The sequence below is a fragment of the Pseudoalteromonas sp. 4NS20-0020 genome, from assembly GCF_057554385.1.
The window spans coordinates 115,344-173,014 of sequence record NZ_BAAJMI010000006.1; the positions used below are offsets into that span (position 1 = coordinate 115,344).

The 57,671-nt window shown below is 40.5% G+C and carries 57 protein-coding genes (2 of these 57 cut by a window edge); 39 read left to right on the forward strand and 18 right to left on the reverse strand.

The window, feature by feature from the left end; all coding sequences use genetic code 11:
- The 8 genes from AC27JL_RS16005 to leuD form a co-directional block, all read left to right on the forward strand.
- On the forward strand, positions 1–290 hold the end of the coding sequence (locus tag AC27JL_RS16005) for a PGRP and LysM peptidoglycan-binding domain-containing protein (RefSeq protein ID WP_487196059.1). It extends 367 nt beyond the left edge of the window; only the last 290 of its 657 coding nucleotides appear in the window; its start codon lies off the left edge, out of view; it ends in the stop codon at positions 288–290.
- 1 nt (position 291) lies between these two features.
- Positions 292–654, forward strand: a complete 363-nt coding sequence (locus tag AC27JL_RS16010; protein WP_487196060.1) for a hypothetical protein — start codon at positions 292–294, stop codon at positions 652–654.
- Between the two features lie 95 nt (positions 655–749).
- Positions 750–1,820, forward strand: a complete 1,071-nt coding sequence (locus tag AC27JL_RS16015) for a TolB-like translocation protein (protein WP_487196061.1) — start codon at positions 750–752, stop codon at positions 1,818–1,820.
- Between the two features lies 1 nt (position 1,821).
- Positions 1,822–6,450, forward strand: a complete 4,629-nt coding sequence (locus AC27JL_RS16020) for an OmpA family protein (RefSeq protein ID WP_487196062.1) — start codon at positions 1,822–1,824, stop codon at positions 6,448–6,450.
- Positions 6,451–7,006: 556 nt separating this feature from the next.
- Complete coding sequence (gene leuA / locus AC27JL_RS16025; protein ID WP_010557777.1) at positions 7,007–8,560, forward strand: 2-isopropylmalate synthase; 1,554 nt, start codon at positions 7,007–7,009, stop codon at positions 8,558–8,560.
- Positions 8,557–9,633, forward strand: coding sequence for a 3-isopropylmalate dehydrogenase (leuB, locus tag AC27JL_RS16030; RefSeq protein WP_006793757.1), 1,077 nt, complete (start codon positions 8,557–8,559; stop codon positions 9,631–9,633). The genes leuA and leuB overlap by 4 nt, the downstream gene beginning before the upstream one ends.
- A gap of 54 nt (positions 9,634–9,687) precedes the next feature.
- Complete coding sequence (gene leuC / locus AC27JL_RS16035; protein WP_243532324.1) at positions 9,688–11,088, forward strand: 3-isopropylmalate dehydratase large subunit; 1,401 nt, start codon at positions 9,688–9,690, stop codon at positions 11,086–11,088.
- Positions 11,088–11,687 (forward strand): 3-isopropylmalate dehydratase small subunit, encoded by a 600-nt coding sequence (leuD, locus tag AC27JL_RS16040; RefSeq protein WP_006793759.1) that lies wholly within the window; start codon positions 11,088–11,090, stop codon positions 11,685–11,687. The genes leuC and leuD overlap by 1 nt, the downstream gene beginning before the upstream one ends.
- Before the next feature lie 82 nt (positions 11,688–11,769).
- On the opposite strand, the gene AC27JL_RS16045 is transcribed toward leuD, so the two are convergent.
- Positions 11,770–13,278, reverse strand: coding sequence for a DUF3360 family protein (locus AC27JL_RS16045; protein ID WP_058430104.1), 1,509 nt, complete (start codon positions 13,276–13,278; stop codon positions 11,770–11,772).
- Between the two features lie 416 nt (positions 13,279–13,694).
- Here AC27JL_RS16045 and AC27JL_RS16050 point away from each other — a divergent pair, with 416 nt between their 5' ends.
- The gene (locus AC27JL_RS16050; RefSeq protein ID WP_487196063.1) at positions 13,695–14,681 is read left to right on the forward strand and encodes an SRPBCC family protein; all 987 of its coding nucleotides are present in this window, start codon (positions 13,695–13,697) and stop codon (positions 14,679–14,681) included.
- 43 nt (positions 14,682–14,724) lie between these two features.
- Entirely contained in the window at positions 14,725–15,318 is a 594-nt protein-coding gene (locus AC27JL_RS16055) for a hypothetical protein (RefSeq protein ID WP_010557773.1), read from the forward strand.
- Between the two features lie 5 nt (positions 15,319–15,323).
- Here the strand turns inward: AC27JL_RS16055 and AC27JL_RS16060 are convergent, their stop codons facing one another.
- A complete protein-coding gene (locus tag AC27JL_RS16060; protein WP_276754304.1) occupies positions 15,324–15,686 on the reverse strand; it encodes a hypothetical protein in 363 nt (120 codons plus the stop codon).
- 97 nt (positions 15,687–15,783) lie between these two features.
- Here AC27JL_RS16060 and AC27JL_RS16065 point away from each other — a divergent pair, with 97 nt between their 5' ends.
- The gene (locus AC27JL_RS16065) at positions 15,784–16,230 is read left to right on the forward strand and encodes a tellurite resistance TerB family protein (protein ID WP_487196064.1); all 447 of its coding nucleotides are present in this window, start codon (positions 15,784–15,786) and stop codon (positions 16,228–16,230) included.
- 11 nt (positions 16,231–16,241) lie between these two features.
- Here the strand turns inward: AC27JL_RS16065 and AC27JL_RS16070 are convergent, their stop codons facing one another.
- On the reverse strand, positions 16,242–16,808 hold the full coding sequence (locus AC27JL_RS16070) for an NADPH-dependent FMN reductase (protein ID WP_010557771.1): 567 nt from the start codon (positions 16,806–16,808) through the stop codon (positions 16,242–16,244).
- Between the two features lie 117 nt (positions 16,809–16,925).
- On the opposite strand from AC27JL_RS16070, the gene AC27JL_RS16075 reads away from it, so the two are divergent.
- Positions 16,926–17,825, forward strand: coding sequence for a LysR family transcriptional regulator (locus AC27JL_RS16075; protein ID WP_004589379.1), 900 nt, complete (start codon positions 16,926–16,928; stop codon positions 17,823–17,825).
- On the opposite strand, the gene norR is transcribed toward AC27JL_RS16075, so the two are convergent.
- Entirely contained in the window at positions 17,818–19,374 is a 1,557-nt protein-coding gene (gene norR / locus AC27JL_RS16080; RefSeq protein WP_487196065.1) for a nitric oxide reductase transcriptional regulator NorR, read from the reverse strand. The genes AC27JL_RS16075 and norR overlap by 8 nt on opposite strands.
- 160 nt (positions 19,375–19,534) lie before the next feature.
- Between norR and AC27JL_RS16085 the strand changes: the two genes are divergently transcribed.
- The 3 genes from AC27JL_RS16085 to hmpA are packed head-to-tail and all read left to right on the forward strand — an operon-like array spanning position 19,535 to position 22,238.
- Entirely contained in the window at positions 19,535–19,804 is a 270-nt protein-coding gene (locus AC27JL_RS16085) for a hypothetical protein (RefSeq protein WP_487196066.1), read from the forward strand.
- Positions 19,804–21,036: an NnrS family protein gene (locus AC27JL_RS16090; RefSeq protein WP_487196067.1), complete on the forward strand. Its 1,233-nt coding sequence runs from the start codon at positions 19,804–19,806 to the stop codon at positions 21,034–21,036. Before AC27JL_RS16085 ends, AC27JL_RS16090 begins: the two co-directional genes overlap by 1 nt.
- Before the next feature lie 20 nt (positions 21,037–21,056).
- Positions 21,057–22,238: an NO-inducible flavohemoprotein gene (hmpA, locus tag AC27JL_RS16095; protein ID WP_487196068.1), complete on the forward strand. Its 1,182-nt coding sequence runs from the start codon at positions 21,057–21,059 to the stop codon at positions 22,236–22,238.
- Between the two features lie 60 nt (positions 22,239–22,298).
- Here hmpA and AC27JL_RS16100 read toward each other — a convergent pair whose 3' ends face one another.
- The 4 genes from AC27JL_RS16100 to AC27JL_RS16115 form a co-directional block, all read right to left on the reverse strand.
- A complete protein-coding gene (locus AC27JL_RS16100; RefSeq protein WP_487196069.1) occupies positions 22,299–22,670 on the reverse strand; it encodes a hypothetical protein in 372 nt (123 codons plus the stop codon).
- Positions 22,670–24,286, reverse strand: a complete 1,617-nt coding sequence (locus AC27JL_RS16105) for a S41 family peptidase (RefSeq protein WP_487196070.1) — start codon at positions 24,284–24,286, stop codon at positions 22,670–22,672. Before AC27JL_RS16105 ends, AC27JL_RS16100 begins: the two co-directional genes overlap by 1 nt.
- Before the next feature lie 146 nt (positions 24,287–24,432).
- Positions 24,433–25,086, reverse strand: coding sequence for an endonuclease (locus AC27JL_RS16110; protein WP_033019623.1), 654 nt, complete (start codon positions 25,084–25,086; stop codon positions 24,433–24,435).
- Positions 25,087–25,148: 62 nt separating this feature from the next.
- The gene (locus tag AC27JL_RS16115) at positions 25,149–25,847 is read right to left on the reverse strand and encodes a hypothetical protein (protein ID WP_487196071.1); all 699 of its coding nucleotides are present in this window, start codon (positions 25,845–25,847) and stop codon (positions 25,149–25,151) included.
- 246 nt (positions 25,848–26,093) lie between these two features.
- On the opposite strand from AC27JL_RS16115, the gene AC27JL_RS16120 reads away from it, so the two are divergent.
- Positions 26,094–26,474 carry a hypothetical protein gene (locus AC27JL_RS16120; RefSeq protein WP_006793771.1) on the forward strand — a complete coding sequence of 127 codons (381 nt, stop codon included), beginning with the start codon at positions 26,094–26,096 and terminating at the stop codon, positions 26,472–26,474.
- Position 26,475: 1 nt separating this feature from the next.
- On the opposite strand, the gene AC27JL_RS16125 is transcribed toward AC27JL_RS16120, so the two are convergent.
- Positions 26,476–26,919 (reverse strand): PaaI family thioesterase, encoded by a 444-nt coding sequence (locus tag AC27JL_RS16125; protein WP_305400718.1) that lies wholly within the window; start codon positions 26,917–26,919, stop codon positions 26,476–26,478.
- A gap of 176 nt (positions 26,920–27,095) precedes the next feature.
- Here AC27JL_RS16125 and lexA point away from each other — a divergent pair, with 176 nt between their 5' ends.
- The 5 genes from lexA (at position 27,096) to AC27JL_RS16150 (ending at position 32,305) form a co-directional block, all read left to right on the forward strand.
- Positions 27,096–27,713 (forward strand): transcriptional repressor LexA, encoded by a 618-nt coding sequence (gene lexA / locus AC27JL_RS16130; RefSeq protein WP_006793773.1) that lies wholly within the window; start codon positions 27,096–27,098, stop codon positions 27,711–27,713.
- A gap of 416 nt (positions 27,714–28,129) precedes the next feature.
- On the forward strand, positions 28,130–29,272 hold the full coding sequence (coxB, locus tag AC27JL_RS16135; protein WP_006793774.1) for a cytochrome c oxidase subunit II: 1,143 nt from the start codon (positions 28,130–28,132) through the stop codon (positions 29,270–29,272).
- Positions 29,272–30,864, forward strand: a complete 1,593-nt coding sequence (ctaD, locus tag AC27JL_RS16140) for a cytochrome c oxidase subunit I (RefSeq protein WP_006793775.1) — start codon at positions 29,272–29,274, stop codon at positions 30,862–30,864. The genes coxB and ctaD overlap by 1 nt, the downstream gene beginning before the upstream one ends.
- Positions 30,864–31,394 carry a cytochrome c oxidase assembly protein gene (locus tag AC27JL_RS16145; protein ID WP_010557765.1) on the forward strand — a complete coding sequence of 177 codons (531 nt, stop codon included), beginning with the start codon at positions 30,864–30,866 and terminating at the stop codon, positions 31,392–31,394. Before ctaD ends, AC27JL_RS16145 begins: the two co-directional genes overlap by 1 nt.
- Before the next feature lie 35 nt (positions 31,395–31,429).
- Entirely contained in the window at positions 31,430–32,305 is an 876-nt protein-coding gene (locus AC27JL_RS16150; RefSeq protein ID WP_006793777.1) for a cytochrome c oxidase subunit 3, read from the forward strand.
- Here the strand turns inward: AC27JL_RS16150 and AC27JL_RS16155 are convergent.
- Positions 32,205–32,516, reverse strand: coding sequence for a DUF2909 domain-containing protein (locus tag AC27JL_RS16155; RefSeq protein ID WP_074210162.1), 312 nt, complete (start codon positions 32,514–32,516; stop codon positions 32,205–32,207). The two genes, AC27JL_RS16150 and AC27JL_RS16155, sit on opposite strands and share 101 nt — an antisense overlap.
- 14 nt (positions 32,517–32,530) lie before the next feature.
- Between AC27JL_RS16155 and AC27JL_RS16160 the strand changes: the two genes are divergently transcribed.
- The 13 genes from AC27JL_RS16160 to AC27JL_RS16220 all read left to right on the forward strand — a co-directional run bounded on the left by AC27JL_RS16160 (position 32,531) and on the right by AC27JL_RS16220 (position 44,995).
- The gene (locus AC27JL_RS16160) at positions 32,531–33,271 is read left to right on the forward strand and encodes an SURF1 family protein (RefSeq protein ID WP_487196072.1); all 741 of its coding nucleotides are present in this window, start codon (positions 32,531–32,533) and stop codon (positions 33,269–33,271) included.
- Entirely contained in the window at positions 33,261–33,755 is a 495-nt protein-coding gene (locus AC27JL_RS16165; protein WP_006793780.1) for a hypothetical protein, read from the forward strand. Before AC27JL_RS16160 ends, AC27JL_RS16165 begins: the two co-directional genes overlap by 11 nt.
- 22 nt (positions 33,756–33,777) lie before the next feature.
- Positions 33,778–34,767: a COX15/CtaA family protein gene (locus tag AC27JL_RS16170; RefSeq protein WP_277053876.1), complete on the forward strand. Its 990-nt coding sequence runs from the start codon at positions 33,778–33,780 to the stop codon at positions 34,765–34,767.
- A 12-nt stretch (positions 34,768–34,779) separates the two neighbouring features.
- A complete protein-coding gene (gene cyoE, locus AC27JL_RS16175) occupies positions 34,780–35,709 on the forward strand; it encodes a heme o synthase (protein WP_277053877.1) in 930 nt (309 codons plus the stop codon).
- Positions 35,706–36,317: an SCO family protein gene (locus AC27JL_RS16180; protein WP_487196073.1), complete on the forward strand. Its 612-nt coding sequence runs from the start codon at positions 35,706–35,708 to the stop codon at positions 36,315–36,317. The genes cyoE and AC27JL_RS16180 overlap by 4 nt, the downstream gene beginning before the upstream one ends.
- A 174-nt stretch (positions 36,318–36,491) precedes the next feature.
- Positions 36,492–36,764: an STAS domain-containing protein gene (locus tag AC27JL_RS16185; RefSeq protein WP_487196074.1), complete on the forward strand. Its 273-nt coding sequence runs from the start codon at positions 36,492–36,494 to the stop codon at positions 36,762–36,764.
- 8 nt (positions 36,765–36,772) lie between these two features.
- Positions 36,773–37,135 (forward strand): response regulator, encoded by a 363-nt coding sequence (locus AC27JL_RS16190; protein ID WP_006793785.1) that lies wholly within the window; start codon positions 36,773–36,775, stop codon positions 37,133–37,135.
- A 14-nt stretch (positions 37,136–37,149) separates the two neighbouring features.
- Positions 37,150–39,237 (forward strand): chemotaxis protein CheA, encoded by a 2,088-nt coding sequence (locus AC27JL_RS16195; RefSeq protein WP_276754322.1) that lies wholly within the window; start codon positions 37,150–37,152, stop codon positions 39,235–39,237.
- Entirely contained in the window at positions 39,234–39,698 is a 465-nt protein-coding gene (locus tag AC27JL_RS16200) for a chemotaxis protein CheW (protein ID WP_006793787.1), read from the forward strand. The genes AC27JL_RS16195 and AC27JL_RS16200 overlap by 4 nt, the downstream gene beginning before the upstream one ends.
- A 50-nt stretch (positions 39,699–39,748) precedes the next feature.
- The gene (locus AC27JL_RS16205; RefSeq protein ID WP_487196075.1) at positions 39,749–42,448 is read left to right on the forward strand and encodes a methyl-accepting chemotaxis protein; all 2,700 of its coding nucleotides are present in this window, start codon (positions 39,749–39,751) and stop codon (positions 42,446–42,448) included.
- Positions 42,449–42,520: 72 nt separating this feature from the next.
- Positions 42,521–43,345, forward strand: a complete 825-nt coding sequence (locus AC27JL_RS16210) for a CheR family methyltransferase (RefSeq protein WP_006793789.1) — start codon at positions 42,521–42,523, stop codon at positions 43,343–43,345.
- Positions 43,335–43,952: a chemoreceptor glutamine deamidase CheD gene (cheD, locus tag AC27JL_RS16215; protein WP_006793790.1), complete on the forward strand. Its 618-nt coding sequence runs from the start codon at positions 43,335–43,337 to the stop codon at positions 43,950–43,952. Before AC27JL_RS16210 ends, cheD begins: the two co-directional genes overlap by 11 nt.
- 8 nt (positions 43,953–43,960) lie before the next feature.
- The gene (locus AC27JL_RS16220; protein ID WP_010557756.1) at positions 43,961–44,995 is read left to right on the forward strand and encodes a protein-glutamate methylesterase/protein-glutamine glutaminase; all 1,035 of its coding nucleotides are present in this window, start codon (positions 43,961–43,963) and stop codon (positions 44,993–44,995) included.
- 15 nt (positions 44,996–45,010) lie between these two features.
- Here AC27JL_RS16220 and AC27JL_RS16225 read toward each other — a convergent pair whose 3' ends face one another.
- Positions 45,011–46,036 carry a polysaccharide deacetylase family protein gene (locus AC27JL_RS16225; protein ID WP_487196076.1) on the reverse strand — a complete coding sequence of 342 codons (1,026 nt, stop codon included), beginning with the start codon at positions 46,034–46,036 and terminating at the stop codon, positions 45,011–45,013.
- A 42-nt stretch (positions 46,037–46,078) separates the two neighbouring features.
- Here AC27JL_RS16225 and AC27JL_RS16230 point away from each other — a divergent pair, with 42 nt between their 5' ends.
- Positions 46,079–47,350, forward strand: coding sequence for an MATE family efflux transporter (locus AC27JL_RS16230; protein WP_248520113.1), 1,272 nt, complete (start codon positions 46,079–46,081; stop codon positions 47,348–47,350).
- 3 nt (positions 47,351–47,353) lie between these two features.
- On the opposite strand, the gene AC27JL_RS16235 is transcribed toward AC27JL_RS16230, so the two are convergent.
- Together AC27JL_RS16235 and nfuA are read right to left on the reverse strand one after the other, a co-directional pair.
- Positions 47,354–47,623: a hypothetical protein gene (locus AC27JL_RS16235; RefSeq protein WP_006793794.1), complete on the reverse strand. Its 270-nt coding sequence runs from the start codon at positions 47,621–47,623 to the stop codon at positions 47,354–47,356.
- A 9-nt stretch (positions 47,624–47,632) separates the two neighbouring features.
- Positions 47,633–48,208: a Fe-S biogenesis protein NfuA gene (gene nfuA, locus AC27JL_RS16240; RefSeq protein ID WP_006793795.1), complete on the reverse strand. Its 576-nt coding sequence runs from the start codon at positions 48,206–48,208 to the stop codon at positions 47,633–47,635.
- A gap of 148 nt (positions 48,209–48,356) precedes the next feature.
- On the opposite strand from nfuA, the gene AC27JL_RS16245 reads away from it, so the two are divergent.
- On the forward strand, positions 48,357–50,906 hold the full coding sequence (locus AC27JL_RS16245) for a M14 family metallopeptidase (protein ID WP_487196077.1): 2,550 nt from the start codon (positions 48,357–48,359) through the stop codon (positions 50,904–50,906).
- A gap of 10 nt (positions 50,907–50,916) precedes the next feature.
- On the opposite strand, the gene AC27JL_RS16250 is transcribed toward AC27JL_RS16245, so the two are convergent.
- Positions 50,917–51,591, reverse strand: coding sequence for a ComF family protein (locus tag AC27JL_RS16250; RefSeq protein WP_487196078.1), 675 nt, complete (start codon positions 51,589–51,591; stop codon positions 50,917–50,919).
- Between the two features lie 74 nt (positions 51,592–51,665).
- Between AC27JL_RS16250 and bioH the strand changes: the two genes are divergently transcribed.
- The 3 genes from bioH to AC27JL_RS16265 all read left to right on the forward strand — a co-directional run bounded on the left by bioH (position 51,666) and on the right by AC27JL_RS16265 (position 53,660).
- A complete protein-coding gene (gene bioH, locus AC27JL_RS16255; protein WP_248520108.1) occupies positions 51,666–52,406 on the forward strand; it encodes a pimeloyl-ACP methyl ester esterase BioH in 741 nt (246 codons plus the stop codon).
- Positions 52,407–52,495: 89 nt separating this feature from the next.
- Positions 52,496–52,804: a hypothetical protein gene (locus tag AC27JL_RS16260; RefSeq protein ID WP_006793799.1), complete on the forward strand. Its 309-nt coding sequence runs from the start codon at positions 52,496–52,498 to the stop codon at positions 52,802–52,804.
- A 4-nt stretch (positions 52,805–52,808) separates the two neighbouring features.
- Entirely contained in the window at positions 52,809–53,660 is an 852-nt protein-coding gene (locus AC27JL_RS16265; RefSeq protein WP_248520106.1) for a putative metalloprotease CJM1_0395 family protein, read from the forward strand.
- 154 nt (positions 53,661–53,814) lie between these two features.
- On the opposite strand, the gene AC27JL_RS16270 is transcribed toward AC27JL_RS16265, so the two are convergent.
- From AC27JL_RS16270 to greB, 4 genes are all read right to left on the reverse strand, one after another.
- Positions 53,815–56,139, reverse strand: a complete 2,325-nt coding sequence (locus AC27JL_RS16270) for a Tex family protein (protein ID WP_487196079.1) — start codon at positions 56,137–56,139, stop codon at positions 53,815–53,817.
- 166 nt (positions 56,140–56,305) lie between these two features.
- The gene (locus AC27JL_RS16275) at positions 56,306–56,887 is read right to left on the reverse strand and encodes a CBS domain-containing protein (RefSeq protein WP_487196080.1); all 582 of its coding nucleotides are present in this window, start codon (positions 56,885–56,887) and stop codon (positions 56,306–56,308) included.
- A 52-nt stretch (positions 56,888–56,939) separates the two neighbouring features.
- A complete protein-coding gene (locus AC27JL_RS16280; protein ID WP_006793803.1) occupies positions 56,940–57,245 on the reverse strand; it encodes a hypothetical protein in 306 nt (101 codons plus the stop codon).
- A 110-nt stretch (positions 57,246–57,355) separates the two neighbouring features.
- Positions 57,356–57,671 carry the 3' portion of a transcription elongation factor GreB gene (greB, locus tag AC27JL_RS16285; protein ID WP_058403604.1) on the reverse strand. The gene runs 167 nt beyond the window's last position, so 316 of the gene's 483 nt are visible here — the last part of the coding sequence; its start codon lies off the right edge, out of view; its stop codon occupies positions 57,356–57,358.

Below are 57,671 nucleotides of genomic sequence, written 5' to 3' on the forward strand. Positions count from 1 at the left end.
ATAATAACGACGCTCTTACTGGCACTGTCGATTTATACCTAAATGAAGGCGAAACCACACCAACTAAAAGCTTTGCGGTACAAATAGGCAATCTAGATCCAATCGAAACCCTCTCGGGTGTGCAAGGTAGGTGCAATATGCTTGGGTTTGATTGTGGTACGGTTGATGGTGTTATGGGTAAAAAAACTCGCATTGGTGTAAAAGAATTTCAGTACGAGCACGACCTCGACATAGACGGCATACCAGGCCCTAAAACCAAAGCAAAACTACAACAAGTATTTGGGAGTTAGTATGAGTGCCCCGCACAGTATGGCAATGGTAGTAAATAACATAAATCCGTTAACTATGGTTAAGCCCGCTTTTGTATTTATGTATCAGGTTGACCCAAATACGCCAAAGTACGATAAAGAGCAGCTTATACTCATAAATAAACAACATAGTTGGCAGCAGGTACAGTCTATAGCCAGTGTAAGGCTTGATTCTACATGGGTAAAAATAAAATTTACTAATATTCCTCAAAATGGCAACTTTGATTTAATGCAAGACCCAAATGATGGCCAGCCAGCTTATTATATTTTCGACAATGTCCCATTCAGTGAGCTTTACGACCAAACGCCAGAAACCGTTTTAATGGCAGAAATAGTAGAAGAGTAAGCGCAAGCACTTTGACTCAATAACACAAGTTTTAATGAGTGCGCTTATTTGTATTACCTAGTAAATAAGTGCATGTAGTAAAAAGGATAATTTTAATGACGTTTTTAAAAAATCACAGCGTGCTTTGCGCACTCAGCGTTTGTTTTAGCTTATTGCTAAGCGGTTGCTCAGAGCCCTCATCGCAAAGTTCACCACAAGTAGAAGTTGATGTTGCTAAATACCCGTGGGCTAAAGAGCATAAAAACCATCCAGAGTGGCCACTAGAAATACGCGAAGAGGTGTATGGCGATGCAGATACATTTTCAACCCCGCGGTTAATGTTCTGGAATAAGTATAAATACAGCGAAGTACGCACACTGTGGTCATCACGTTTAGATGGCTCAGATAGGCGACGCATAATTCCTGAAAAAATATTTACCCAACTGGAGCCTGCTGGATTACATCCACCAGCCCGCTCACCAGATAACCGTTATATTGCTATTTCGGGTTATATAAATGACAGAGCAACTCGTCAGCTTTACGACACTAAAGAAAAAAAACTTATTACCATGTCAGGCGGGGGTGGCTACCCTTGGTTTAACTGGACCTCAGATAGTGAAAACGTCATTTTTTACTCAGATGGCAAAAACTTTAATTACCATATACCAACAGGGGAGCTAACCTCTCGGCCGCAAATTCACCACAGCGGCGCTGCTTTTTTACTCCCGGGCGATAAAGAGTTTTTAGCCATAAAGCACGATGGTTTTTGGATACATAAGTTTAATGGTGAAATAGTACGCAAAGTTAATTTTGGTTTTCCACGCAAATGGAGAATGAAAAACCATCGAATTTCGCCCGATGGCAAGTATTTAGCGTTTATGACCCATGGCAGAGAAGACTTTCATTTTCACTGGGTAAATATTGCAAATCCTAAAATAGAGCATTCTGAGAAAGGAACAGGTGGTGGAGTTATTTTTTCTCCAGAGGCAGATTATCAATTAGAGTATACAATAAAGCACTCGCAAGAACGTGATGAAAATGGGTTTTATCTTTCAGAGCGAGTCATCAGAACAAAAAATATACTAACAGGTGTGCAAACTGAAGAGTTAGTTAAAGAAAAAGGAATCTGGGGTATGAGAACTTTAGTTCCTGTAGCAATTACTAACTTAGCAGCACTAGGAAAATAAAATGCATGACATGAGCAAAGGATCTGCAAGCCCATTGGTTTATTTACTAACTGGATATGTTGAAAATAATAAACCTATTGGCAAATTAACGCCGGTAGCAAACCGAATTGTTATTGCTGAACAACCAAAGTCAGCCACTTATAATACAAAAAAGCCTGTTATATTAAAAACAAATAGTGCTGGTATTTTATCGACAATAAATAGTGACTCATTAGACGTACGTCAGCCGTTTCATGCCTACACGGATAATAATCAACGGCCTATTATTATTCCGCCAATAGAATCCATTGGCCTCATTGCCAATAATAACCCTAGTGGATGGGCTAAAGAATTTGTTGATAATTTAAAAAATTACAGTAGCTCAAATACGCCGTTATTAGAATTACAAACAGTCCCTGTTACCAATTTAAAACAGCCTACAGAAAATAGCGAAGATGACACTTACAATAAATGGTATGAAAGGGAAATAATTCAAAAAAACGTAAAAAGTATTCAAGCATATGTGCTAGCAAAAACGCGGGCGATAATATTAAGTATTAATCCGAACATACCGCTTCTTTCTTCGGATGAAGAAATTGTTTTGTCACCACCAGTGGGAGAGGATATACCAGCTACTTTCGATCCTGAAACCAACTTAGCGGTCATATCAGGTACTGATAAGAAGTTACCTAAAGGTTTATATCGAATTAAAGTAAGGCTTGAAGAAGAGCTACTTAAAGGACAATTTAAGCGCTGGTGCACTAAATCTATTCAATATGATGGCACATATTACTACTACGAACTTGCTGAAATGATCCGCTTTGATATAAAAAATGAAGCCGGTGAGTTTGATGTAATTAACTGCGATCCGCTTTCGGTTGAAGAAGCAATAATAAAGCAATTTCCTCGCTTTTATAGCCACTTAATAAGTTATGCAAAAGATTTAAAAACCGAGCATGCTACCTATGACCCTAAAAATATTAGTGTTAAAGATGAAAACGGTAAAGAGATTGGCCGCGCTAAAGTTAGCGATGAACCAATAAAAATAGCCAGCGGATTTGAGAGCTTTTGCCATGGCTGGGGAGTGGCTAAAGGTCGCGCACAATTAGCTGCAGGATTAATAAATACCGATATAACCGCTAGCGCCAGTAACGGTAATTTTACCACTAATGGTAAGTTTGTTTTAGGGAGTAAAATTGCTAAAGCAATACATACTCATTTAAATGAAACAGAAGATAAAACCATTCAAGCAACGCTAGATGCCGTGTTTGCTATGCAAGATGGCATAGATGCTTGGGAAAAACTGCGTGAATCGCGCGCAGCCTTTACAACCGATGGCTGGCGGCAAGCCATCTCAACAAACCTTTGGCGTTTACCCCCTGAAACACCAGAGGCAATGGAGAGATACAATAAAAGTTTAGGTAAAAAGCTTGGCATTCCTAAGGTGGCAATGGATGCAACAGGCAACGCGCTCAATATAATTGATTTAACTACAAACATTGCAGCACTTGGGCAAACTACGTTGCAGCAAATTGGTACAAATATCCCTAATTTAGCGCAAGCTAAACAGCACTATAAAACAGTTGCCCAAGATTACTTTGAGCATTTAAGTGCTAAAGAAATTGTAAAAGATGTTGTAATTGAAGGGACGTTTTCACTTAATAGCGAACAAGTAACCGATGATTACCGCAATACTATTTTGCAACAAAGCGAGGCCGTTATAAAAGCGCTTAAGCAAAATGAGAGCCTTAAAGTAACCGTGGCAGGTCACACCTGCGATATAGGTAATTACGATTATAATATGGCGTTATCTGAGCGACGAGCAGAGGCTGTTAAGCACATTTTAGTGACCCAAGCAGGCATTGATGAGGCGCGTATTGAAGTACTAGGGCTGGGTTATGCTCAACCACTTATAAATAATAAAGATGAGGCAAGCCGAGCACAAAACCGCCGTGTACATATTGCTGCCTATGCCATTAGCCAAATAAATGTTTGCCCCTCGCGTGAAGGTATGGATAGCTTAGAGCGCTTTCGTAATTTAACCGTAGCTAACGATATAAAAGTAGATGAAACCGGCGACGCTATGGCATGGCAAATGATTAATATTGCCTTGGGTGTTATGGCATTTATTCCGGCAACAGCTCCGATTGCTGCGGCAGTAGCTGTAATTAAATCGCTTGATACTATCACTACCTCAGCTGCAAATTTAATGGATGAAGTACTTCTCGATAACGCCTGTAAACAATATTATGCAGAAATTCAGCGAGATAAACGCCTAGGACAAGAGTGTGCGGCTAACCAAGGTATGATGCATGAGCTATTAAGTGAATATAATAAAGGCGGAAAAACGCAACAAAGTACACAATGGGCAGCTCAATTTAGGCTGCGCTCAGAGGCCATATCGGGCCTTATGGGATTACTACTTAGGGCTCAGCGTGAAGGTGATAAAAGTCAGTATTATTCAAACTTAGAGCGCTATAAAGTAAAACAATACATAGAAAACTTTTTATTAGGTGATAGCTGGGCACTGCCTAATTTACCTGGTGCATCAATTAGGATGGATACATTTTGGGTGTTTTTAATTGATAGCATTACTAGTCAAAAGCAAAGTACAGATGGTGATAAAAAAGCACTTTACGGCTTTAGTGACAGCTACAGCTTGCTAGATAAAGCAGCACGTAAAGCCGCAGTTACAGATCCTGAAAACACGCTTTATTTGCAATCGCAATCTAACCCGTATGGTTTTTATATGATGACGGTGCCAACAGTAGCGCGTGAGCATAATTATATTACGGCTGAATTTCAAAATTACTTCCCCATTCACACATTTGCCACGCAAGAAAAAGAAGGTAGTAAATACCTCGAAAGCTTTGCAAATACATTTGAGCCGGTATTTTCTGACTATGGTGAGGCAACTTATCATCACAGTGCCATATATTATCAAGACCAAGCCTCAAAAAAATGGTTGCCTATTGTATCGAATAAAACAAAGCGACTATCCCCTTTTACACCCATTCGTGTGTTGGTTGTGTTTAACGACACGATGACCGGTATTGCACCTATTACGTTTAAAGTAACGCGCTGTGATGGCGTAAATAACGAACTTGCTTATAAAGAGCTCGTAAGACCGCTTGTAGAGTCTGAGCTATTAGTGAATGAAAAGCACTTTGCCGGAAAGTTTGGTTGTGTATTTACACCATTTTTTCAGTTAGGGCCAAAAACGTATTTAGGTACTAAGCCTATGGTGCACGACAATGATTTTTTACCCTTTATGTACGATACCGCTTATGAGTATTACCAATGTAATAACTTTGTAGACATGCGTTATTACATTGGTGCACAAGTAGGTAGTAGCAGTAAGGTTGTATTGCCACTAATGGGGGAGCGTAAAAACAATAGCGATGAAATGATGTTTGATTCAGGTTATTTAAATCTACTCAATGGTTTAGGTATAAAAAATAAATATGTAGCTACTGATTATCATGTGGATTTAAACACAGATCGCGATGGTGGTAATGAAGAGTCATTACTAATAAAAGATTTTTTAACGAGTAAAAGTTCTAGTTTTGTTCGTCCTGAGCTGTTTGCAGGAAATAAAAGTATTCGAATTTTGGTGCGCTTTGGTGGTGAAGGCAAACCTTACTTAATGACGAGCAAGATGGAAAGGCAAGGGACAGCTATACGTTTATTTAATAGTGAATTTAGCGCAGCACAAAATTTAGGCTTTAAAGTACGTCAGCATGGTGATGACATCATTTTTGATGAATTTGACTGGAGTACTCAGGTTGATCTTATGGTGATCGCGACCTGCACTGAGTTAGAGTCAGAAAACTATACAAAAAAACTAATTGGTTTAAATTGGCGCAGCGTGCCATGCGAATTAAAACTTCAGCAAACAATAGGCCTTAATGATGAGGGGCCCACTTACAAGTCAAAACTTTATTATTTAGGCAAAGCGACCCGTAATGCAAGTAAAGGCTATAACCAAGTATTAAATAGATGGGAAGATGATAACTATCAATTTAATGATTCAACCGGTGCTAAATTCAGGGAGTACCGAGAGTTTGTAGATTTACTCAACAAAGCTGGCTCAAATAACGAAAAGGGAATGCAAGGTAGGGCACTTCTTAATTGGCAAGACGCTAAAGCATTTGCCGGTGAAGAGCAAGTTTTTGTTTTTGCCGCTAATTTTAGCTTAAATTATGAATCGCCAAAGCGAGTTTTTATTAAAGGTTTAAGGCCTTTTGGAGACATATTTACAAGCCAATTTAGTGATATGTTTACTGACAAAAAAGACAGGCAATACACTATGGAGTTAGGTGTTGCTAATTTTAACTCTGCGGGGAATTCGGGCTTTAACTTTAATGATATCGGTTCGATGACTGATAAAATTAGCAACCATGGTTTGCAGCTAAAATTACCGTTACCTAATCCAACAAGGGAAGATTTGCCTTGGAGTAAAACGCTACCCGAGGCAGATTTAAAAGAGCTCGCCGCTAAATTAAATGGTGATCAGGCAACTCCATCACAAAAAAATACATATCAGCGTCTGTCACATAAAGGTTTAACGGAAGAAGAGGTGAAGCAGTGGTTTGTTGAAGATGCCAAAAAGACTAAAGTTAGGCCTCTAAGTGCATTTAAGGGTGATTAAAATAAGTTGCTAATTGTATTTACAAAGCTGGTAGCTCGATATTGTTATAAATTGCTTCGTGGCTCACTAATACAATTAATTTTTTGACTAAAAGTAAATAAAGCTCATTAAGATGGGCTTTTTTAATTATTAAAAACGGGATACTTCATAAGCCCAGATAAAAATAATAAAACTTATCTAATCGGGGATCACTTTAAAGCTGATTTGATTATGATAATAAGAAGCTTGCTTTGCATTTTTAATCTTTTAATTTGAGCTTTTTTAGTTTTTATTTTCTTTATTGCTGTGTTTTAAAGGTGTTTTGTGGAATTTTTATGCTTGCTTCCATCTCTGGGTAATGTTAAATATAGGCCTCACTGAACACACACACAAGAAACAAGATGCAAAATATTCGTTTAATTACACTAAAACTTAACCTCTTACTGCTATGGCAAGTAAGCGGGGAATAGTGTGTTTGCATTGAGTTGAACATTAAAAACCCCGCAATTGCGGGGTTTTTTTTATCTCGCGGCTGGGATAAATTGAAATTTGGGTAACATAGGAATGAGGGGCAGTTATGCAAGACAAAGATAAAGTATGGATTTTTGATACCACTTTACGTGATGGCGAGCAGGCACTTAAGGCAAGCCTTACTGAAGATGATAAAATTCAGTTAGCGCATACTATTAGCCGTTTGAATGTTGATGTGATGGAAGTGGGTTTTCCGGTATCCAGCCCTGCTGACTTTCGCTCGGTGCAACGAATTGCAACTGAAGTAAAAGGCCCAATTATTTGTGGCTTAGCACGTTCAGTAGCAAAAGATATTGAAGCCTGTGGTGAGGCACTTCGCACAGCACAGCAAAGCCGTATTCATACTTTTATTGCCACAAGCCCTTTGCACCTTGAACATAAATTACGTATGAGCCTAGATGATGCAACGGCCATGGCGGTTAAATCAATTAAATTAGCGCGCAACTACACAGACGATGTGGAGTTTTCGTGTGAAGATGCAGGGCGCACGCCGCACTGGGATTTATGTAAAATTGTTGAGCAGGCCATTAACGCGGGTGCCTCTACTATTAACTTACCCGACACTGTTGGCTTTGTAACGCCAGACGAATACGCTGCAATGATCCGCCATTTAATGAATAACGTGCCAAATATTGATAAAGCACGCTTAAGTGTGCATTGCCACAACGATTTAGGTTTAGCTGTTGCTAACTCGGTCGCTGCGGTACAAGCCGGTGCTCGTCAAATTGAATGTACAATAAATGGTATTGGTGAGCGTGCGGGTAACTGCTCGCTTGAAGAAGTGGCGATGATCATGAAAATGCGCAAAGACCACTTAAAAGTTCACACCGATATTAAAAGCGAAGAAATTTATCGCGCATCTCGCCAAGTGGCAAAAATTTGTAATATGCCAGTACAGCCAAATAAAGCCATTGTGGGCGAAAACGCCTTTGCACATAGCTCGGGCATTCACCAAGATGGCGTATTAAAAGCACAAAATACGTACGAAATAATGTCGCCAGAAAGCGTAGGCGTACCAAACAACCAATTAAATATGACCTCGCGTTCGGGGCGTCATGTTATTGAGCACCGCTTAGAAGAGTTAGGGTATCAAAAAGCGGATTACGATATGGACAGCCTATACGAAAGCTTTTTAGCGTTAGCTGATCAAAAAGGCACGGTGTACGACTACGACCTTGAAGCCATGATTTACTTAAATCAAATTAACGACAAAGACGAAAAATACCAGTTAGAGTTTGTTAACTCAGCGTCTAACTCGCAATCGGTAGCCAGCTCTACTATTGGTATGGTGATTGATGGCGAAGTTAAACAAGAAGCCGCAACAGGTAATGGCCCAGTAGAGGCGTCGTTTGCAGCTATTGAGCGCTTAACCGGTATGAGCGTTGAAATGATTGAATACAACTTAGAAGCGACAGGCCAAGGCGCAAGCTCGCTAGGCCAAGTAAACATTATTGCTAAATACGATGGTCGCCCTTATCACGGTGCGGGTATTGCTGCGGATGTGGTAGAAGCGTCGGTACGCGCCATGATCCGTGTTTACAACTTAATTTATCGTGCACAAAAAGTGTCTGATTTAAAACAACAAAGGAAAGCAGGATGAGTAAAACAAACTACAGCGTTGCCGTATTAGCAGGCGACGGTATTGGCCCAGAAGTAATGGCAGCAGCAGAGCAAGTACTTGATGCTGTGAGCAATAAGTTTGGTTTTACTCTAAACCGCGAGCATCATGCTATTGGTGGTGCAGCCATTGATGAATTTGGTGAAGCATTACCACCAAAAACACTAAGCGCGTGTGAAAACGCCGATGCCATTTTATTTGGCTCAGTAGGTGGCCCTAAGTGGGAAAACCTTCCACCAAACGAGCAGCCTGAGCGTGCATCGCTTTTACCGCTTCGTAAGCACTTTGGTTTGTTTTGTAACTTACGCCCAGCACAGTTATTACCAGCATTAAGTGCAGCGTCGCCATTACGTGCCGATATTAGCGAAAAAGGCTTTGATATTTTATGCGTACGCGAGCTTACCGGCGGCATTTACTTTGGTGAAAAAGGGCGAGGTGGCGAAGGCGAAGAAGAGTTTGCCTTTGATACGCAAAACTACTCGCGAAAAGAAATTGAACGCATTGCCCGCTTTGCTTTTGAAGCAGCAAAATTACGTAGTAACCATGTTACCTCTGTTGATAAAGCCAACGTACTTGCATCAAGCGTATTATGGCGCGAAGTAGTCACTGAAGTAAGTAAAGACTACCCAGAAGTCAGCCTAGATTACATATACGTAGATAACGCAGCTATGCAATTAGTTAAACAGCCTAGCCAGTTTGACGTGCTACTTTGCGATAACTTATTTGGTGATATTTTGTCAGATGAGTGTGCGATGATCACAGGCTCAATGGGCTTATTACCATCGGCAAGCTTGAATCAATCGGGTTTTGGATTGTATGAGCCAGCAGGCGGTTCAGCACCAGATATTGCAGGTAAAGGCGTTGCAAACCCAATAGCACAAATTTTAAGTGCCGCATTAATGCTACGCTACTCGCTAGGGCAAGACGAAGCTGCGCGTACGATTGAAAAAGCAGTAGCAGAAGCCGTAGAAGCAGGCGTTGGCACGCCAGATATCTACCCACAAGGTGGATACAGCACAAGCGATGTGGCAGCTGCCATCGTTTCACGTATTTAATATATAAATCGCAGCACCGTTATGCTGCGACTTAACAAAGTAGGGAATTAGCAAGTGGCCCAAACGTTATACGACAAAATTTGGCAAGCACACACCGTTGCCAGCATAAACGAGCAAACTGATTTACTTTATATTGACCGCCATTTAGTACACGAGGTGACATCACCACAGGCTTTTGCAGGCTTACGTGAAAAAAACCGTACGGTGCGTTGCCCAGAAAAAACCTTTGCAACGATGGATCATAATGTATCGACTAAAAGCCGATCACTTGATGCCGCAAGCGAAGTCTCTAAAAACCAGTTAATGGCGCTAGATGCGAACTGTAAAGAGTTTGGCATTGTACTTTACGATTTAAACTCAATTAACCAAGGTATTGTGCATGTAATGGGCCCAGAGCAAGGTATTACGCTGCCTGGCACTACCATTGTATGTGGTGATAGCCATACTTCTACGCATGGTGCGTTTGGCGCATTAGCACATGGTATTGGTACCTCTGAGGTTGAGCATGTATTAGCAACGCAAACGCTACAGCAAAAAAAGGCAAAATCGTTAAAAATTCAAATTAACGGTGTGCTTCGCCCAACGGTAACTTCTAAAGATTTAATTATGGCGGTTATAGGCAAGTTAGGTACCGCTGGTGGCACAGGTTATGTTGCTGAATTTTGCGGTGAAGGCATTGAAGCACTTTCAATGGAAGCCCGTATGACGCTATGTAACATGAGCATAGAAATGGGTGCTAAAGCGGGTTTAATAGCATCTGACCAAATTACGTATGATTACTTAAAAGGTCGTCCGTTTGCACCAAAAGGCGCTGACTTTGACGCAGCAGTTGAATATTGGGAAAAATTAAAAACAGATGAAGGTGCACACTTTGATTTAGTTGTTGAGCTTGAAGCTGACGACATTCAGCCACAAATTACCTGGGGTACAAGCCCAGAGCAAGTAATTGGTGTTGATGAATGCATACCAGATCCAGACCAAGAGCCAGATTTAATTAAAGCCGACGCTATTCGCAGCGCACTTAGATACATGGATTTAAAAGCGGGCGATAAATTATCAAGCGCGAAAGTAGATACAGTCTTTATTGGCTCTTGTACTAATAGCCGTATTGAAGATTTACGTGCCGCGGCAAAAATTGTTGAAGGCAAGCAAGTAGTAGCTGGCATAGAGGCATTAATTGTACCGGGCTCTGGTCTTGTTAAAAAGCAAGCCGAAGACGAAGGCTTAGCCGATATTTTTAAAGCGGCAGGTTTTGAGTGGCGCGAGCCGGGCTGTTCAATGTGTTTAGCAATGAACGACGACCGCTTAGAGGCGGGCAAACGCTGTGCATCTACGTCTAACCGTAACTTTGAAGGTCGCCAAGGTCGTGGCGGACGTACACATTTAGTAAGCCCTGCAATGGCGGCAGCCGCTGCAATACATGGTCACTTTGTTGATATAAGAGGAGAAGCCTAATGAGCGTATTTTTTAGTGGCTTAATGGCCCCACTTGATAAAAACAATGTAGATACAGACCAAATTATTCCTAAGCAGTTTTTAACATCAACTAGCCGTGATGGTTTTGATGCAGCACTGTTTTACGATTGGCGTTACCTAGAAAACGGCGAACCAAATCCTGATTTTATTTTAAACCGCCCATGCTACCAAGGTGCGCAAATATTATTAACGCGTGACAACTTTGGTTGTGGCTCATCACGTGAGCATGCACCGTGGGCGCTTAAGCAATATGGTTTTGAAGTAATTTTAGCGGAAAGCTTTGCAGATATTTTCTTTAATAACTGTGGCAACAACCAAATGCTAGCCATTGCCCTACCAGCTGATACGCTTGAACAATTGTTTGTACTTAGTGAGCAACACGACGATATAAACATTCAAATCGATCTTGAAAACCAAACACTAACAAGCGATAAGTTTTCGCCAATTAGTTTTGATATTCGTAAAGACGTAAAAGAGCGTTTATTAAGTGGCTTAGATTTTATAGGTGTGACCGAAACGCTAAATCCACAAATTGATGCGTTTGAAAAACAACTTGCTGCTGAGCGCCCTTGGCAGTAACAAAAAGCAATTAATTACATATGAAAACAAAGCGCGGCTGAGTATATAAGCCGCGCTTTTTTATGTTTAAGTTTTCTAATTATTAATGTCTAAAATCTGCCATTAGCGCGGGTATGCCTGGCAGCATACCAACAATAGCCATTACCGTAGTTAAAACTACAAACATAATGAGCGGGATAACCCAGCGGCTCATTTTAGTTAAGTTAGCACTGCGTTCTTTACAGCCAATTAAGCCTAAGTTATCAAGCAGCATAGTTAGAGACCAACCAAAAGCAGGGTTAACCAAGCTTGAGGCAAATACCACAATAGCGGCCGATTGCGTTGTTTTACCTTCGCGTGTCATTTCCATACCCGCCTCTAGCAGCGGAATAAACACACCTACAATAAGCGCAACGCAAAGCACGGGTTGCCAAATGGCTAAATCCATTGGGTAGCCCCATAAACCCGCAACAATACAAAATACGGCTGTTAAAATGGCGCCTGCCGGAATAGGGCGTTTAGCAATAGCGGCAGGGACAATGTAAGTTCCCCACGATGAGGTAAAGTTAGCACCACCGGCTAGCGAGCCAAAGGTTTGTCTAACCGATGCGCTTAGCATGGTGTCGTCTATGTTCATTTGAACTTTTTCAGTGCGTTGCGGGTAACTAATTTTTTGAAATACTTGATGCCCTAAAAAATCCGGTGACCACATAGCCACAGCTAATACCGCAAACGGCAGCACAACCACAAAGCTTTCAAGCGTAGGTAAGCCCAGCATCCAGCCTGTGTTTTCGCCCCACCAATAAGCTGGGTTCATATTTGGTAAGCCCGGCGCGGTATTAAATTCAAACGGCGCACCGAGTGCAAATGCAACCACACCGCCAATAAGGCAGCTAAGCGGCACAGCTAACCAGCGCTTTTTAAAGTGCTCAAGTAACGCATACAATAAAATGGTCGCCAAAATAACAATAAACGCAATGTGCGCCATATCAATGGCCTCAGCCCATGCAAACAGTTTTTTAACCTGCGAAATTGTGCCAATAAAGCCTAAATATATAAGTAAGCCCCCGCACACGCCTTTACTTGTTAAGCGTGCCAGCAAGCTCCCTCCTTTGGTTATGGCTAAAATAAAGCCAAAGGCACCAATCAGTAAGCCAAACGCCATAGGATGGCCGCCAGCGGCAACCACAATAGGAATAAGTGGAATAAGTGGGCCATGAGTACCCGCTAAGTTAGCGGTAGGTAAAATAAAGCCCGAAAACAAAATAATAAAAATAGAAACAATCAGTAATTCATAGCGTACGTTCTCTAACACAAACGCATCGCTTAAACCTAGTGGCGCTGCAAATGTAGCGGCAATAGCACCCACCATAACCACTTTACCAATAGTGCCCGCCATGGCAGGAATCGTGTCTTCAAATTCAAAGCGGTAGTCTCTAAAGGGTAAATTAGGCCGCCAGCGCTTAGGCTGCATAATTTGCAGTTCGTGCTCTAGGTATTCGTCGCGGGTATTAAACTCTGAACTGGGTTTATGGTTGTTTTGATAGCTGTTGGTATTGTCGTGCAATGTACTTTTGTGATCTGAGTTGTGACCCTTTGGGGTTACTGACATAGTCCCTCCTGTTACTCGTTGCTTATTTACTAATACGGCTTTTGTTAAAGCAAATGAATAGTGAACAAGCAGGGTAAATCAGCTTTTACTCAGGAATGTATAGGCAAAAGGTCGTGTATGGTTGTTTTTAATACAGTTAATTTAAAAAACAGCTTTACACTAAAAGTCATAAATTACAGAAAATGATTAAAAGTTTATATAGATCATGCTCTTGAATGTGTCATTAAAGATGCTCAGAGCTATTTGCAGAAATAGTATCGTGTTAACGGCAGGTTATTATCCTTTAGTCTTAGTGGTTGTTAAAGTTGTTTTATTTCAAGCTATTTGTTTGCGGGAGCCGTTAATTTTGTTTTATTTGTGGTGGAATAATACATCTGTTACTTTCTGATTGTTAATAACAACAATAAAGAATAGAGATGCAATTCAACTCCCCTAAATCAATTGGTATTTTACTCGGTACGCTTTACGGCATATTTATGCGGCTGTTTGTAGAGCTGCTTGATACTTATAATTTAAGTAGCCTTGTGTCTATTTCCTTTATGTTTTTAGTGCCCGTTGCAATTGGCTATATTCGTATTCACTTTGAATTTAAAAGCTCAAATACATTAACAAAAAGGCAAATGGTGACAATTGCTTGGCAGCCAATTTTTGTTTTTTTACTTGTAAGTGTTATTACGTTACTTGAAGGCAGTATTTGTGTGGCAATGGCTTTGCCTGCTTTTATGCTCTTTGCAAGTATTGGAGGTTTACTGGCAGGCTTTATTAAAAATCGCAAAACAAAAAACGCTAACCGTTCTTTACTTTCAATCGCTTTACTTCCTGTATTGCTCTCACCTATTGAGGTAAATTATTTACACTTATCAAAAACGTACGAAGTCACCAACTCTATAATTATTGAAGCGCCTATAAACCATGTGTGGCAGCAGCTTGCAAATGTAAGCACCATAGAGCCACAAGAATTGCCATTTTCGCTTACCCAGTTAATCGGTGTACCTAAACCTTTAGAGGCAAATATGAATGCTACGGGTGTTGGTGCAATTAGAACCAGTAAATGGCAAAAAGGGGTTATATTTAAAGAAGTTATTACTGATTGGCAGCCAAATAAACAGATGCTTTATAGATTTGAGATAGACCCTGATGCTATTCCCGATGATGCACTCGATAAACATGTAAAACTAGGCGGCGAATACTTTTCACCTCTTTACGGTGGATATGCGTTAAGTGAAGATAAAAGCGGCAATACCATTTTAACTTTAAAAACGACCGTGCAAGATAATACAAATTTTGGTGTTTATTCGCGAATATGGGGTGAGGTAATTTTTCAAGACTTCCATTATTCACTTTTAACATTAATGAAAAGCAGAGCAGAAAAGCCACTTGTCGCAGCTATTTCCTATTATTAACTTAAACCGCTATGGTATTAAAAAACTATTATAAGAGTACTTTATGAAATTATTAACGGCAGCAACGTTATTACTTGCTTCATCAGCCGCTATTGCACGCCCTGCGCCTTTGGTATCTATACCAACACACGATGCATTTTTTAATAATATAGCAGCGTATTGTGGGAAAGCGTTTGAGGGCAAAGTAAGTGTAGATAATGCAAAAGGCCCAAGCTCATTTGATAATAAAAAGTTAGTTATGCATGTACGTAAATGTACTGATAGCGAGCTACAAGTGCCATTTCATGTGGGTGATGATGCATCGCGTACGTGGATCATTACTAAAACGGGCAGTGGTTTGAGCTTAAAGCATGATCATCGCCATAAAGATGGCACTGACGACGCTTCTACTATGTATGGCGGTCATACACTTGATGCGGGTTTTGCACAAATGCAGTCTTTCCCGGCAGATCAATACTCTAAAGAATTATTTGTAGCACAAGGTATTGAACAGTCGGCAGGTAATACATGGCAAATGTATATTTATCCTGAGGTATTTACGTATCGGTTAATTCGCCAAGGGCGCGAGTTTAAGGTGGACTTTGATTTAACTAAACCTATTACGCCACCCGCTGCACCATGGGGATACGAAGAGTAAGCGTATTATTCAGGCTCCTCGCATTGCAATAAAACCGTTAAAGGTGGTTGATAAGCGCGTGGTTTAGTAGGAAAACGTTCGTACTCTTGCACGCCTTCAAGCACTTTTAACATAAAAGTGTTACCACGGCATAACCTGTCTGCATGGCGCAGTAAAAACATACTTTGATTAGCAAAGTGTTTGTAATCGTCTGATTGTATTTCTATTTTATAATTGCTGTTGTCAATTTTGGTTTGATAATAATGAACTTTGTTATCAAAGTCGTATGATTTTTCTTTTTCGACGGTGTCGGCCAGTGCAGTGCCTGTATTCGAAAGGCCCACCAGTACGCAACTAATGATAAGTCGCGGTGAAAATAACCCTTTCATAAAATGTATCCTTTAATTTGCGAACTTAATACCCATTAAATACTCATACAAGTTCGGTTTATGTACGTTAAGTCTAACACCCAAAAGAGATAATGTGATGTTCAAACAAATAAAACAGCTTTTTACAGCATTCGATGATCCAGCGCCAAGTATAGAACCACACGATTTAAAAACAGCGGTAGCAGCGTTGTTAATTGAAGTAATGCGTGCAGATACCAAGCTCAACCATGATGAACAACACACCCTGACTGTAACCTTAAAAAAGTATTTTAATTTAACTGATTCTGAGGTTGAAGAACTCACTACCAATGCAGCAAGTAGTTTAGATGGTGCAATTGATTACTTTCAGTTTTCAAAGCAGATTAATGAGCATTGCAGTGCGGCAGAGCGAATAGAGATAATAGAATTGCTGTGGCGTTTAGCCTACGCAGACGGTGAAATAGACCCACAAGAAGAGTACGTAATACGTAAAATAGCGGGTCTATTATATGTAACGCATGTTGATTTTATCGCCGCAAAAATAGCGGCGACAAAGCAAAAGTAAAGCGTATAAGGTTACTTTAATTTGCTTGCAACACTGACTAATTGATGAGCAAGCGAAGATACTTTATCAGCTATTTCTGGGTCGCTAATTTGGCCATTGTCATCAAAAACAGAAAACGCAGACGGTACAGCAAGTTGGTCGGCAAGCACTAACGAACCAATGCCGCTTAAAATATCACGTACGTGGTTTAAACCGCGTAAACCTCCTAATCCACCCGGTGAAGTAGCAAATAAGGCCACAACTTTATTACGAAACGCCGGTACTGCACCTTGCTCAGTGCGTGAGGCCCAGTCTATAGCGTTTTTTAACGGCGCAGTGATAGACCCGTTATACTCTGGGCTTGCCAGTAAAATACCATCTGCAGAGCGAAGTTTGTCTTTTAAACGTTGTGCATCAGCGGGTGTGCCTTGTGCTTCAATGTCCTCGTTAAATAGTGGAATATCTAACTCGTTTAACTGAATAACTTCTACTTCAGCGCCTGTTTGCAGAGCAAAACGTGCTGCTTCATTAATAAGTTTTTGATTAAAGCTTTCTTTACGTAAGCTGCCCGCAAGCGCGATAATTTTTGGTGCTGACATAATTAAGACCTTTTATTGGTTGGGTATGACACTAATGTAGCAAATTTTTGCTTGTAGAAAACCCGAATAAACGCAACACTTATGTGCGTATATGCACATAAGTAGAAGGCGGGTAGCGTGGCAATAAAATTTGACGACTGGCAAGACGTAAAAGTTGCCTTTGAAGTGGCAAGGCTAGGTACTTTGACCGCCGCAGCAGAGGCATTAAGTGTGCACCATAGCACAGTGTTGAGACGCATAAATAACTTAGAGAAAAACTTAAATGTACGGTTATTTCATCGCCATGCGCGCGGATATAAAGTAACCGAAAGCGGGGCAAAATTATTTGAAACCGCACAAGCAATAGATAACTCACTCGAAGGTTTACATAATGCGATTGCCGCAGCCGATAGTGAGCTCAGAGGGAGCTTGTTACTGACTACCGTAAGTGGTTTTATGGATATGCTAAGCAACGTGTGTGAGCAATTTCAAACATTGCATCCGCAAGTGCAGCTAGAAGTGATTTTAGAGCAAAAGCGCTTAAGGCTTGACCACGGACAAGCTCATATAGCAATACGTGTAGGCCCCAAACCTGATGAAGGCGACTATATAGCGCAGCACTTAGCTAAGCTATCGGCCGGCCTATATGCTCACAAACGTTATATTGCTAAACACGGCATGCCAAAAACCTTAGATGATTTAAAGCAGCATAATTTTATATCGGGTATTGCGGGATTTAATGCGCGTGTACCGTACTTTAGCTGGGTTGATGAGTTTATTCCTCAGTCGCAAATTAAATTAAGAGTATCAGAAACCTCAGAAGCGGCGCGTGCGGTTATTAAAGGCTTAGGCATAGGGGGGTTGCATCAAAGCGCGATAGAAAATAACCCCGACGTAGTGCCTATATTGCACGACAAATTACATTGGGAGTTTGACTCTTGGTTGGTTACTCACCATTTAGTACACCGCACGGCCAAAGTGCAAGCCTTTGCTGCGTTATTAAAAACCTACTTTAGTAACATGCCACACGTTAAATAGTTTTTTTTACTTTAATGCCTAAGCGTTTGGCAAGCCTAACTAGGTTGGCTCTGTCGAGTTCAAGGGTTCGTGCAGTAGCTGCCCAATTATAATTATGCTGTTTTAATTGCTCGGTAATAACCGTAAATTGCAAAGATTCAACGGCCTGTTTTAAGGGCTGATGATGGGCAGTGTGGGCGGTAATTGGCGTGCTAACATGCGCGGTGTTGTTTGGTTGTTGGGCTAAATCGCAGTGCTCGCTTGTAATTGTTATTATTGGGTTTTTCCACTGGCTATGTTTAGCCTTTAATGCGCTGCGGCTAATAACATGCTCAAGCTCGCGTACATTACCAGGCCAACTGTATTGGTTGAGTAATACTTGCGCTTCAGTGCTTAGCTTTAATTGTTTTATACCTAATTTACGGGCAGTTTGTTCAATAAAATAACCAGCCAATAAAGTTATGTCGTGCTCGCGTTTATTAAGTGGCGGCACGGTAATAGGGTAAACACTTAGCCGGTGATATAAATCGGCTCTAAAGCGGCCTTGCGCTACCTCATGTTTTAAATCACGATTAGTGGCTGCTATTACCCTTACATCCACATATTTTGGCGTGTCTTCTCCCACTGTTTGTATTTCACCACTTTGCAACACCCGCAATAATTTGCTTTGCATAGCCAATGGTAGCTCGCCAATTTCGTCTAAAAATAACGTGCCGCCATCAGCTAGCTGAAACTTACCTTGGCGGGCATTTTGTGCGCCAGTAAATGAGCCTTTGGCGTGGCCAAAAAACTCACTCTCTGCAAGATTTTCGGGAAGAGAAGCACAATTTAAGTGAATAAGCGGTTGATCTTTTCGGGCAGAATTTAAGTGAATATTACGCGCTACTAGCTCTTTCCCTACGCCCGTTTCTCCTAACACCAATACACTAAAATTAGAGGCCTCTACGAGTTTTATTTCATTTTTTAGCGTTTGCATTACAGGGCTTTGGCCAATAATTTCGCCGCCATCGCGAGTAAGTGCATCACGCGTTAGCGCTTGTACAAGGGCGTTTGAATGCTGTGCATGGTGTTTGTAATAGGCAAGCTCTAGGGCTGTTTTAAAATGCGCACTGCACAGTGTTTGTAAGGTACTGAGTGTATCTGCGCTAATCCTGCTAAAGGCATTTGCGTTTAAGCTATCGAATGTAAGCACGCCTAGCAAAGTGCTTTTATCGTAAAGGGGTAAGCCTAAGCAAGCATGCACAGGAATATCGCCCGTTTTGGCCAGCAGTAGGCCGTCGTATGGGTCGGGCAGGGGGCAGTCGTGTGCAAACTGTAATGCGTGGCTTGCACTACAAATGGACGCTAATCGTGGGTGTTCTGCTATTTTAAAGCGCCTGCCAAGGCTGTCGGGCATCAGACCTTTGATAGCTAAGGGCTTGAGTTGCTCGCCCTGCACGACAAGTAACGCACTGGCATCACTAGGTATTACACGTTCAACCGTTGCCAATAATTGATCAAAGCTGTGCTCGTGCAGCGTGCTTTGGGCAAGCTCTAAAGCCACTTGGGTAAGGTTGAATTGCTGGTTCATGTCAAAATGACCTATTTGTGTTTTTATGATTTAAATTCGAGTGTGTCATAAAGACTCAATTTGTAAAGTGTTTATTTTTAACTTGCTGAATATTAATGTTTTATTTTATTGGCACGCTATGTGTAATAGCTAAGTAACGTTAATGGTTACTGAGGTAGTTATGAACACACTTACACTAAATAATGTAAACAACCAGGTTGAGTTAGGCGCATTTTTTAAATCGCTATTATTTACTGCTAATGCAGTATTAGGGCTTAGCGCTATTTGTATGGTTGCGAGCATTTTAATTAGTTACCCGTACGCAGAGCACTTTTCGATGCAGGTACAAATATCAGCGCATATTAGTACGATTGTAGTGGCAGCTATTTTAAAAGTTAGTTATGTGCTGCGTTGTGTTGCGCAACATAGTTTAGGGCAGGAAGTACGCTAATGCGCCCACTAAATTTAACAGAGCCAATGCCAGCGCACATAGCTATTCATCACGTAACAAAATGGCCGTTATGGATGCTTGCATTTAGACCCTACTTTTTAGCAGGCGGTTTGCTGGCATTTTTATCGATAGGGTATTGGTTACTTATTTTAACGGGCTATGCTAGTTGGCACTTAACCATGCCAGCCACACTTTGGCACGCGCACGAAATGCTATTTGGCTTTGCAGGAGTGGTAGCAGTCGGTTTTTTACTTACGGCGGCACAAACTTGGACAGGCGTTGAAAGTATAAGTGGCAAAGCACTTATGCTGCTTACTTTTGTATGGATAAGTGCTCGTTTAGCGTTTTTTATAAAGCTGGCTGATTTTGCTAATGCTAATTTATGGCTTGTTACTGTGCTACAGCTAGCATGGTGGCTAGGGGCAATTACGGCGCTGGCTAATATGCTATTAACAGCACGCAGTAAAAATAACTACCCGTTTTTAGCTATTTTAAGCGTGTTGTGCGCCCTTAATACTCTTTATTTACTACTTGTTTTAAATAACAACATGCAGCTTGCATTAGCTGTGGTTGACACTGCGGTATTGGTTGTCAATTTACTGGTCGGCATTGTAGCAGGGCGGGTTATTCCTTTTTTCACAGCTAAAGGCTTAGCGCTTAGCGAGCAAGTACACACTTCTAAAATTGATAAAGCACTGCTGTATTTATCAATATTGGCAATTACTTTATTTTTTATCAGTAAATTATTTTTAAGCTCAATTAGCCCTGCATTCATTGTTGCAATAGTGGCTGTGATTCACTTAATTCGCGCAAAACTTTGGTGGCATGCAAACGTACTAAAAGTGCCTTTATTATGGTCTTTGCATTTTTCTTATTTTGCTTTAGGTGTTGGCTTAATGATGATTGCATTTAGCTTTTACACAAGCGTAATACCCTTCAAAGATGCGCTCCACCTTATCACTATTGGCACAATAGGGATGATGATTTTAGCCATGATGACCCGTGTATCGCTGGGGCATACAGGGCGTACGCTTAATACACCTAAATATATATCTGTTGCTTTTGCGCTTGTGCTGGTGGCAGCTATTACTCGCTCCATACTCCCCTTAATTATTGCGCCACACTTTGCTTGGCAGATCAGTGCCTTGCTGTGGTTAGTGGCTTTTTTATTATTTTTAATTTACTGCACACCTATATTAACGCGCCGTCGTGTTGATGGGCGCCGTGGTTAGTTTACCTACAGGACTACATTATGTTATCTGATAAAACCATTGAGATTGTTAAAAGCACTGTTCCGTTATTAGCGCAAGCCGGCACGGTTGTGACCGATCATTTTTATAAGCGACTATTTAGCCATAACTCAGAGCTTAAAAATATTTTTAATATGGCGAATCAAAACACCGGGCGCCAGCAATTTGCTTTGTTTAACGCATTAGCGGCATACGCTCAAAACATTGATAACTTAGCGGTGTTAAAAGAGGCATTAGCGCGCATTAACCATAAGCACACCAGTTTAAATATTTTACCAGAGCACTACCCCATTGTTGGTGCTCACTTAATTGGCACCTTAAAAGAGCTAATACCAGAGCAGTTTACGCCGGATGTAGAATACGCTTGGCGTGAAGCTTACGCACTGCTTGCTGATATTTGTATAACCGAAGAAGCGGCTTTATATGAGCACAGTAAAAATAAACATGGTGGTTGGGCGGGCACGCGCCAATTTGAAATAACCAACAAACAGGTTGAATCAGCATTCGTAACAAGTTTTACACTAACGCCTATAGATGGCAAAGCGGTGATTACCCATAAACCAGGCCAGTATTTAGGGGTTAAAGTTAAACCAGCGGGCGCTGAATATGAAGAAATTCGCCAGTATTCTATTTCGCAAAAAAGTAACGGTAAAAACTACCGTATTAGTGTTAAAAAAGAGCTACGGCCAAAGCCTGGCATGGTGTCTAATTATTTACACTCACTAGCTCAAGGCGACGTAGTTGAACTGTACCCGCCTGCAGGTGATTTCTTTTTACGAAATAGTAAAAAACCAGCGGTACTTATTTCAGCAGGTGTAGGGCAAACGCCAATGCTTGCGATGCTCGAAACGCTATTAAGCGATAACCCTAAGCAATATATTATGTATTTACATGCGTGCGAAAATACGCAGCAGCACTCATTTGCACACTATTTAAATGAATTAAGTACGGCTTATAACAGCTTGCAAACTATTACGTGGTTTAATCAAAGTAGTGAAGGGGCTGATTTTACAGGGTTAATGGACTTAGCAGCCATAAAAACACAGTTACCTCTTACAAATGGCGATTTTTACTTATGTGGCCCCGCTGGGTTTATGGCGTTTGTGAAAAGCCAGTTACTGGCACTAGGTGTTAAAAACGAGCATATTCATTACGAAATGTTTGGTCCGCATCAAGACTTATAAACCAAGAGAAAAACGATAAAGGCACACAGCATAAATGCTGTGTGCCTTTTTAATAGTATTTTATTGTGCTTTACAACTTACGTTTTTAAGCTCAATAGACATATCTTTTTTAGGATAATAAAGCACGCATTGCTCGCCAATAATTTGTAAAACAAACTTTTCAGACTTGATATTATGCGCGCCCATTATGGGCATACCATTGGGATCTTTACTTGTACCATGGCTTAGTAAAAGCTCACTGCGTTTGGTAAAAACGGTGTCGGCCAGTGTAACAAGCTTACCGCCTTTAGCTTTTATTATTGCCTGTTGCAGCACAGTTATAACGCCTGGGTTAACCTCTGTTAATAGCGCAGGCTTTGCAACGGCATTATTCATACTATTACACCCCCCAACACTTATTAATACAGTGAGCACCGCTAGTAACTTTACCATTATTGCTCCTCAGACAACGTAGGCCATGTTAGGTCCATGTTACCGCGGGTAAGATCATTTGGTGCGTTTAAAGGCTGCAGTTTTTCGCTCGTAGCAGCAAAGCTTGGTACATCTACTTTACTATTAGCGACCGTTGTTGTGATTGGGCACTCGCCGTTATTATCTATATGAAAAAGTGCTGTAGATAGTAACCCTTCGTTGCTATCACCAAGTTGATTATCAAAGTCATCACTAACAACACACCCTTGTACATCGGCATTAAATTGTGGTGTTGGTGTTGGGGTAAAGCCTGCGGCATATTCGCCAAAACCTTTACTGTTAACGCCACTAAATTGAATGGTGTAGTAGGTTGTTCCACAGTTGTGTGTAGGCGTGAATCCGTATGGTTTACCACAGGTTGTATCGCCAATAAGTACCACCTCTGCATCTATTCCTTTTAAGCCATTAATAAATGCTTCAGAGGCTGAACAGGTACCTGATGTACTTAGTACATACACTTTAGATAAGTTTAAATCAGGTAATTTATCGCCAGTACTAAAAAACGTTGAGTAATCTATTTCTTCGTCAATAAATGGAAATGGAGAATCGACAGGCTGTTTATCATTTTGTTGTGTTTGATAGTAAAAGCGGTTTTGTACATTGGCACTTCCTGCCACCATATACGCTAGCTGCGCAGACAGCGCTAATAAACCACCGCCGTTGTATCTAAAATCAATAACGAGTTCGTCTACGTTATCGGTTCTAAATTTATTTACTGCATCAATTAGGCCCTCTTGGGCAATACCTATATGACTATTAAACTGCATATAACCAACGCGCGTATTATTGCTTGTTACAATCGTTTTTACATTTTGAACAGGCGTTTGCTCAATGTTACCCGCTGTGACGTTAAATGTTTTTTCCGTGCCGTCGTTACTGCGAACAACAATTGTATGCGAATCACCGTTGGTTGGGCTAAATAAGCCTTCGTTTAAAGTATCAATCCCGGCTTGGGTATTGGTATTAATACTTACGCCATCCACTTCAAGTACGGTATCGCCTCGTTGAAAGCCAATTTGGCTTGCTGGTGAGTCATCTTCAAGGTAAGCAACACGTAAAATTCTATCGGCTGAATCACCAATAAATGCCCAGTTAATACCATAACCAGAGGTAACGCCCGATTGTGCTTCTTGGAAGTAATCTTCAGAGGGTTCTGAAAAATGAAAGTTATCTTTTTTAGCGCCTGAATCGGTTAGCTCTTCGGTTTTTAGTTGAGCAAAATAGTCAGCCACGGTATCGAACGACTCAGGGTCGTTATCGGCTATTTCGTCATACCACAGGTATGTTTCGTCGCTCCATGAGCGAAGCCATAGTTTTTCGTATAAGGCTGAGCCAGCTTGGTCAGGGTAAGGCTCATTATTATTAAACGGGTCGTTACCTGTACGCGGTGTTTCACAAAAGTTTTTGAGTTCGTCTGAAGGTTCAAATACACCGGCAGTCCATGTCGGTGTGCTACTTGTAGGTGGCGTGACAGGCGCTGGTGTAGTGTTGCTACCTCCGCCTCCACCACAACCTGTTAAAGCAAAAACTGAGAGCGCGCTAATAATTGCAAGCGATAGAGTGTTGTTTTTAAACATATTCGGTACTTCCTGTAAATAAGTTGTTTAAAATACTACAACACCTGATTATTTATTCAACGTTTTGCTTTTTCTTTATGTAAATAATTGTGTCATTTTTTATTGGTAAAGCAGTATTTTAAGTTCGCTTATCAGCGGGAATATCATTACATTTTTTGTATAGTGCTTTTTAGTGCTAGATCTTGCTTTTGCCACGCATTAAAAAGTTTTTGTTGTTGTTTTGAAATTTTTAAACCATAGGTTTTTTGCATGTAAGCATAGGCGTCGGCAATTTTTTTACGGGCATAAAATGGTGGTTCAACAACACGTTGCTTAAAGTTTACTTTTACATCGCATTGGCCGTATTGAGTCGCGGCTCCACCTAGCATGCCAAAACGATAATTAGAGCGGTCAGCATTTATTTCGCCAATTGCGGGGGCTAAGTTATTTATATCAGCTTCCATTTTTCGAAATTTTTCGCTGACTTTACGGCAGTTTTTCCGCCCACCATTTTGCCAACATTGTAGTTGATGCCCAAACTCCCATGCCGATACAATATGCTCCCATTCAATACGTAAAGCGCGCTGGTTTACTTTGCCTGAGCGGGTAAATGTATTACGAGGTACATAGCCACAACCCGTTGGATCTGGCACTAGTTTTTTACCTTGTTTTTTAATATCACAACCGCAATACAGGCTTTTTGCATTGTGCGGTAGCGTTTTTATTAAGTGCTTTTTAGCAGTAGAGAAGCGAGTAAAGTCTTTACTTGATACCGAAAAACAGACACAGCAAGCCAGTAAGGCCAAAATCAATCGGGTCATATCCATCACATACGTGAACTACAGGAGCCCCTAGTTTACTGGCTCAACAGGCAAACATAAACTTATTTAAATCTGCGTTTAATCCTTATGTTTTGCAATAGCAGTAAAAAGCCAGTTAAACAAAAAAGCACACTGGTTGCAGCAAAGCTAATTAATAGAGGATTGTTAAAGTTTTCACGTTCATCGTAATCCATAATATGCAGCATCCAAAAAAAATCGAAAATTCGCCACAGTGTGCTGCGCACAGTAATCACTTTGCCCGTATCTGATGACAAATAGAGTGTGGTGCTCAATGTATCGTTAAATTGTACTTTCCATACATCTTTTTTATAACCGCTTTCTCTTGGTCCTAAACCTAATAAAGTGGTACTTACTGGTTGAGCATCAATAAGTAAATGCGCGTGTGCATTAGCAATTATTTGCTGTTTATTGGGGGCTTTAAATGGTTGCCCAGTAATGCCATTAAAACTTTGAGGGTTGCCTTCACTGGTTACAGTTATAAGTGGGGTAGATAAAAAATGCGCAAAGGTTATTTTAGTCGGATTAGTTACTTGTGAAACAATATTATCAATTGATGCAACGTAATCGCTACTTTTAAAGGGGTTAGCTAGGGTGCGTGTTGCTAGGTGTTTACCATGTACTTTTTCAAGCGGAATAGCGCTCATAACCAAACCGCCAAGCAACCAAGCTAGTATTTGTATTCCTAATAAATAGCCCAACCATTTATGAAGTTTACGTGCTGGTTTAAAAACTTTTTTCATGTGTGTTTATCTTATTATTTTTACAAGACATTTTACGCGATGGTTGAGCAAGGTGAGTGCGACAAAATGTCGCACTAGTGCATTAAAATAGCGTTTCAGCACAATAGCGCCAATTGTAAGTAGCAATCGCACTCTAAAATAAGAGTATTACCATATAAAACGTCTATTTATAGGGTGTTGATTTGGTATAAAGGTAAAACTGCGTTAAAGTTTGCATGGTAACCATTAGAGGATAAATACGAGACAATGTCGGAAATTCAATTTTTAAATGTAGATCTAGAGCTTGAGTCAAAACAAGATATTAGTGTGCTGGTGGCCGATCTAAAAAAAGTCGCAACGATTTTACATTATGACAAAGACGAATACCGTCAATTAGCACGTATTGAGGTAGCTGGCGATGTAAAATCACCAGACAAAGCAATAAACCATATATGTGAGCTTATTGAGTCATGTTCACGCAATGCATTAAAGCAATGGTTAAGTTGCTCACGTAGAACGTTTGATATAGGGTTTGAGTCAGGCACGTCGCCAAAGTGTTTTAATCAAGCTTTACATGCAGATACACTACTGCGTATATCTGCTATTGGCGCGGGTATGGAAATAACAATTTACCCTCTCGAAAAATAACTTACGCCTTTCGCTCAACAACGGCTGCGGTCATTTTTGATACGCAGCAGAGCTCGTTGCGGCTGTTTGTAATTTTTACTTCCCAAACAGAGCTTCGTTTTCCAATATGAAATGCGCGTGCTGTTGCCGTTAATGTACCATTGCGAGAAGCCTTTAAATGGCTTGCACTTATTTCTTGCCCAACACAGTAAAACTTTGTGAAATCAACCACAAAATTAGCAGCATAGCTAGCTACGGTTTCGGCGAGTACAACGTTTGCGCCGCCATGAACCATGCCAATAGGGTTATGGTGTGCAGGGATTGCAGGCATGGTTGCTACTAGATAATCGTCACCTATCTCTGTTATTTCTATTCCCATGGTTTTCATTAGCGTCCCTTGGCCATTAATGCCTTCGTCCAATTGTTTACACAATGCTAATGTAATGGGTTGATGCCAAATACTCATATAGATTCCTTTAAATTTAATGTAGCAAGTTACTATTTTTATAGGCTATTTTAGAAAGCCCCTAAAATGTACACGTAAGGAAGTAATTTGGCTATTTGAACGAATAATTTAAATTTGCGATTTTTATTTAACTGTATATACTCACAGTTAAATGTACTGTATGGAAAACCAGTTGTATGCGCCCATTAACTAAACGCCAAGCTCAAATACTCGAATTAATTAAAGTGTTTATTAAAGACACTGGTATGCCGCCTACACGTGCCGAAATAGCACAAACGTTAGGGTTTAAAAGTGCAAATGCCGCTGAGGAACATTTAAAAGCCCTTGCCAAAAAAGGGGTGATTAAAATGAAACCTGGCGCAAGCCGTGGAATTCAACTTGTTGAAGAAGAGGAGCCAGAACAATTAGGTTTACCGCTTATTGGCCGAGTTGCGGCGGGTTCCCCTATTTTGGCGCAAGAACATGTAGAAAGCCACTGTAAAATTGACCCATTAATGTTTAAACCAGCTGCCGACTTTTTACTGCGCGTAAACGGTATGAGTATGAAAGATATAGGCATTATGGATGGCGATTTACTTGCTGTGCATAAAACACAAGTGGCTGAAAATGGTCAAGTTGTGGTTGCCCGTGTTGATGACGATGTAACCGTAAAGCGCATTGAAAAGGCGGGTCGCCAGGTGTTGCTTCATGCTGAAAATGACGAGTTTGCACCAATTAAGGTCGATCTTGAAACTGAGTCGTTCAATATTGAAGGCTTGGCAGTGGGTGTAATTCGTAACGCGGACTGGATGTAGTTCTTTCTTATTTTATAAAAAGCGCACTTTTTTGGTGCGCTTTTTTAATTTTTAAAATTTTGTTTGTTTTTTATTCACACTCTTTCATTTCATCCTTAGCCCTTACCACCTCTCGATTTGAGCCATTTTCTTCTACGTTCAACTAAGTCAACTCTCTACTTTTTATATATTTATTGTTTGTTTTTAATACAAAAAACTTGCATGGTGGTTAAATATTAACTAATTGTTAATAAGCTGACGCTGGCAATACTCATCGCTTTTAAGTTTTGAGCACACACAATAAACTTTTGCTAGCGCAGTGAATGCCAATTTTTATAAATAAAACGGCATTAATAAAAAAATAAAAATAACGAATTGGCGTTTAAGCCGTATGCCTCTTCGCTTTGCACTAGCAACAGCATCAAAGGAGTCGTCACATGGGTAAACTTAGTTGTACCTTGTGGCTTATATTGTGTGTTTTTCCGCAGTTAGCCTTGGCAAATAGCCAATTTAATATGCGTAAAGGCGTTACAGATATAAGTGAAAATGTTTACGAATTACACATGACCATATTTTTTATATGTTGTGTGATTGGGATAATAGTGTTTGCCATTATGCTTTGGGCACTCATTCATCATCGCAAATCTAAAGGAGCGGTTCCCGCTCAATTCCACGAAAGCACCAAAGTAGAAATTCTTTGGACCGCCATTCCATTTGTTATTTTAATTGCTATGGCAGTGCCAGCTACAAAAACGTTAATAGCGATGGAAGATGCCAGTAAAGCCGACTTAACAATTAAAGTTACAGGTTCACAGTGGAAATGGCATTATGAATATATGGGAGAAGATGTAGAGTTTTACTCAATGCTTGCAACTCCTCAGGATGAAATAACTAATTTAGCTGATAAAAACCCAAATTATCTACTTGAGGTAGACAAACCCCTCGTACTGCCAATTAATCAAAAAATTCGTTTTTTAATGACCTCAGATGATGTTATCCACTCTTGGTGGGTACCAGACTTTGCCGTTAAAAAAGATGCCAACCCAGGCTTTATTAATGAAACATGGACCAACATAAACGAAGAAGGCATTTACCGAGGTCAGTGTGCTGAGCTGTGCGGTAAAGATCACGGGTTTATGCCCGTTGTGGTAGAGGCTAAATCTGAGGCTGACTTTAAAGTATGGTTGGCCGATGCTAAACAAGCTAAACAACAAGCAGCTTTAGCTGATGCAGCTTTACTTGATCAAACATTACCTAAAGAAGAGCTAATGGAGCTGGGTGCTCAAGTATACATGGCAAGTTGTGCAGCATGTCATCAACCTACGGGGTTAGGGCTACCGGGCGTATTTCCGGCTCTAAAAGGCAGCCCAATTGTACTTGGCGATATAAAAGGTCATATAGACATACTTATTCATGGGAGCCCAGGTACGGCAATGCAATCATTTGCCAAGCAGTTATCTATAAAACAATTGGCTGCGGTTATTACTTACAAGCGAAATGCATGGGGTAACGATACCGGTGATGTTATTCAGCCTAGTGAGATTCAAGCAGCACTTGATGCCGACGTGGAGGCTAACTAATGAGTAGCATAGCAGAACAACCAAACGCCAATGAAGCGCATCATGCTCATCATCCAGCTAAAGGCTTTAAGCGCTGGCTTTATACAACAAATCATAAAGATATTGGCAGTTTATATTTAATATTTTCGTTGACCATGTTTTTAATTGGTGGCGCCATGGCTATGGTGATCAGGGCCGAACTATTTCAGCCTGGGTTGCAGTTGGTCGATCCCCACTTTTTTAATCAAATGACTACAGTTCACGGTTTAATAATGGTGTTTGGCGCCGTTATGCCTGCCTTTACGGGATTAGCCAATTGGATGATACCGTTAATGATAGGTGCGCCAGATATGGCATTACCTAGAATGAATAACTGGAGTTTTTGGATTTTACCTTTCGCATTCTTAATTTTGCTTGCTTCTTTATTTATGCCTGGAGGAGGCCCTGCTTTTGGCTGGACCTTCTATGCTCCGCTTTCAACCACATACAGTAACGACAATACTGCCTTGTTTGTATTTGCGGTGCACATTATGGGTATTAGCTCAATTATGGGTGCTATTAATGTGGTTGTGACTATAGTTAATTTGCGTGCACCTGGGATGACGTGGATGAAACTCCCCTTGTTTGTATGGACATGGCTAATAACGGCATTTTTACTCATTGCTGTTATGCCCGTTTTGGCAGGGGCGGTGACTATGGTTTTAACCGATAAATATTTTGCGACTAGCTTTTTTGACGCTGCCGGCGGTGGCGATCCGGTGATGTTCCAGCATATATTTTGGTTTTTTGGTCACCCCGAAGTTTACATCATGATTTTGCCAGCGTTTGGTATCATTTCAACCATAGTGCCTACTTTTTCGCGTAAAAAGCTATTTGGCTATGCATCTATGGTTTATGCAACGTCATCTATAGCATTGTTAAGCTTTATTGTGTGGGCGCATCACATGTTTACCACCGGTATGCCGGTAGCTGCAGAGCTATTTTTTATGTACTCCACAATGCTGATATCGGTACCTACCGGCGTTAAAGTATTTAATTGGGTAGCCACCATGTGGCGCGGTTCTATTAGCTTTGAAGTCCCTATGATGTTCAGTATTGCTTTTATAGTGCTGTTCACATTAGGTGGTTTTTCAGGGTTGATGCTTGCTATTACTCCCGCTGATTTTCAATACCACGACACTTATTTTGTAGTGGCTCACTTTCATTATGTGTTAGTGACAGGAGCAGTATTTTCTATCATGGCTGGTGCTTATTACTGGCTGCCAAAATGGACTGGCAATATGTTTAATATCACGCTGGCTAAGTGGCATTTTTGGTTGTCGTTAGTCAGTGTAAATGTGCTGTTTTTTCCAATGCATTTTGTGGGTTTGGCTGGTATGCCTCGCCGTATTCCTGATTATGCACTGCAATTTGCAGACTTTAACGCAATTATAAGTATTGGTGGTTTTGCATTTGGTTTATCTCAGCTGTTGTTTGTAGTGGTTGTTTTTAAATGTGCAAGAGGCGGCGAAAAAGTCCCTGCAAAAGTATGGGATGGCGCTGAAGGGTTAGAGTGGGAAGTTGAATCCCCTGCGCCTTACCATACCTTTTCAACACCACCGGAAATTAAATAATGACCCACGCACCGCTCCTTAAACGCTTGATTATTATCAGCATAGGTATGTTTGCGTTTGCGTTTGCCTTAGTGCCGTTATACGACGTGTTTTGTGACTTAACCGGGCTAAATGGTAAGCCATCGTTAGAGCAAGCGCAGCAAAGTAGCGTGATTGAGCAAACAAGGGACGTTAGCGTGAGTTTTACAACTCATGCACAAAGCGGTGCACCTTTTGAGGTGAAATCAAAAGAGTACAGTGTGGTTGTGAAACCCGGAGAAATGCGAGAAGTCGTTTTTAGCGCAAAAAATAGTAGTGAACTCGATAAAGTTATGCAGGCAGTACCGTCTGTTTCACCAGGCAAAGCGGCAAAATATTTACACAAAATGGCCTGCTTTTGCTTTGATCAACAACCCCTAAAAGCGGGAGAAGAGCTCGAATTTAAATTGCTTTTTTATGTTGATACAGCGCTTCCAAGTGATGTTGAAGAGCTAACTTTGTCTTACACCGTATTTGATATTAGTGAGCAACTAGTTGCCAGTAATAACTAGCAACAAACACTAGTGCGAAACTAGGAGCAAGTAAAATGAATCAAGAACATGAGCATTATTACGTACCAGAGCAAAGCCCGTGGCCCATTGTAGGAGCGGTTGCGTTGTTTTTTATCGCCGTAGGCGCAGGCTTAACAGTTATGGAAGTTGGCAAGGAAGGGGGGAGCGGTGTTTATTTACTTTATGCCGGTATAGCCGTTCTTTTATATATGTTATTTGGCTGGTTTAAAAATGTTATTCACGAGTCAGGCCAAGGGTTGTACTCAGCACAAATGGATCGTTCTTTTCGACAAGGCATGAGCTGGTTCATTTTTTCTGAGGTTATGTTTTTTATGGCCTTTTTTGGTGCGTTATTTTATGCACGTATGATTTCGGTGCCTTGGTTGGGGGGCGCGGGTAACAATGCTATGACTAATGAAGTGTTGTGGCCTACTTTTGAAGCTATGTGGCCTTTGGTTGTTACACCTTCCGGTGACACAACCCAAGCTATGGGGTGGCAAGGCCTACCATTAATCAATACGTTAATTTTAATCGCTTCATCGGTCACGTTACATTTTGCCCATGTTGCAATGGAAAACAACAAACGTAAACCACTGAAAGTATTTTTAGGACTTACGGTGTTATTGGGCGTGTGCTTTTTAGCATTGCAAGTAGAGGAATACGTTCATGCATACAATGACTTAAATCTAACATTAGATGCCGGTGTGTACGGTAATACATTCTTTTTGCTTACAGGCTTTCATGGCATGCATGTCACACTCGGAGCCATACTTTTATTTGTCATTTTAATACGAATATTAAAAGGTCATTTTACCAAAGAAAAGCACTTTGCGTTTCAAGCTGCTGCTTGGTATTGGCATTTTGTTGATGTGGTATGGCTGTGTTTATTTGTGTTTGTATATGTGCTGTAACGTTTATCGGCGAGCTATTTGCCTTTATATAACCGAGCTTGACCGCTGCGATTGCAACCACTAATACAACAACCGAAAACAACACTCGGCGCCCTAAAAAGTGAGACATAGGTCGCCCGTTTGTTTTCCCAGACACCATAATAAATAGCGCTCTAAATAAGTTAAAAAGTATAAACATTAACAACAGTACAATAATAATTTTAATAATCACTGAGTTGACCCTTTATGCAAGTAGTTTTAAGGCACAAACAAAAGCTTAGTTCAATAATCACAATTTGTATGGTTGTGGTTGTCGTGCTGGTATGTGTGCGCCTAGGTTTTTGGCAATTAGAACGAGGTGAAAAAAAACAGCAACAGCTCACTGCCATTGCTCAAATACAAACTCATGGTGTGATGAGTTGGTCGCAGTTGCTTAATTTACCAAAGCAGTGGAATAAAACCGGTGTACTAGTCGAGCTTAAAGGGACACTTTTAAGCGAGCATTACTGGTTGTTAGATAATCAAGTATATAACGGACAAGTGGGTTACGACCTACTCGCCCTGTTAAAACCAAATAATGATATGCGTGCAGTATTGGTTAATTTAGGTTGGGTGAGAGCCCCGCTATCACGGGATATTTTACCTGCAGTAGTTATGCCCCAAGGTGAGTTTACGGTCAAAGCACAAATTAAAGAGAATAACCTCAGTAGTTTTACCCTAGAAGACAAAACCTCGAGTGGTGATTTGCCCAAACGCATTCAATCAATCGACTTAAGCTTTATACAATCACACACTCATTTCACATTGGTTAACTTTATGGCTTACCGCCAAGGTGAGGGTGATGAAATTGCGATACCGCATTACGAAGCGGTTGTAATGAGCCCACAAAAACATAACGCCTATGCGGTGCAGTGGTTTTTAATCGCCTTTGCATGTGTTGTTGTAGCCATTTTTGCGAGTAAAAAAAGGAATCAAAATGAAAAATAAACCCCTTTTATTGTTTGTAACCTGTTGTGCTATCCCTTTGTTTTTAGCCTATAGCGCGCTCAAATTCGATTGGTTACCTAGTGCGGTTACAAATCACGGTGAATTTCTAAATGAAGAGATAAAACTAGAAAACTGGCAACAAAATAATCCTAAACAATGGACTATAGCGCTTAATTATTCGAGTGAGTGCAGTGCGTCATGTAACGAGCAACTTGAGGCGCTTAATAATTTGTATATAGCGCTTGGTAAAAATCAAGGAAAGGTAGATATGGCTGTTATGGGAAGTCCTTCACAAGCTGACTTACCATGGAAAAAAATGGCCCAGCAAGCAAGCTTGACCCCCGCAAGTTTGTATTTAATTGATCATATGGGGCTTGTGGTACTTGAGTACCCATACAAAGCAAAGCCTCAAGAAAACCGCTTAGTTCAAAAAGGGCTATTAAAGGATTTAAAAAAACTACTTAATTATTCTCGTTCAAGCTAATCCGTTTAGTGTGAGGTTAAAGATGTACAAAAATTATAAGAATTGGGTTTTATTGACCGGACTTTTTGCTTTAGTTGTTGTTGCACTGGGTGCATACACTCGTTTGAGTGATGCAGGACTGGGTTGCCCAGATTGGCCCGGGTGTTATGGCTTTTTAACGGTTCCTAAACATGAAGCTGATATTGCTTTAGCAACACAAAGCTACCCTGATATGGTGTTTGAAAAAGCAAAAGCCTGGAAAGAAATGATTCATAGGTATTTTGCGGGCACCTTAGGATTGATGATTTTAGCGCTGTTTATTGTTGCTTTTTTAAAGCGTCAATTTCCAACTACACCATTAAAGCTCACATCTTTATTGCTATTACTTGTTGTGTTTCAAGCTGCCTTAGGTATGTGGACTGTCACTATGAATCTGCAACCACTTATTGTGATGGGGCATTTATTGGGTGGTTTTAGTATTTTATCGCTAATTACATTGCTGTATTTAAGGTTAACAGCAAAACCCATTATGGGCGGAGATGCGGGGGCTAAGCGGTATTATGGATTAAGTTTAATTGCGCTTATTGTACTGGTCTTTCAAATAGCGCTGGGTGGTTGGCTTGCGGCTAATTACGCCGCACCACACTGTAATGGTTTACCTTTATGTGATTACGCTCAGCCTTTTTCACTGAGGAGTGTTTTTCAGTTACCGCTTGAACACAGCAACTATGAGTTTGGTGTGCTTTCACAACAAGCAAGAATGTCTATTCACTTATTACACCGTATTTGGGCATTAGTAACCTGCATAGTATTGGCGCTTATTATGTGGAAAATTTACAGTCACGCTTACTCTCAAAAAATTAAAAGCTGCGTAATAGCAGTATTGGTTACTTTATTTTGCCAAATTAGCTTAGGACTCATTTTGGTACATTGGCACTTTCCGTTGGGTGTAGCACTGGCGCATAACCTAATGGCTGCCATACTGTTATTAAGTATGGTTAGGTTGTGTTATTACCTAAAATCACGCACATAAAGGAGAAATATAATGGCACTAACAATAAACAAAAAAACAATACAGCCTGCACATACTCAATCACTTAGCTTGCGTGCTTACGATCTATTACAAGATTACTTAGCCATCAGTAAATTTAAAGTGGTGGCGATGTTGGTTTTAACAGCCTGGGTTGGATTAGCATTAGCCCCGGATGTTGGACGTGGAATAGGCGTTCAGATGATTAGTCTATTAGGAATAGGGCTGTTATCTGCTGCCGCTGCCGTTATTAACCATGTAGTAGATAGCGAAATAGACTCTAAAATGGCAAGAACGCGTCATCGCCCTGTTGCTAAAGGGCGTTTAAGTAAAACACATGCATTAACGTTTGCGGCAAGTATTGGTATTGCTGGTTTCATCATGCTTATGGTGTGGGCTAATACGCTTACAGCAATATTAACGTTATTTGCATTAGTGGGTTATGCCTTCATTTATACGTCATTTTTAAAACGTGCAACACCTCAAAATATTGTAATAGGCGGACTTGCTGGAGCGATGCCGCCATTGCTTGGTTGGGTATCTGAAACAAACCAAATGGCAGCAGCGCCGTGGTTGCTTGTTATGATTATATTTACCTGGACTCCTCCTCATTTTTGGGCTTTAGCCATTGCTCGAAAAAGTGATTACGAGCGTGCAAAAATTCCAATGCTGCCGGTTACCCACGGTATCGACTTTTGTAAAACATGTGTAGTTGCATACTCAGTTTTATTGGCCTTAGTGTGTGTGATGCCATACTTAATTGGTATGTCAGGGGGTATTTACTTAGTGGGTGCTTGTGCGCTAAATAGTGTGTTTATGTACAAAGCCATTAAGTTAAAATTTGCAGCTAATAACGACAAGGCTATGGATTTATTTCGTTTTTCGATAGTGCATTTAATGGTACTCTTCGTGATCTTATTTATAGATAAATGGCTTTCTTTATGAAACGGTTATGGCTTTTAGTAATTGTTGTTTTAAGTTTATTTTTATCAGCGTGCTCAAGTGAAAACGATCCTCAAAATTTAAATGCACTTGTTTATGAAAACGCTAAATCACTTTCGGATTTTACGTTAAAAAATCAGCACGGCGAACCAGTGACAAAAGCGCAATTTAAAGGGCAATGGAATTTAGTGTTTTTAGGATACACAAGTTGTCCCGATATATGCCCGTTAACATTGGCTAAGTTAAACGCAGTTTATAAAGAGCTGGAAGCTGATTACCCATTACAAATATGGTTTGTGTCGGTCGATCCAAACAGAGATACAGCAGAAAAACGAAAACAATATATAGATTACTTTAACCCCAATTTTTTGGCTGTTTCAGGGGAGCACAAAGATCTTTTTCCAGTAGTAAGAGAGCTTGGCCTCATTTACGCAATTAGTGATACAACAAAAGCTGATTATGCGGTTGATCATAGCGCATCAGTTGCGTTGGTTGATAATACAGGAGCGCTAAGAGCTATTTTCAAACCTGAGTTTAAGCAAGGCAGTGTGCCGCTTATTAATTCAACTCAATTAACGCAAGAGTTTAAAGTTATTGCAAACTACTACTAAAAACTGACTTTTTAAATTTTCACGTATTTTAAGGGGGCTTTAGGCTCCCTTTTTTGTTTTTTCATTCCTGTTTATAAATTTATTAAATTTTTTTTTGACCCTTTTATGGCAATTTTAACAACTAGAGCTAAGCTTTTGTTATGAATTGAAATGAAAGGGATTACACAATTTTAAATGTTAAAACTTCCAAGCGAACTTGTGATTACCCAAGTTGAAACGCTCCACCAAGACTTACTACAAGAACTCAATAGCAACGACGATATCAGTCTTGATATTAGCGGTGTAGTGTCTGCAGATACTGCATCTATTCAGCTGTTATGTGCGCTTCAAAAACACTTACTTTCCATCCAACATAAAATTATATGGGTCGGCAGTAGTACAGCATTAGCACATACCATTAATCAGCTTGGCTTAAGTCATTATTTAACAATCGAAAGAAATAGTTAGAGGTTTATATGAAAAAAATCTTAGCAGTTGATGATTCAGCGTCAATGCGTCAGATGGTGAGCTTTACCTTAAAAACCGCAGGCTTTGATGTAACAGAGGCCAAAGACGGCAGTGAGGCATTGGCTATTGCTAAGCAGCAAGGTTTTGATGCGGTTATTTCAGATGTAAACATGCCCATTATGGATGGTATTACATTAATCCGAGAGCTACGTACGTTACCCGATTATAAATTTACACCATTGCTGATGCTAACAACCGAGTCGGGCTTAGAAAAAAAGGTAGAAGGTAAAGCGGCTGGTGCAACAGGCTGGATAGTAAAGCCATTTAATCCTGAGCAGTTACTAGCGGTGATTAAAAAGGTTATTCGTTAGTCAAGGAGCGCAAAGTGAGTATAGATTTAAGTCAATTTTTTGAAGTTTTCTTTGAAGAGAGTTTTGAAGGCCTCGATACCATGGAAGCTGAGCTTTTAAACTTAGTACCCGGTGAGGAAGACTTAGAAACTATTAACACTATTTTTAGAGCCGCTCATTCAATAAAAGGGGGGAGTGGGACATTTGGTTTTTCATCGGTGTCTGATTTTACTCATGTACTTGAAACCTTACTGGACCAAATTCGTCAAGGCGAGCGCACCCTGACAACCGAGCACGTTAATTTATTACTTAAAGCGGTTGATTGCCTTCGTTCGTTACTGGCTGGATTGCAGGCAGAGCAAGAGCCCGACTTAACTGAAGCCGATACTCTACGAGCACAATTTGAAGAAGTGCTAGGAATAAATAGCACAACGCAAGAGTCCAACATTCAAACGTCTGATAGCCAGTCTGATAGCGATACATACCAAATAGACTTTAAGCCTCATCATCACTTATTTAAAACAGGTAATGAACCACTCATTATGATTAGTGAGCTTGAGCAGTTAGGCGAGTTAGATACCACCGTTTTTTATGATGAAGTCCCTGAAATAACCAATTTGAGTAGTGATGAGTGCTTTTTACATTGGCGTTTTTTCTTAAATACCAGCCATGGTGAAAGCGCAATTAAAGAGGTGTTCGAATGGGTTGAAGATGATGCTGATATTACCATTGAACTGTGTGGCGGCCTGTTTACTGATGAGTTACCCGCTCCTGAAAATGACAGTAGTACAGTAGATCAAGAGCCATCAATCCAAGAGCCAGAGCCAAAGCAGGCGGAACAAGCTAAGCCCATAAAGCCAACCTCTGCTAATACGAATAAAAAATCAACAACACCCGAGTCGACTTCTATTCGCGTTGGGATTGATAAAGTTGACTCATTAATAAACATGGTGGGTGAGCTTGTTATTACCCAAGCCATGCTTAATCAACTTAGCGAGCAAGACATTACGCCAGCAACAATTACGGCATTGCAAGAAGGTTTAGCGCAACTTGCGCACAACACTCGCGATTTACAAGAAAACGTAATGCGTATCCGCATGTTGCCAATTAATTTTGTATTTAGCCGTTTCCCACGTTTGGTACGCGACATTGCGCAAAAGCTAAATAAACAGGTTGAATTGAAGCTGATAGGCGAGCAAACCGAATTAGACAAAACCGTGATGGAAAAAATTTCTGATCCTATGGTTCATTTGGTTAGAAACTCATTAGATCATGGCCTAGAAACGGTTGAGAAAAGACTGCAAGCCGGAAAAGATCCAGTAGGAACGGTCACTTTAAATGCATTTCACCAAGGCGGAAATATTGTTATTGAAATAATGGATGATGGGCAAGGGCTAAACACTAAAAAAATTCAAGAAAAAGCCATTGCTAATGGACTGATCTCTGCCGACAACCACCTTAGCAATGAGGAAATAAACGAGCTTATATTTATGCCTGGTTTTTCCACTATGGATGAAGTGAGTGACTTATCTGGCCGTGGTGTTGGTATGGATGTAGTTAAGCGTAATATTCAGTCATTAAATGGCTCTGTAGAGGTTACATCTGCGCCAGGTGTAGGATCAACGTTTACAATTAGATTACCACTTACACTGGCTATTTTAGATGGCCAATTAGTTAAAGTGGCCCAGCATACCTATATTATTCCGCTTATTTCTATTGTTGAATCGCTGCAAATTGATATTGCCAAAGTAAGCCGTGTAGGCAAAAACCTAGACGTACTTAGATTGCGTGATGAATACATTCCAATTTTAAGACTCTACGATATTTTTAATCATGATAACGCCATTGAGTCTCTTGATAAAACCCTGCTTGTTGTCGTAGAAACCGACAATCAAAAAGTGGGTTTATTGGTAGATGACCTCTTATCGCAACAACAGGTTGTTATTAAAAGTTTAGAGGCAAATTACCAAAAAGTAGATGGTATATCCGGTGCGACTATTTTGGGCGATGGACGGGTTTCATTGATAGTTGATATAAGCGGGTTGATAAAGCTTTCAGGTTTAAAAAAGCCGGGCAGCCAAGAGTTAAGTATTGAGTCGCAAGCTGCTTTGGAGGCGTTATGATTTCGGAGCTAAATCTGCAGCAGCAAAAGGGCGTGAAACAATTTTTAACATTCATTATGGCTGATGAAGAGTACGGCGTAGATATTTTAACTGTGCAAGAAATTCGTAGCTGGGAGGAAATAACCGTTTTACCCAACGCTCCCGAATTTGTAAAAGGCGTTATAAATTTGCGTGGCACCATAGTGCCGATTATTGATTTAAGGCTGCGATTTGGCTTGCCCAGTATAGAGTATGGGCCGCTTACAGTGGTAATTGTAGTAAAAATAGAGTTTGAGCACGACAGTAAAATTATTGGTATTACCGTTGATGCCGTTTCTGAGGTTTACAGTATTTCAGAGCAAGATGCCAAAGCGGTACCAAGTATTTCAGAAACAAATAACGACGATTATGTGGCAGGGTTAGTTAACGTGGGTGAAAAAATGGTGGCGTTAATCGACTTGCAAAAAACAATGAATATTTAGAGTCAGTATTTGCTAAATAAAGTAAAAATAACTTAAAGGTGGTGATGAGCATGGGATGGTTTAGTAATCCAAAACAGTCTGAATCAAATAATGATTTAATTGTAAGCGCATTAAATAAGTCATTAGCTGTGATTGAGTTTGAGCCAAGCGGTAAAGTAATTACCGCTAATGCTAATTTTCTTCGCGTAATGGAATATCAACTAGAAGAGATTCAAGGCCAGCATCACTCTTTATTTGTTGATAACACTGAGGCCCAAGGGAGTGACTACACACATTTTTGGGTACGATTAAACAGCGGCGAGTTTATATCTCAAGAATTTAGGCGTTTTACCAAAAGTGGTAAGGAGGTTTGGATTCAGGCCACTTATAACCCAATTATAAACTCCCAGGGGCAAGTTATTAAGGTTGTAAAATTTGCGACGGATATAACACCACAAAAACTCGCTGCTGCAGAGGCAAGAGGGCAAATTAATGCAATTAGTAAGTCTCAAGCAGTAATAGAGTTTAATTTAGACGGCACCATTATTGATGCAAACGATAACTTTTTAAATACGTTGGGGTATCAGCTTAACGACATTATAGGGCAGCACCACCGATTATTTGTTACACCTGAACACGCAAATAGTGATGAATATAAAGCTTTTTGGGCTAAGTTAGGGCGCGGTGAATTTGACTCGGGTGAATATTTAAGAATAGGTAAACAAGGTCAGGAAGTTTGGATTCAGGCCTCTTATAACCCAATCTATGATATGAATGGCAAGCCATTTAAAGTAATTAAATACGCATCCGATATAACAGCTCAAAAAGAGTTAGAAAAATCTTCGCGTAAAACTGCAGACTTAGCCAGCGCCTTAAAAGTATGCCAAGCAAATGTAATGATTGCAGACCAAGACCTCAATATTGTATTCGTAAACGAGCGCGTGCAAGACATGTTAAAAGCGCGAGAAAAAGACCTAAAAACCGTATTACCACAATTTTCTGTTGATAATTTAATAGGTACTTGTGTTGATGATTTTCATAAGAAGCCGTCACACCAACGAGATTTATTAAAAAATTTAGATAAGCCTTATAAAGCAGAGCTGCGTTTAGCGGGGCTTATTTTTACATTAATAGCGACGCCATGGTACAGCCAAGAAGGAAAGAAACTCGGTACCATTGTTGAGTGGGACGATATTACTGAAAAGGTTGCTAAAGCTGACGCAGAGCGTGCCATAGCACAAGAAAACCTTCGTGTGCGTCAAGCACTTGATACTGTCGCGACTAATACCATGATTGCAGATTCATCAAATGTCATTGTGTACATGAATAAAGCTGTTAGAAATATGATGCGTATTGCTGAAAATGACCTTCGAAAAGACTTACCTAATTTTGATAGCAAAAATCTACTTAATCAAAATATTGATGTATTTCATAAAAACCCAGCGCACCAACAAAACCTATTAGCAACGTTAAAAAATACTTATAGCACGCAAATAAAGGTTGGTGGACGCACATTTGGATTGGTTGCAAACCCAATAATAACCCCAGAGCAAGAGAGAATTGGCACCGTTGTAGAGTGGGAAGATAGAACCGCAGAAGTTGCAATAGAAAGAGAAATAGCGCAATTAGTGAGTGCTGCAGGAGAGGGAGACCTCGATACGCGTGTAATGGAAGAGGGTAAAGAGGGGTTCTTTTTACGCTTGGCACAAGGGTTAAACAGTTTAGTTAAAATTGTAGACGATGCGGTCGCAGACACTGGCAATATGCTAGATGCCTTGGCAACCGGTGACTTATCTAAGCGAATTGAAAAAGAATACAAAGGGTCATTTGATAAATTAAAACGCGACGCAAACACCACGGCAGATAAATTAACGGAGGTTATTAATCGTATAAGTTCATCAGCAACCTTAGTGGCCAGTGGCGCAGAAGAAATTTCTCAGGGGAACGCAGATTTAAGTCAGCGCACGGAAGAGCAAGCATCATCATTGGAAGAAACCGCCTCAAGTATGGAAGAAATGACGAGTACAGTCCGTCAAAATGCAGACAATGCTAAAGTGGCAAATACACTCGCAGAAGAAACATGCGATAAAGCGATTCAAGGTGGTGAAGTGGTTAATCGTGCTGTGACGAGTATGTCGGCAATTAATGAATCGAGTAAAAAGATTGCTGACATCATTGGTGTGATTGACGAAATTGCATTTCAAACTAACTTACTTGCACTTAATGCGGCCGTTGAAGCAGCTAGAGCGGGAGAGCAAGGGCGTGGCTTTGCGGTTGTTGCAGGTGAAGTGCGTAATTTAGCTCAGCGCTCAGCAGGGGCCGCTAAAGAAATTAAAGAGCTGATAAGAGATAGTGTAGGTAAAGTAGCAGATGGCTCTCAGCTTGTTAATGAATCAGGTGCAACGCTTAAAGAAATTGTGGTGTCGGTACAAAAAGTGACGCAAATGATTTCAGATATTACAGAGGCATCTGAAGAGCAAAGTGCAGGTATAGAGCAAGTAAATAAAGCTATATCTCAAATGGATGAAATGACCCAGCAAAACGCAGCCTTAGTTGAAGAAGCATCGGCTGCAGGTGAGTCAATGGCTGAGCAAGCAAATGAAATGCGCAGACTCCTTAATTTCTTTTCACTGGGTCAGCAAGACATGGCTATTATGTCGCCCACGATGAATACCCCAAGTTTAGCTCACAAATCACAAAGTAACGCAGTACAAAGCAAGCCAAGAGGCGATAATTTTATTGATTCGGCAGACGAGTGGGAAGAATTTTAATTATTTGATTACAGGCCTTATTGGAAAAGCGCTCAATAAGGCCACACTCACTACTATGTATGAGAGCTGCTAATGAAAGAGTTTCTGTGTACCGATCGCGATTTTAAAGACATTGCCAATTTAGTTTACAACGCTTGCGGTATTGTATTAGGCGATCATAAACGTGAAATGGTGTACTCACGTTTAGCAAGGCGGATAAGAGCGCTAAAATTAAACGACTTTAAAGCCTACTTAGCCTACTTAGATACGCATAAAGACCAAGAGTTTGATGCGTTTATAAATGCAATTACCACTAATTTAACGTCTTTTTTTCGTGAAGTTCATCATTTTGAATTTATTAAATCTGAGCTTATACCTAACTTAATAAAGGCGAACAAAGACACCAAGCGGGTCAGAATATGGTCTGCAGGCTGCTCAACAGGAGAAGAGCCCTACAGCTTAGCAATGACGCTAAATAATGCATTTCCAAGTAATTGGGATGTAAAGATTTTAGCCACCGATTTAGATTCTAACGTGTTAGAAAAAGCGCAAAAAGGTGTGTATACCGCGGCAAACGTAAATGGCTTAGATGCCACTCATCTAAAGCGTTGGTTTTTAAAAAGTAAAGATGGCGAACACTATAAAGTGAAAGACACGCTGCGTGAGCGTATTTCTTTTAAGCGCTTAAACCTATTGCAAGACTGGCCAATGAAAGGGCCGTTTGATCTTATTTTATGCCGCAACGTGGTTATTTATTTTGATAAAGAAACGAAAGATCATTTATTTAAACGCTATGCAAATATTCTAAGCGATCACGGTTACTTATTTTTAGGTCACTCAGAGAGTATGGGTAAAGAGCACTCAAATTATAAAAATTTAGGAAAAACTATGTATCAATTGAGAGCACATGCAGGCTGAATTTAGAAGTGTTTTACCCAGTTTTGAACACATTAAGCGTTACTGGGATTCAGGAAGAAATCATGTTGTTGCCAAAGTGCTTCCAGGAGAATTTTATGTATCTAAAAATAATGAATTGATTTCAACGGTACTTGGCTCATGTATTGCGGCCTGTGTTTACGATGAAGTGTTAGGTATTGGCGGGATGAATCATTTTATGCTGCCGATACAAAAAGGCGTAGAGCTTAAAAGTGCACACGGCTTAAACTGCCGTTATGGTAATTGGGCTATGGAATACCTAATTAATGAAGTATTAAAAAACGGTGCGTCTCGTCATAATTTAAAAATTAAGCTATTTGGTGGCGGAAAAATAATTAGTGCAATGACAGATATTGGGCTGGGTAATATTAGTTTTGCTACCGCCTATGTCAAAGAAGAAGCCTTAAATTTAGTGGCCCATGATATGGGCGGCCCGTGGCCTAGAAAAATATTTTTTCATCCACAAACGGGTAAAGTGTATATGAAAAAACTTAAAAAATTACATAATGATACCATTGAAAAGCGCGAAGTACGTTACTTGCAAAACCTTAAAAAGCAAGAAGTGGTATCGAATATAGAGTTGTTTTAGGAGTCGCTATGATAAATGTATTAATAATCGATGACTCCCCTTTAATTAGAGGGTTGCTTACAGAAATACTGCAACAAGCTAACGACATTAACGTAGTGGGCTGCGCAGAAGATCCATACCAAGCACGCGAAATGATTAAAAAACTTAATCCCGATGTACTTACCTTAGATGTAGAAATGCCAAAAATGGATGGGATTAGCTTTTTAAAAAACCTAATGCGCCTAAGGCCTATGCCCGTGGTTATGATTTCTACGCTTACGCAGAAGGGGTCGCCCATTACATTAGAGGCGTTAGAGCTAGGTGCTGTGGATTTTATTGCTAAGCCAACAAGTAACGTAAGAGCCCAGCTGAGTCATTACGCGTCACTGGTTCAACAAAAGGTAAGAATAGCCGCCGGTGCACGAATACGCAGCTTTAAAAAAGCGCCACCCGATACAAAACCTATAAGTTCAGAGACTGAATTTTTATTAAATAAAGTGATTGCAATTGGTGCATCTACCGGGGGTACCGAGGCAATAAAAGAAGTACTAATAAAAATGCCAGTTAATTGCCCTCCTATTGTAATTACTCAGCATATTCCTCCCGTATTTAGTGCCTCGTTTGCTGAGCGTATGGATAGAACATGCTTAATTAATGTGAAAGAGGCACAACATGGCGACAAGCTAAGCCCAGGTTGGGCTTATATTGCCCCCGGCGGGCTTCATTTAAGCGTAAAAAAGCGAGGAATTGCTTTGTATTGCCAGCTCGACGATGGTGAGCCTGTAAATCGGCATAAACCAGCCGTTGACGTACTATTTGATTCGCTTGTAAATTGTGGATCAAAAAATATAGTGGCAGCAATACTTACAGGTATGGGCGCTGATGGGGCTAAAGGACTGTTAGCACTGAAGCAAAACGGTGCATACACGTTAGCGCAAGATGAATACTCATCAGTTGTGTGGGGAATGCCTAAAGCCGCCATTGATTTAAATGCAGCCAATGAAGTGGCTGCACTTGATAAAATGGCTGAGCGATTATTAAGCCAAGCAGTTAAACCTAACTAAATAGAAAGCTCAAATTTATTGAATAACCCAAGGCTGAGAAAACCAATAATAGCTGTTCGGTTTTTTAATTGAAGGCGCTGTACAATTAAAGCGTGAACGGCCTTTGTTCAGTTTTTTAGGTGATGTTACCTCTACCGTATTATCAGTCACCCAGTTCAAGTTTGCTTTGCCAATCCCCGACACATAACAAGCCAGTTGAGACTTGTTAAAATCATCAACTTCAAACCCAATAGTTAACACAGGTGGGTTTTGGGTTGTTACGCTATTTTCATAGCTTAATTGAGTAATATTAAATGCCTGAGAATTTAATTTGGTTGCCAGTGTTTTTATGTCGCTATAAACGCCAGATGCAGGAAAGCGAGGTAATCGACTAAAGTTAGCGTGTTTATTTAGAGCACCAGAATGCTGGCCAATGCCTATATAGCCAAGCTCTGTCACTAAAGCTTGTAACTCGTTATCAAACTCTCCGTAGGGGTAAGCTAAATATTTATAGTTGTGGCCTATCTCCTCTTTTATACGTTGTTGTGAATGAACAATATCTTGGGTGATACGTTTTTTCCATTGCGTGTTAGTTTCACCGTCAAGTTTTACATGTAAATAGTCATGCTGTGCGGTGTGGTTACTTATAAGTGCGCCTTTTTTACTCAGTTCTTTAAGTTTATCCCAACCCATCACATAGCGTTTACCTTCATCTATGAGCTTAGGGTTAACAAAAATTGTGTATGGATAGCCAAACTTTTCGAGTATTGGAGCGGCTTGATCATAATTATTGTTGTAACCATCATCAAACGTGATGGCGACGGTTTTATCAGGTAAGGTATGGCCTTGTTTTAAAGCATCAAGTAGTTCATTTAAGGCAATAACATTAAAATTATTATTTTTTAAATAGTTTAGATGCTCTGTAAACGTTTCTTCGCTCACACTCGTAACCGCCGGCAGGGTTTCACTTACATGGTGGTACTGTAAAATAACACCTGCATGAGCACGTAAAGATAACCCAATAAGAGTCAATAAAACTAAATGAAACAATTTCTTATACATAATAAAGCACACCATAAAAGCTTGCTGTTGTTAGCAGGACCAATGATATTATCAAATATCACCGTGCCACTGTTAGGAATAGTTGATACCGCGGTCATTGGCCATTTAGGCAGTGCTCATTATTTGGCTGGTATTGCGTTGGGCTCAGCTGTTATCTCCATTTTATTTTGGCTCGCGGGTTTTTTAAGAATGAGCACAACCGGCATGGTTGCACAAGCCTATGGCCAAAATGACTCAACCCAATTAGCTGCTTTACTCAAACGAAGCCTATTACTTGCCAGCATAGTAGCATTATTTCTTATTGCTATGTCTCCTTTAATAAAACACGCAATAGCATTTTTATCAGACGCCAATAATGCCGTGCTAAGCGAGGCCTATACTTATTTTAGTATTCGAATTTTTAGCGCGCCAGCGGCACTATGTAACTTGGTTTTATTGGGTTGGATGTTAGGCGTTCATTATGGACGAGGGCCATTTTACTTATTGTTGGTAACAAATAGTGTAAATATTGTGCTTGATATTTATTTTGTTGTTTTTTTAGATTGGGCTGTAGCAGGCGCGGCATGGGCATCGTTAATCGCTGATTATACTGCGCTGGTATTCGCGCTGTTTTTAGTGACTAAACTCGCAAAAAAACAAGGTGTAGTGTTAAGTACTCCGCACTGGTTTAGCTTTAAAAAAATGGCAGGGTTATTGAGTTTAAATCGCGACATTTTCATTCGCTCTTTAATACTTCAGTTGTGTTTTAGCTTTATGACTTTTTATGGCGCGCGTATTGGCGAAACAACCCTTGCAGCGAACGCAGTATTACTAAACTTTTTAATGTTAGTCAGCTTTGCACTGGATGGCATAGCTTACGCAAGTGAGGCTAAAGTAGGCCAAGCTAAAGGTCAGCAAAGTGTAAGTAAAATACAGCTGTGGGTAAAAATAAGTGTATTTTGGGGAATATTATTTGGCGTGATTTATAGCGTGTTTTTTGCTGTGTTTGGCGCTTATATAATTACGCTATTAACCAACGTACCTGAGGTTATTAATGAGGCTACGCAATATTTACCATGGGTAATTGCTTTGCCATTATTAGCAATGAGCTGCTTTTTATTTGATGGTGTATTTGTTGGTTTAACGCGCGCTAAAGATATGCGAAATAGTATGTTGCTATCGGCAGCTGTTGGGTTTTTTGGTGTATTTTGGGTATTTAATGATTGGCAAAATAATGGGCTATGGCTTGCGATGAGCTGCTTTATGCTAATGCGTGGAGTTACATTAATAATAAAATATCAAACGCTTAAAGCTAATAATCAGCTGCTAGATTAAGGCTTATTTCCACAGATCAGGATCGTGATGTTTGGGCCCTATTTCTTTTATTACTTGCGAAAAGCGATTGGCAAAAATGCCACTGTAGCCCCAAAAAGCAAAAAATAGCGCAGGTATTAAAATTAAAACGCCAATAATTTGCAAACTGTAATGACTATAGTAACCCGCAAAAATAAAAATCACGGCTAGCACAAACAGTGCTACGCCGCGAAAAAACCGCTTTAAACTCAGCTTAGGGTTGCTCCCTAAGCGGTATATAAGAGGCTTTAGCATTTACTTGGCTTAATAGTAAGAGTGCTCGCCAGCTTCGTGATCAGTAATATCTGCAACACCTGTGATCTCGTCAAACTTAGCTATCATTTCTTTTTCGATGCCTTCTTTTAACGTTACATCGATCATAGAACACCCATTACAACCGCCACCAAACTGAAGCACTGCAACGCCAGCAGCTGTAATCTCTACTAGGCTTACTTGGCCGCCATGGTTAGCTAGTTGTGGGTTTACTTCTGTTTCAAGCATGTGCTGAACACGTTCGTTTAATGATGCATCATCACCAATTTTACGTGCTTTTGCATTAGGTGCTTTAAGCGTTAGCTGAGTACCCATTTTGTCGGTAACAAAATCAATTTCAGCTTCTTCTAAAAAAGGAGCACTTTCAGCATCAACAACGGCATCAAAACCGTTAAAATTTAAGCGAATATCGTTGTCTTCAACGGCGTCTTCTGGACAATAAGAAACACCACACTCGGCTTGTGATGTACCAGGGTTTACAACAAAAACGCGAATATTGGTCTGTTGTGATTGATCTGCTAATAGTTTAGCAAAATGTGCTTGCGCTGTTTCGGAAATAGAAATCATAAAAACGGCTTTATACCTGACTAAATTACTCGGATACTGCATATCATACTCCGCTCATCGTGTTGCGGCTAGTGTTGAGCGTAAAAAGTTGGCATCTATTTTAAGCAATGCTAGCGTGCAATTAACAAACATTTTTAGAGTGATCTATATGCGTTTATTAATAACAATAATGGTGGTAATGCTGAGCTTTTCAAGTGTAGCAAAACCGCTTTCATACTATTTTGAAGACGATGTTGTATTCGACCCAGCCATTCCTACGCCAGAAGAAGTATTGGGTTATCAAGTAGGTGAGTGGCATGTAAGGCACGACCAACTCGTGCGCTACATGGAAGTACTTGCTCAAAAGAGCGACAGAATAAACTTTGAGATAATTGGCCGCACACATGAGCAACGACCACTGGTAATGCTAACGGTTACAGCGCCAAATAAATTAACTCAAATAGAGCAAATACGCCAAGCGCACTTGGCTCGTTTGGGTAATAACAGCAAAAAAGCAAAAGATGAACCTGCAGTCGTATGGATGGGCTACAGTGTGCACGGTAACGAATCATCGGGTAGCAATGCATCGCTTTTAACGGCTTATTACTTAGCTGCAGCACAAGGCGATGAAATAAATAACCTACTAAACAATACCGTTATTTTGCTCGACCCCTCATTAAACCCCGACGGACTTGCACGTTTTGCTAATTGGGCAAACAGTAATCGCGGCATGAATTTATCGTCAGATCCTAAAACTCGAGAGCATACCGAAAACTGGCCAAGCAGCCGTACTAATCATTATTGGTTTGACTTAAACCGAGATTGGCTATTACTACAGCACCCTGAGTCGCGTGCGCGTATTGCAAAATTTCATCAGTGGAAACCAAATGTACTCACCGACTTTCATGAAATGGGCCCAAACAGCAGCTACTTTTTTCAGCCGGGTATTCCAAGTAGAAAGCACCCAATTACGCCAATTGAAAACGTAACATTAACCAAAGCAATTGCTAATTATCATGCCAAAACATTGGATGAAAATAATGCATTGTATTTTACAGAAGAAAGTTTTGACGATTTTTACTACGGTAAAGGTTCAACTTACCCAGACGTGAACGGGGGTATAGGTATTTTGTTTGAGCAAGCAAGCTCTCGAGGCCATATACAAGAGACCATTAATGGCCCTTTAACGTTTCCATTTACTATAAAAAATCAGTTATTAACGAGCTTATCTACCTTTAAAGCGGCGGTTGAAAACCGTCAAGCATTGCTTGACTACCAAGCTAAATTTTATGATCAAGCCGCAGAGCTTGCAGGTGACGAAAACTTTGCAGGTTATGTTGTTGAAGGTGCAAAAGACAGCACCCGAATTACTGACTTTTTAGCGCTATTAGAGCAACATAAAATAAAGGCATTTGAACTTACTAAACCACTAAAAGCAGGTGGCGTAAACTTTACCACCAACAGCTATTATGTGCCTTTAGCGCAGCCTCAATATCGTTTAGTTAAAGCGATATTTAGCGAGCAAAAAAACTTTGCAGACAATACATTTTACGATGTATCTGGTTGGACATTAGCGCATGCATTCAATCTACCCTTTGCAAAAGTAAAAAGTAACTGGGGGCTAGACGTTGCAGACACACCTTGGAATAAAGCACCTAAAGCACCCCTAACAAGTTTAGAGTCAGCGTATGCATTTGGTTTTGCATGGGACGACTACTTAGCGCCTAAAATGCTAAATACATTATTAAAGCAAGGTATAAAAGCACGCGTGGCATTGAGCGCCTTAACGGCAAAATCGAGCGCGGGCGACATAAATTTTGAGCCAGGGAGTATTATTATTCCGGCTGGTTTACAAACACAGCAAAACTGGATTTCTTTGTTAAACACTGCGCAAAGTGAATTTGGTATTGCCATAAAACCTATTACAACAGGCTTAACCAGTAAAGGTGCTGATTTAGGTTCACGCTCTATGGCAGTTGTTAAAGCACCCAAGGTTTTACTTATTGGCGGCCAAGGCACTAGCCAGTACGAAGTAGGTGAAGTGTGGTATTACCTAGATAGGTTTGTAGGTGTTGCCCCCACAATTGTTGAAATGACGCGTTTAAGTTCACTTGAGCTCAGTGATTATAGCCATATTGTGTTGGCCCACGGCAATTACAATAGCTTAACAGATGCAGAAAAAGTAGCGATTAAAAGCTGGGTAAGAAAAGGCGGTGTTATTTGGGGCCACAAAGGCGGCGCTAAATTTTTAGTCGACCAGCAACTACTCAAAGCAAATTATTTATCGCGACAGGATTTAGCTGGTGCTTTCAAAACTGAAGGCCTAAGCTATGGCGATAAAGATAATCTAGCGGGGCGTCAGCGTATTGCTGGGGCTATTTTTAACACTAGCGTGGATTTAACACACCCATTAACTTTCTCACTCACGCGCGACACCTTACCGGTATTTAAAAACAGTACATGGTTACTTGAAGCGTCAGATGCCCCTTTTGTAAATGTACTAACCTACACAAAACGCCCGTTGTTAGCTGGCTTTACTGACTCTGTAAATGTAGAACAAGTAGCTGAAGGCGCTGGTTTAATAGCACATTCGTACGGACGCGGCAGTGTTATTGCTATGACTGACAACCCCGTATTTAGAGGTTACTGGTATGGTACAAGTCGATTGCTTAGCAATGCACTGTTTTTAGGCCATACATTCCGCGCAAGTGGTCAGTAACATAAATTAACTAAATTGGCGTTAAACAGGTTGTGAATGCCCACACTTGTTTAGCGCCGGCTTTCTTTAAAGCCTGAGTTGCGGCATTTAATGTTGCGCCGGTTGTCATAATGTCATCAACAATAGCGACTGTTTTACCGCTCATATTTTCAGTACATATAAATGCATTGGTTAGATTTTTAATACGTTTTGCTTTAGTGAGCTGCGATTGCGCATGGGTTTTTTTATTACGGATAAGCGCATTATTTAAAACAACGCGAGAGCACAAACAAGGGTGCCATACTTGGCTTACTTGATTAAAACCTCGCTTTAAAAATCGGCTTTTATGCAAAGGTAAAATTATAAATAAATCAGGAGATTGCGTGCTGTATTTAAAAAACATATCGAGCTGCTTGTGTACAACCTGCTGAAGTGCTTTTTTGTAATGTATTTGGTTACTAAATTTAAGTTGGGTTAGCCACTGCTCAAATGGAGGGCGGTAAAAAGCGCAAGCAAATAACCTGTCAAATTCGCAGTTAGGAAACATATCAACAATATCGGGTCGGTGAAGTAAATTTGGGTGTTTAGTTACATCTATTAATGCTAAATCTTCTAAGCAATATTCACATAAACCTAGGCTTGCACTTACAGGGCTTTTGCACTGTACGCAATACGACGGGAACAGCCAGTTAAACAGACCTTTCATGAGATAGTGCCTTCCATTGCAATCATCTTTTTAAACGTTATTATGAGCCTAAGTTTGGTTAAGAATAAGCAAATATGCAAAAAGAGTTAGTACTTTTACATGGTTGGGGAATGAATCAAGGCGTTTGGCAACTTATACAGCCAGAGCTTGAAAACTTATATACAGGACAAGTACGTAGCCTTGATTTACCTGGGTTTGGTAATAGCGCAACCACATTACCAACCCCGTATAATTTGCATGATGCCGCTATGCAATTAAGCCAACAGTTAAAACCTCATTCTATTTTAATGGGGTGGTCTTTAGGTGGTTTGTTTGCTCTATACATTGCAAAGCATTGGCCTGAAAAAGTATCGAAGGTTATTTTAGTCGCATCGACACCTTATTTTGCAGAGCAGGGTGAATGGCCGGGAATTAGTGAAAAAGTACTAACTCAGTTTAAAGACCAATTGGTTAATCACAGAGAAAAAACCATTGAGCGCTTTTTGGCTATTCAGGCTATGGGAAGTGAGTCAGCGAGAGATGACATAAAGCAGCTTAAACAATTGTTAAATCAATATTCAGCACCCAACAGTGAGGCGTTAGCGGCCGGTTTAGATATTTTACAAAATAATGATTTACGCGATTTATTTGCAACGTGTCCGGTAAAAATTATGGGTGTATTTGGTCGCTTAGATGCTTTAGTGCCGTATAAAGCAATAGCTAAAATGTCAGTACTAAATTCTGAGTTTGAATACCAAGTAATAGATAAAGCATCTCATGCTCCGTTTATTTCTCACAAAAATGAGTTTTTATCTATCGTTAAATCAATGCTTTAAAAATGCGACGATAATTGCGCCCCGTAAAGCTTTATTTTGCGCACAAACTGAGCGATAATTAAACAATATTTAAGTGGTGGAGGTTTACCATGTCAATCGGATCTGTATTTAATAATGGTGTTGAAGGGTTTAACCGTGCAAGCCAAGGTATTGAAAAGGCCAGCGCAGAAATCAACCGTGCCAGTATAGAACAGCAAGACGATGCGCAACTTGCACAACAGCGACAGTTAGTTGCAGCAACGCCGGACGAAGCAGTAACAGCGCCGGTTGCTCAGCCAGCGCGTATTGACGAATCACTTGTTAACCTAAAAGTTGAAGAATTTAACGCTAAAGCTAATGCGCAAACAATTCAAACAGCTGATGACGTACTGGGTACGTTAGTCGACATTAAAGTGTAATTTAATGAATATTGTCACGCCATTTCCATCAATTAATATAAACACAGCCAATGTTTATACGGAAACCGCTCGTCGTGATAATCAACTGCGGGAAGTCATTCCTGCTCCTTCTGCAAATAGCGCAAGTAATACCGAAACCAAAGCGCAAAGCGATGCTGAAAAAGCCAAATTACCAGGTAATAATGAGGGTGCAACGTATAGTGCATCGGGTAAGTTAGCTGACGAAAAAGTGGTTCAAGCGCGCGACGATGAAAACGCCGAGAACCCAGAGGAGTCTGAAGAGCAAAAAGCGCAGCAACAAGAGTCTGAGCAAGAACAGCAAGTTTTAGAGCAAGAGCAGCTGCAAATAAAAGAGCTAAAAGCGCGCGATACTGAAGTGCGTATTCACGAACAAGCTCATGCTTCTGTAGGCGGTAAATATGCGGGTTCGCCAAGTTACGAATATCAACGTGGCCCTGACGGCACTAACTATGCAGTGGGCGGCGAGGTACAAATTGACGTTGCTGAAATACCAGGTGATCCCCAAGCAACCATAGAAAAAATGCAAACGGTTAGAGCTGCAGCCCTAGCTCCAGCGGAGCCTTCGGGTGCTGATCGGTCAATAGCGGCAGACGCGACTCAAAAGCTGGTAGCAGCTCAGGCTGAACTTGCAGCGCCTCAAAATGATGAAGACGACAGCGCTGAAAACAATAGTAAAGCGTCATTCACAAGTAGTGAAACTCAAGAAACTAAAACGGCAGAAAGTGAAGAGCAAACACGAGATGCAGACGTGGAAGCACGCGCAGGACGAATTGCTAATTTTTATCAAATGGCAACTTCGCCATCCACACAAAGTGGTTTTTCAGCAATCTCTTAGCAATAGCCTGAACACCGAATATTAAACTCTCCTCAATAAATTGCTTTTAATGCTTACTGATTTGAATAAAAAAACCGCTTTCGCGGTTTTTTTATTTTAAAGCGTAGAGCGCTTTCCGATTTTTACTTAAAAGCTAAACAAGCTATATGGCCTGCTATTTTTTTACTTTGGCATTCGCAAATGCATCGGCAAACGCATTACCCATAACCGCATTACCGCTATCGCGTTTAGGTTTAGCGGATTTTGGTTGCGCATTGTTAGTGCGCGGCTGTTGTTTTTGTGCAGCAGGGGCTGGCTTGTTGCTGGTGTCTATTTCGTCGTTTAAACGCATAGTAAAGCTAATACGTTTACGCGAGGCATCAACTTCCACTACTTTAACTTTTACAATGTCGCCCGCTTTAACTACTTCGCGAGGATCAGATATAAACTTATTCGTAATCGCCGAAATATGCACTAACCCATCTTGGTGAACACCTACATCTACAAACGCACCAAAGTTTGCAACATTCGATACAACACCTTCTAAAATCATACCTGGTTTTAGGTCACTTATTTTCTCTACACCCGCTTTAAACTCAGCCGTTTTAAACTCTGGACGTGGATCGCGACCCGGCTTATCAAGTTCAGCAATAATATCGGTAACCGTAGGTAAACCAAACTTTTCGTTGGTGTAGTCGTTAGCAACGAGCTTGTTTAAAAATTCGCTGTTACCTATTAACGTGGTTACTTCTGCGTTGTTTTTTTCGCAAATTTGCTTAACAACAGGGTAGGCTTCAGGGTGAACTGATGAGTTATCAAGTGGGTCGCTGCCATTGTTAATTCGTAAGAAACCAGCTGCTTGTTCAAATGCTTTTGGCCCTAAACGTTCTACTTTTTTTAGCTCACTACGTTTTGCAAATGATCCATTGGAATCGCGGTAATTTACAATGTTTTGCGCTAAGGTTTTGTTTAATCCTGATACGCGTGTAAGTAAAGGAACCGACGCCATATTTAAATCAACACCTACCGAGTTTACACAGTCTTCAACAACGGCTGTAAGTGTTTGTCCGAGTTGGCTTTGCGACACATCGTGTTGATATTGCCCTACACCAATTGATTTAGGCTCTATTTTAACAAGTTCAGCAAGAGGATCCTGCAAGCGACGTGCAATCGATACCGCGCCACGTAATGACACATCTAAGTCAGGAAATTCGTTAGCTGCAAATTCAGATGCTGAGTAAACCGACGCGCCAGCTTCGCTCACCATAATTTTATTAAGTTTTAACTCGGTATTTGCTTTCATTAGCTCAGCAACCAATTTGTCTGACTCGCGCGACGCTGTACCGTTACCAATGGCAATAAGTTCTACTTTGTGTTGGCGGCAAAGTTGCTCTAGTGTACGCAGCGACTTATCCCAATGATTTTGCGGGGCATGAGGGAAAATAGTTTGCGTAGTTAGCAGTTTACCTGTGCTGTCTACAACAGCAATTTTACAACCGGTACGTAAACCGGGATCAAGACCAAGTGTTGTGCGTGGACCTGCAGGTGCCGCCATTAGTAAGTCTTTTAAGTTTTTAGCAAATACATCAATAGCGCCTGCTTCTGCTTTTTCGCGCATGGCTGCAAAAAATTCGTTTTCTAGGTGTAAACCTAGCTTAATTTTCCAAGCCCATTGCACCACGCTTAAAAGCCAAGCACTCGCTGTTTGGTCGGTAATATTTAAGCGGTAGTGCTGTGCAATCATATTTGCACAAAGTTGAGCAGGGTTTTCTGAACTTGGCTCTGGGTTCACATTTAATTGAAGTATGCCTTCGTTGCGAGCTCGCAGCATAGCTAATGCACGATGAGAAGGAACTTTAGTAAGTAGCTCCTGATGATCGAAGTAATCGCGATATTTAGTGCCCGCTTGTTCTTGGCCTTTAATTACCGTGCTTTGTATTGCACCGTTTTGGCTTATGTGACTTCTTAATTTAGCGAGTAATTTTGCATCTTCGGCAAAACGCTCCATTAAAATAAATTTAGCACCATCAAGCACGGCTTTTATGTCATCAAAGCCTTTATCAGCATTAATGTACTGCTCAGCGTGTTGCTCAGGATTTAAGCTCGCGTCGGTAAATAACGCATCGGCTAGGGGCTCTATACCTGCTTCTATGGCTATTTGGCCTTTGGTGCGGCGTTTTGCTTTATATGGAAGATATAAATCTTCGAGTTCTGTTTTACTTTGCGCGCTAGTGATGTCGGCTTTGAGCTCTGCGGTGAGCTTCTTTTGAGATTCGATAGTCGACAAAATAAAGCTACGACGCTCTTCAAGTTCTCTAAGGTAAGATAAACGCTGCTCTAGCAAGCGCAATTGAGTGTCATCTAAACCGCCGGTGACTTCTTTTCTGTAGCGGGCAATAAAGGGAACAGTTGCGCCTTCATCAAGTAATTTTGTTGCAGCAACAACTTGTTGTTGTTGTGCATTTAGCTCACTGGCTAAACGTGCAGAGATATCGCTCATGCAAAAACCTTTTTAAACAAAAAATAAGACCAGAAATAAATATCTGGGTCGGCTAATTGCTTGAATAATATCACATGAAGTTGTAATAAAAAGCTCTTAAAGCAAGCTATTTAACTTGCTTTAAGACGGTTGCTTTGGTTGAGATAGTTAAGCGATAAAACAACCTCTAATGAGGGTGGTCTACGCTTTCTAGTACGTCGCTAAACGAAGTGGCAATTGGGCTAATGTGCAGCGGAATATGCAATGTTTTAGCAATTTGGCGAGCTGAAATTAATCCACATATTTCGTTATTGGCTGTTGTTACTAATAAAAACATCGCCCCTTGATGCTCCATTGTTTGCAAAGCATCGCCCACACAGGCATAACTTAAGCTTTGCATGCTGACACCCATTAGCTGGTTTATTGGGGTCATTACATGGCGAAGGCTCACTTCATTTCGCGGTGTATTTAAACGTTGAGCAATAATAGTAATTTTAGCACTTTGTAAATCAGCACTTGAAACAATACCTATTAGCTTGTGGTCGTCATCCATTACTAATACAAAGTCAGACTGCTGGCTGCTCGTTTGTTTTAGGGCCTCAGCAATTGTTGTTTCGTGCTGTGCTCGAACAGGTGTTTTTTGCGTAAAGTTATTCACCATTTTTAAAGCGGGTGAGGCCAAATCGATTAACGGTTGATTGTCAGCAAATGATTTTGCAATAACACCATGAGAGATATTTTGGGTACGTAATTCTTTAAAGTTAGACATAATATCCACCTATTAGTTAAAAATTTAATTAAATTGAAAGTAATAAATTAAATTAAATAACAGGGGGTCCACGTTGGTACGCAGTGCTAAACGGTCTGCTAAAAGATGAACTCTTGTAAAAAGAGTGAGCGCCTTTAGGGAGTGGTTGAGCTGCCTTAAGGGAAGTGACATCAACAAATGAATCTTCGTCAAAGTCAGGAGTTGCCTGATCGGGAATATCCAAGGCAATTAAATTATTTAAAACGGTTGGGTGTTCTAGGTTGGTGTGTTGGTTGCTGGCATGCAAAGTCAAACTCACACTCATAAAAAGTGCAAACAATACGGCATTACTAAATATGCGCTGTACTACGTTTGACATAACCATTACAACCTTTGCTAATCTCACATTAAAATTATGTGCGAGCTATTTATATATAGCCTAATGCGATAATTTAAACAATCAAAAGTTAATATGATCTGAATCAAATACTACTTAGCCGTTTTTTGATACTCAATTGAGTTTATGTACCATTCTTTTTTTCCCTGCGGTGTCATTACTACAAAATCGTCATCAACTTGTTTTTTAATCAGTGCCCGGGCCATGGGTGAGTCGATAGAAATATAGTCTTTTCTGTCGTAAATTTCGTCTGGGCCCACAATTCTGAACTTTTTTATGTCGCCTTGCTCATTTTCTATTTCGACCCACGCGCCAAAAAATACTTTTCCGTCTTGCACGGGGGAGTAATCAATAATATTTAAATCGGGAATACGCTTTCGTAAATAACGAACGCGTCGGTCTATTTGG

Coding starts and splice junctions, on each gene's coding strand:
- AC27JL_RS16090 (WP_487196067.1), top strand. CDS start 19,804: ATGCGCCCACTAAATTTAACAGAGCCAATGCCAGCGCACATAGCTATT.
- AC27JL_RS16185 (WP_487196074.1), top strand. CDS start 36,492: ATGTTAAAACTTCCAAGCGAACTTGTGATTACCCAAGTTGAAACGCTC.
- coxB (WP_006793774.1), top strand. CDS start 28,130: ATGGGTAAACTTAGTTGTACCTTGTGGCTTATATTGTGTGTTTTTCCG.
- AC27JL_RS16170 (WP_277053876.1), top strand. CDS start 33,778: ATGTACAAAAATTATAAGAATTGGGTTTTATTGACCGGACTTTTTGCT.
- AC27JL_RS16200 (WP_006793787.1), top strand. CDS start 39,234: ATGATTTCGGAGCTAAATCTGCAGCAGCAAAAGGGCGTGAAACAATTT.
- AC27JL_RS16020 (WP_487196062.1), top strand. CDS start 1,822: ATGCATGACATGAGCAAAGGATCTGCAAGCCCATTGGTTTATTTACTA.
- lexA (WP_006793773.1), top strand. CDS start 27,096: ATGCGCCCATTAACTAAACGCCAAGCTCAAATACTCGAATTAATTAAA.
- AC27JL_RS16070 (WP_010557771.1), bottom strand. CDS start 16,808: ATGTCAGCACCAAAAATTATCGCGCTTGCGGGCAGCTTACGTAAAGAA.
- AC27JL_RS16275 (WP_487196080.1), bottom strand. CDS start 56,887: ATGTCTAACTTTAAAGAATTACGTACCCAAAATATCTCTCATGGTGTT.
- AC27JL_RS16015 (WP_487196061.1), top strand. CDS start 750: ATGACGTTTTTAAAAAATCACAGCGTGCTTTGCGCACTCAGCGTTTGT.
- AC27JL_RS16045 (WP_058430104.1), bottom strand. CDS start 13,278: ATGTCAGTAACCCCAAAGGGTCACAACTCAGATCACAAAAGTACATTG.
- AC27JL_RS16055 (WP_010557773.1), top strand. CDS start 14,725: ATGAAATTATTAACGGCAGCAACGTTATTACTTGCTTCATCAGCCGCT.
- AC27JL_RS16160 (WP_487196072.1), top strand. CDS start 32,531: ATGCAAGTAGTTTTAAGGCACAAACAAAAGCTTAGTTCAATAATCACA.
- hmpA (WP_487196068.1), top strand. CDS start 21,057: ATGTTATCTGATAAAACCATTGAGATTGTTAAAAGCACTGTTCCGTTA.
- leuB (WP_006793757.1), top strand. CDS start 8,557: ATGAGTAAAACAAACTACAGCGTTGCCGTATTAGCAGGCGACGGTATT.
- AC27JL_RS16265 (WP_248520106.1), top strand. CDS start 52,809: ATGAATATTGTCACGCCATTTCCATCAATTAATATAAACACAGCCAAT.
- AC27JL_RS16120 (WP_006793771.1), top strand. CDS start 26,094: ATGTCGGAAATTCAATTTTTAAATGTAGATCTAGAGCTTGAGTCAAAA.
- AC27JL_RS16270 (WP_487196079.1), bottom strand. CDS start 56,139: ATGAGCGATATCTCTGCACGTTTAGCCAGTGAGCTAAATGCACAACAA.
- AC27JL_RS16165 (WP_006793780.1), top strand. CDS start 33,261: ATGAAAAATAAACCCCTTTTATTGTTTGTAACCTGTTGTGCTATCCCT.
- AC27JL_RS16105 (WP_487196070.1), bottom strand. CDS start 24,286: ATGTTTAAAAACAACACTCTATCGCTTGCAATTATTAGCGCGCTCTCA.
- AC27JL_RS16065 (WP_487196064.1), top strand. CDS start 15,784: ATGTTCAAACAAATAAAACAGCTTTTTACAGCATTCGATGATCCAGCG.
- AC27JL_RS16125 (WP_305400718.1), bottom strand. CDS start 26,919: ATGAGTATTTGGCATCAACCCATTACATTAGCATTGTGTAAACAATTG.
- AC27JL_RS16280 (WP_006793803.1), bottom strand. CDS start 57,245: ATGTCAAACGTAGTACAGCGCATATTTAGTAATGCCGTATTGTTTGCA.
- AC27JL_RS16235 (WP_006793794.1), bottom strand. CDS start 47,623: ATGCTAAAGCCTCTTATATACCGCTTAGGGAGCAACCCTAAGCTGAGT.
- AC27JL_RS16245 (WP_487196077.1), top strand. CDS start 48,357: ATGCGTTTATTAATAACAATAATGGTGGTAATGCTGAGCTTTTCAAGT.
- AC27JL_RS16100 (WP_487196069.1), bottom strand. CDS start 22,670: ATGGTAAAGTTACTAGCGGTGCTCACTGTATTAATAAGTGTTGGGGGG.
- AC27JL_RS16060 (WP_276754304.1), bottom strand. CDS start 15,686: ATGAAAGGGTTATTTTCACCGCGACTTATCATTAGTTGCGTACTGGTG.
- AC27JL_RS16250 (WP_487196078.1), bottom strand. CDS start 51,591: ATGAAAGGTCTGTTTAACTGGCTGTTCCCGTCGTATTGCGTACAGTGC.
- AC27JL_RS16145 (WP_010557765.1), top strand. CDS start 30,864: ATGACCCACGCACCGCTCCTTAAACGCTTGATTATTATCAGCATAGGT.
- leuD (WP_006793759.1), top strand. CDS start 11,088: ATGAGCGTATTTTTTAGTGGCTTAATGGCCCCACTTGATAAAAACAAT.
- bioH (WP_248520108.1), top strand. CDS start 51,666: ATGCAAAAAGAGTTAGTACTTTTACATGGTTGGGGAATGAATCAAGGC.
- AC27JL_RS16230 (WP_248520113.1), top strand. CDS start 46,079: ATGATATTATCAAATATCACCGTGCCACTGTTAGGAATAGTTGATACC.
- nfuA (WP_006793795.1), bottom strand. CDS start 48,208: ATGATTTCTATTTCCGAAACAGCGCAAGCACATTTTGCTAAACTATTA.
- AC27JL_RS16110 (WP_033019623.1), bottom strand. CDS start 25,086: ATGACCCGATTGATTTTGGCCTTACTGGCTTGCTGTGTCTGTTTTTCG.
- AC27JL_RS16050 (WP_487196063.1), top strand. CDS start 13,695: ATGCAATTCAACTCCCCTAAATCAATTGGTATTTTACTCGGTACGCTT.
- AC27JL_RS16260 (WP_006793799.1), top strand. CDS start 52,496: ATGTCAATCGGATCTGTATTTAATAATGGTGTTGAAGGGTTTAACCGT.
- norR (WP_487196065.1), bottom strand. CDS start 19,374: ATGAACCAGCAATTCAACCTTACCCAAGTGGCTTTAGAGCTTGCCCAA.
- AC27JL_RS16210 (WP_006793789.1), top strand. CDS start 42,521: ATGAAAGAGTTTCTGTGTACCGATCGCGATTTTAAAGACATTGCCAAT.
- AC27JL_RS16150 (WP_006793777.1), top strand. CDS start 31,430: ATGAATCAAGAACATGAGCATTATTACGTACCAGAGCAAAGCCCGTGG.
- ctaD (WP_006793775.1), top strand. CDS start 29,272: ATGAGTAGCATAGCAGAACAACCAAACGCCAATGAAGCGCATCATGCT.
- AC27JL_RS16115 (WP_487196071.1), bottom strand. CDS start 25,847: ATGAAAAAAGTTTTTAAACCAGCACGTAAACTTCATAAATGGTTGGGC.
- AC27JL_RS16085 (WP_487196066.1), top strand. CDS start 19,535: ATGAACACACTTACACTAAATAATGTAAACAACCAGGTTGAGTTAGGC.
- AC27JL_RS16205 (WP_487196075.1), top strand. CDS start 39,749: ATGGGATGGTTTAGTAATCCAAAACAGTCTGAATCAAATAATGATTTA.
- AC27JL_RS16190 (WP_006793785.1), top strand. CDS start 36,773: ATGAAAAAAATCTTAGCAGTTGATGATTCAGCGTCAATGCGTCAGATG.
- AC27JL_RS16180 (WP_487196073.1), top strand. CDS start 35,706: ATGAAACGGTTATGGCTTTTAGTAATTGTTGTTTTAAGTTTATTTTTA.
- AC27JL_RS16010 (WP_487196060.1), top strand. CDS start 292: ATGAGTGCCCCGCACAGTATGGCAATGGTAGTAAATAACATAAATCCG.
- cyoE (WP_277053877.1), top strand. CDS start 34,780: ATGGCACTAACAATAAACAAAAAAACAATACAGCCTGCACATACTCAA.
- cheD (WP_006793790.1), top strand. CDS start 43,335: ATGCAGGCTGAATTTAGAAGTGTTTTACCCAGTTTTGAACACATTAAG.
- leuA (WP_010557777.1), top strand. CDS start 7,007: ATGCAAGACAAAGATAAAGTATGGATTTTTGATACCACTTTACGTGAT.
- AC27JL_RS16225 (WP_487196076.1), bottom strand. CDS start 46,036: ATGTATAAGAAATTGTTTCATTTAGTTTTATTGACTCTTATTGGGTTA.
- AC27JL_RS16220 (WP_010557756.1), top strand. CDS start 43,961: ATGATAAATGTATTAATAATCGATGACTCCCCTTTAATTAGAGGGTTG.